Source organism: Synechococcus sp. CS-603, assembly GCF_977929215.1.
Genome location: NZ_OZ376778.1, coordinates 169,126 through 222,797 on the forward strand (window position 1 = coordinate 169,126; position 53,672 = coordinate 222,797).

General features: G+C 66.1%; 58 protein-coding genes and 1 tRNA gene (2 of these 59 only partly in view). 31 read left to right on the forward strand and 28 right to left on the reverse strand.

The annotated features are described in order from the left end of the window. On the reverse strand, positions 1 to 321 hold the 5' end (the start) of the coding sequence (locus ACXMDM_RS00895) for a vitamin K epoxide reductase family protein (protein WP_071800201.1). 606 nt of this gene lie to the left of the window's left edge; only the first 321 of its 927 coding nucleotides appear in the window; the start codon lies at positions 319 to 321; the stop codon falls past the left edge of the window. After that, on the reverse strand, positions 318 to 1,217 hold the full coding sequence (locus tag ACXMDM_RS00900; protein ID WP_259722827.1) for a BtpA/SgcQ family protein: 900 nt from the start codon (positions 1,215 to 1,217) through the stop codon (positions 318 to 320). The genes ACXMDM_RS00895 and ACXMDM_RS00900 overlap by 4 nt, the downstream gene beginning before the upstream one ends. A 35-nt stretch (positions 1,218 to 1,252) precedes the next feature. On the opposite strand from ACXMDM_RS00900, the gene rimO reads away from it, so the two are divergent. Continuing rightward, on the forward strand, positions 1,253 to 2,629 hold the full coding sequence (rimO, locus tag ACXMDM_RS00905; RefSeq protein WP_259722828.1) for a 30S ribosomal protein S12 methylthiotransferase RimO: 1,377 nt from the start codon (positions 1,253 to 1,255) through the stop codon (positions 2,627 to 2,629). Positions 2,630 to 2,718: 89 nt separating this feature from the next. On the opposite strand, the gene petL is transcribed toward rimO, so the two are convergent. Beyond that, entirely contained in the window at positions 2,719 to 2,811 is a 93-nt protein-coding gene (gene petL / locus ACXMDM_RS00910; RefSeq protein ID WP_071800208.1) for a cytochrome b6-f complex subunit PetL, read from the reverse strand. A 145-nt stretch (positions 2,812 to 2,956) separates the two neighbouring features. Between petL and ACXMDM_RS00915 the strand changes: the two genes are divergently transcribed. Further along, positions 2,957 to 4,561: a B12-binding domain-containing radical SAM protein gene (locus ACXMDM_RS00915; RefSeq protein ID WP_259722829.1), complete on the forward strand. Its 1,605-nt coding sequence runs from the start codon at positions 2,957 to 2,959 to the stop codon at positions 4,559 to 4,561. Between the two features lie 32 nt (positions 4,562 to 4,593). On the opposite strand, the gene ACXMDM_RS00920 is transcribed toward ACXMDM_RS00915, so the two are convergent. Further along, a complete protein-coding gene (locus ACXMDM_RS00920) occupies positions 4,594 to 4,995 on the reverse strand; it encodes a DUF4346 domain-containing protein (RefSeq protein ID WP_259722830.1) in 402 nt (133 codons plus the stop codon). 48 nt (positions 4,996 to 5,043) lie between these two features. Continuing rightward, positions 5,044 to 6,282 (reverse strand): GNAT family N-acetyltransferase, encoded by a 1,239-nt coding sequence (locus tag ACXMDM_RS00925; protein ID WP_259722831.1) that lies wholly within the window; start codon positions 6,280 to 6,282, stop codon positions 5,044 to 5,046. 56 nt (positions 6,283 to 6,338) lie between these two features. On the opposite strand from ACXMDM_RS00925, the gene ACXMDM_RS00930 reads away from it, so the two are divergent. Beyond that, positions 6,339 to 6,782 carry a hypothetical protein gene (locus ACXMDM_RS00930; protein WP_259722832.1) on the forward strand — a complete coding sequence of 148 codons (444 nt, stop codon included), beginning with the start codon at positions 6,339 to 6,341 and terminating at the stop codon, positions 6,780 to 6,782. Positions 6,783 to 6,802: 20 nt separating this feature from the next. Here ACXMDM_RS00930 and ACXMDM_RS00935 read toward each other — a convergent pair whose 3' ends face one another. Beyond that, positions 6,803 to 7,504: a RibD family protein gene (locus tag ACXMDM_RS00935; protein WP_259722833.1), complete on the reverse strand. Its 702-nt coding sequence runs from the start codon at positions 7,502 to 7,504 to the stop codon at positions 6,803 to 6,805. Next, positions 7,501 to 8,457, reverse strand: a complete 957-nt coding sequence (locus ACXMDM_RS00940; protein ID WP_259722834.1) for a 6-pyruvoyl trahydropterin synthase family protein — start codon at positions 8,455 to 8,457, stop codon at positions 7,501 to 7,503. Before ACXMDM_RS00940 ends, ACXMDM_RS00935 begins: the two co-directional genes overlap by 4 nt. Before the next feature lie 134 nt (positions 8,458 to 8,591). Between ACXMDM_RS00940 and ACXMDM_RS00945 the strand changes: the two genes are divergently transcribed. Continuing rightward, on the forward strand, positions 8,592 to 9,167 hold the full coding sequence (locus ACXMDM_RS00945; protein WP_259722850.1) for a shikimate kinase: 576 nt from the start codon (positions 8,592 to 8,594) through the stop codon (positions 9,165 to 9,167). Here the strand turns inward: ACXMDM_RS00945 and ACXMDM_RS00950 are convergent. Both ACXMDM_RS00950 and ACXMDM_RS00955 read right to left on the reverse strand, forming a co-directional pair. Beyond that, on the reverse strand, positions 9,164 to 9,427 hold the full coding sequence (locus tag ACXMDM_RS00950) for a CRR7 family NDH-1 assembly protein (protein WP_071800220.1): 264 nt from the start codon (positions 9,425 to 9,427) through the stop codon (positions 9,164 to 9,166). The two genes, ACXMDM_RS00945 and ACXMDM_RS00950, sit on opposite strands and share 4 nt — an antisense overlap. Before the next feature lie 16 nt (positions 9,428 to 9,443). Then, the gene (locus ACXMDM_RS00955; protein WP_259722835.1) at positions 9,444 to 10,181 is read right to left on the reverse strand and encodes a glutathione S-transferase family protein; all 738 of its coding nucleotides are present in this window, start codon (positions 10,179 to 10,181) and stop codon (positions 9,444 to 9,446) included. 85 nt (positions 10,182 to 10,266) lie between these two features. Here ACXMDM_RS00955 and ACXMDM_RS00960 point away from each other — a divergent pair, with 85 nt between their 5' ends. From ACXMDM_RS00960 to ACXMDM_RS00970, 3 genes are read left to right on the forward strand one after another with little or no spacing between them, the layout of a single operon-like run. Next, positions 10,267 to 10,473, forward strand: a complete 207-nt coding sequence (locus ACXMDM_RS00960) for a DUF751 family protein (RefSeq protein ID WP_259722836.1) — start codon at positions 10,267 to 10,269, stop codon at positions 10,471 to 10,473. Between the two features lie 2 nt (positions 10,474 to 10,475). Further along, positions 10,476 to 10,922, forward strand: coding sequence for a 30S ribosome-binding factor RbfA (gene rbfA / locus ACXMDM_RS00965; protein ID WP_259722837.1), 447 nt, complete (start codon positions 10,476 to 10,478; stop codon positions 10,920 to 10,922). Continuing rightward, entirely contained in the window at positions 10,906 to 12,540 is a 1,635-nt protein-coding gene (locus tag ACXMDM_RS00970) for a glycoside hydrolase family 3 N-terminal domain-containing protein (protein WP_259722838.1), read from the forward strand. Before rbfA ends, ACXMDM_RS00970 begins: the two co-directional genes overlap by 17 nt. Positions 12,541 to 12,546: 6 nt before the next feature. Here the strand turns inward: ACXMDM_RS00970 and ACXMDM_RS00975 are convergent, their stop codons facing one another. Beyond that, positions 12,547 to 13,251, reverse strand: coding sequence for a DUF4079 domain-containing protein (locus tag ACXMDM_RS00975; protein ID WP_259722839.1), 705 nt, complete (start codon positions 13,249 to 13,251; stop codon positions 12,547 to 12,549). Positions 13,252 to 13,514: 263 nt separating this feature from the next. Here ACXMDM_RS00975 and ACXMDM_RS00980 point away from each other — a divergent pair, with 263 nt between their 5' ends. Further along, positions 13,515 to 14,708 carry a TPR domain-containing glycosyltransferase gene (locus tag ACXMDM_RS00980; protein WP_259722851.1) on the forward strand — a complete coding sequence of 398 codons (1,194 nt, stop codon included), beginning with the start codon at positions 13,515 to 13,517 and terminating at the stop codon, positions 14,706 to 14,708. 4 nt (positions 14,709 to 14,712) lie between these two features. Then, a complete protein-coding gene (locus tag ACXMDM_RS00985) occupies positions 14,713 to 15,543 on the forward strand; it encodes a uroporphyrinogen-III synthase (protein ID WP_259722840.1) in 831 nt (276 codons plus the stop codon). On the opposite strand, the gene ACXMDM_RS00990 is transcribed toward ACXMDM_RS00985, so the two are convergent. Genes ACXMDM_RS00990 through zds form a run of 3 tightly spaced genes read right to left on the reverse strand, consistent with a single transcriptional unit; the run spans position 15,524 to position 18,079 of the window. Then, positions 15,524 to 16,177, reverse strand: a complete 654-nt coding sequence (locus ACXMDM_RS00990) for a hypothetical protein (protein ID WP_259722841.1) — start codon at positions 16,175 to 16,177, stop codon at positions 15,524 to 15,526. The genes ACXMDM_RS00985 and ACXMDM_RS00990 overlap by 20 nt on opposite strands. Then, positions 16,149 to 16,595 carry an SRPBCC family protein gene (locus ACXMDM_RS00995; protein ID WP_259722842.1) on the reverse strand — a complete coding sequence of 149 codons (447 nt, stop codon included), beginning with the start codon at positions 16,593 to 16,595 and terminating at the stop codon, positions 16,149 to 16,151. Before ACXMDM_RS00995 ends, ACXMDM_RS00990 begins: the two co-directional genes overlap by 29 nt. Before the next feature lie 5 nt (positions 16,596 to 16,600). After that, positions 16,601 to 18,079: a 9,9'-di-cis-zeta-carotene desaturase gene (gene zds / locus ACXMDM_RS01000; RefSeq protein WP_071800235.1), complete on the reverse strand. Its 1,479-nt coding sequence runs from the start codon at positions 18,077 to 18,079 to the stop codon at positions 16,601 to 16,603. 121 nt (positions 18,080 to 18,200) lie between these two features. Between zds and ACXMDM_RS01005 the strand changes: the two genes are divergently transcribed. The 4 genes from ACXMDM_RS01005 to ACXMDM_RS01020 all read left to right on the forward strand — a co-directional run bounded on the left by ACXMDM_RS01005 (position 18,201) and on the right by ACXMDM_RS01020 (position 20,604). Continuing rightward, positions 18,201 to 18,602, forward strand: coding sequence for a HesB/IscA family protein (locus ACXMDM_RS01005; protein ID WP_071800236.1), 402 nt, complete (start codon positions 18,201 to 18,203; stop codon positions 18,600 to 18,602). Between the two features lie 74 nt (positions 18,603 to 18,676). Continuing rightward, positions 18,677 to 19,105, forward strand: coding sequence for a hypothetical protein (locus ACXMDM_RS01010; RefSeq protein ID WP_071800237.1), 429 nt, complete (start codon positions 18,677 to 18,679; stop codon positions 19,103 to 19,105). A gap of 28 nt (positions 19,106 to 19,133) precedes the next feature. Next, entirely contained in the window at positions 19,134 to 20,315 is a 1,182-nt protein-coding gene (locus ACXMDM_RS01015) for a lipid-A-disaccharide synthase-related protein (protein WP_071800238.1), read from the forward strand. Beyond that, positions 20,308 to 20,604: a DUF8620 family protein gene (locus ACXMDM_RS01020; RefSeq protein WP_071800239.1), complete on the forward strand. Its 297-nt coding sequence runs from the start codon at positions 20,308 to 20,310 to the stop codon at positions 20,602 to 20,604. Before ACXMDM_RS01015 ends, ACXMDM_RS01020 begins: the two co-directional genes overlap by 8 nt. Here ACXMDM_RS01020 and ACXMDM_RS01025 read toward each other — a convergent pair. Further along, complete coding sequence (locus ACXMDM_RS01025) at positions 20,540 to 21,475, reverse strand: TIGR01777 family oxidoreductase (protein ID WP_259722843.1); 936 nt, start codon at positions 21,473 to 21,475, stop codon at positions 20,540 to 20,542. The genes ACXMDM_RS01020 and ACXMDM_RS01025 overlap by 65 nt on opposite strands. Before the next feature lie 33 nt (positions 21,476 to 21,508). Then, the gene (locus tag ACXMDM_RS01030) at positions 21,509 to 22,600 is read right to left on the reverse strand and encodes a cation:proton antiporter domain-containing protein (RefSeq protein ID WP_259722844.1); all 1,092 of its coding nucleotides are present in this window, start codon (positions 22,598 to 22,600) and stop codon (positions 21,509 to 21,511) included. A gap of 56 nt (positions 22,601 to 22,656) precedes the next feature. Between ACXMDM_RS01030 and ndhO the strand changes: the two genes are divergently transcribed. Beyond that, the gene (ndhO, locus tag ACXMDM_RS01035) at positions 22,657 to 22,884 is read left to right on the forward strand and encodes an NAD(P)H-quinone oxidoreductase subunit O (protein WP_071800241.1); all 228 of its coding nucleotides are present in this window, start codon (positions 22,657 to 22,659) and stop codon (positions 22,882 to 22,884) included. A 19-nt stretch (positions 22,885 to 22,903) separates the two neighbouring features. On the opposite strand, the gene ACXMDM_RS01040 is transcribed toward ndhO, so the two are convergent. The 3 genes from ACXMDM_RS01040 to ACXMDM_RS01050 all read right to left on the reverse strand — a co-directional run bounded on the left by ACXMDM_RS01040 (position 22,904) and on the right by ACXMDM_RS01050 (position 27,377). Continuing rightward, positions 22,904 to 23,569 carry a J domain-containing protein gene (locus ACXMDM_RS01040; protein WP_071800242.1) on the reverse strand — a complete coding sequence of 222 codons (666 nt, stop codon included), beginning with the start codon at positions 23,567 to 23,569 and terminating at the stop codon, positions 22,904 to 22,906. 131 nt (positions 23,570 to 23,700) lie between these two features. After that, on the reverse strand, positions 23,701 to 25,380 hold the full coding sequence (locus tag ACXMDM_RS01045) for an iron uptake porin (protein WP_259722845.1): 1,680 nt from the start codon (positions 25,378 to 25,380) through the stop codon (positions 23,701 to 23,703). A 320-nt stretch (positions 25,381 to 25,700) separates the two neighbouring features. Beyond that, positions 25,701 to 27,377: an iron uptake porin gene (locus ACXMDM_RS01050; protein ID WP_259722846.1), complete on the reverse strand. Its 1,677-nt coding sequence runs from the start codon at positions 27,375 to 27,377 to the stop codon at positions 25,701 to 25,703. Between the two features lie 163 nt (positions 27,378 to 27,540). Here ACXMDM_RS01050 and ACXMDM_RS01055 point away from each other — a divergent pair, with 163 nt between their 5' ends. From ACXMDM_RS01055 to ACXMDM_RS01070, 4 genes are read left to right on the forward strand one after another with little or no spacing between them, the layout of a single operon-like run. Then, positions 27,541 to 29,631: an ArnT family glycosyltransferase gene (locus ACXMDM_RS01055; protein WP_259722847.1), complete on the forward strand. Its 2,091-nt coding sequence runs from the start codon at positions 27,541 to 27,543 to the stop codon at positions 29,629 to 29,631. Beyond that, on the forward strand, positions 29,628 to 31,298 hold the full coding sequence (locus ACXMDM_RS01060) for an ArnT family glycosyltransferase (protein ID WP_259722848.1): 1,671 nt from the start codon (positions 29,628 to 29,630) through the stop codon (positions 31,296 to 31,298). The genes ACXMDM_RS01055 and ACXMDM_RS01060 overlap by 4 nt, the downstream gene beginning before the upstream one ends. 22 nt (positions 31,299 to 31,320) lie before the next feature. After that, complete coding sequence (locus ACXMDM_RS01065; RefSeq protein WP_311134207.1) at positions 31,321 to 32,676, forward strand: DUF2079 domain-containing protein; 1,356 nt, start codon at positions 31,321 to 31,323, stop codon at positions 32,674 to 32,676. Further along, positions 32,624 to 32,953, forward strand: a complete 330-nt coding sequence (locus ACXMDM_RS01070) for a hypothetical protein (RefSeq protein ID WP_311134208.1) — start codon at positions 32,624 to 32,626, stop codon at positions 32,951 to 32,953. The genes ACXMDM_RS01065 and ACXMDM_RS01070 overlap by 53 nt, the downstream gene beginning before the upstream one ends. Positions 32,954 to 33,360: 407 nt before the next feature. Here the strand turns inward: ACXMDM_RS01070 and psbD are convergent, their stop codons facing one another. Further along, the gene (psbD, locus tag ACXMDM_RS01075) at positions 33,361 to 34,419 is read right to left on the reverse strand and encodes a photosystem II D2 protein (photosystem q(a) protein) (protein ID WP_145536902.1); all 1,059 of its coding nucleotides are present in this window, start codon (positions 34,417 to 34,419) and stop codon (positions 33,361 to 33,363) included. Positions 34,420 to 34,615: 196 nt separating this feature from the next. On the opposite strand from psbD, the gene ACXMDM_RS01080 reads away from it, so the two are divergent. The 4 genes from ACXMDM_RS01080 (at position 34,616) to rpaA (ending at position 36,749) form a co-directional block, all read left to right on the forward strand. After that, entirely contained in the window at positions 34,616 to 34,882 is a 267-nt protein-coding gene (locus ACXMDM_RS01080; RefSeq protein ID WP_071801967.1) for a UPF0367 protein family, read from the forward strand. Positions 34,883 to 34,884: 2 nt separating this feature from the next. After that, the gene (locus ACXMDM_RS01085) at positions 34,885 to 35,580 is read left to right on the forward strand and encodes an ABC transporter ATP-binding protein (RefSeq protein ID WP_071800247.1); all 696 of its coding nucleotides are present in this window, start codon (positions 34,885 to 34,887) and stop codon (positions 35,578 to 35,580) included. 16 nt (positions 35,581 to 35,596) lie between these two features. After that, positions 35,597 to 35,668: transfer RNA gene (locus ACXMDM_RS01090), tRNA-Asn, on the forward strand. 325 nt (positions 35,669 to 35,993) lie between these two features. Further along, on the forward strand, positions 35,994 to 36,749 hold the full coding sequence (rpaA, locus tag ACXMDM_RS01095; RefSeq protein ID WP_071800248.1) for a two component system response regulator RpaA: 756 nt from the start codon (positions 35,994 to 35,996) through the stop codon (positions 36,747 to 36,749). Here the strand turns inward: rpaA and ACXMDM_RS01100 are convergent. Genes ACXMDM_RS01100 through ACXMDM_RS01110 form a run of 3 tightly spaced genes read right to left on the reverse strand, consistent with a single transcriptional unit; the run spans position 36,721 to position 40,670 of the window. Then, entirely contained in the window at positions 36,721 to 37,701 is a 981-nt protein-coding gene (locus ACXMDM_RS01100) for a DNA polymerase III subunit delta' (protein WP_071800249.1), read from the reverse strand. The two genes, rpaA and ACXMDM_RS01100, sit on opposite strands and share 29 nt — an antisense overlap. Then, a complete protein-coding gene (gene tmk / locus ACXMDM_RS01105; RefSeq protein WP_071800250.1) occupies positions 37,694 to 38,350 on the reverse strand; it encodes a dTMP kinase in 657 nt (218 codons plus the stop codon). Before tmk ends, ACXMDM_RS01100 begins: the two co-directional genes overlap by 8 nt. Continuing rightward, on the reverse strand, positions 38,337 to 40,670 hold the full coding sequence (locus ACXMDM_RS01110) for a heavy metal translocating P-type ATPase (RefSeq protein WP_120352822.1): 2,334 nt from the start codon (positions 40,668 to 40,670) through the stop codon (positions 38,337 to 38,339). The genes tmk and ACXMDM_RS01110 overlap by 14 nt, the downstream gene beginning before the upstream one ends. 245 nt (positions 40,671 to 40,915) lie before the next feature. Here ACXMDM_RS01110 and ACXMDM_RS01115 point away from each other — a divergent pair, with 245 nt between their 5' ends. After that, a complete protein-coding gene (locus ACXMDM_RS01115) occupies positions 40,916 to 41,437 on the forward strand; it encodes a photosystem I assembly protein Ycf3 (protein ID WP_071800251.1) in 522 nt (173 codons plus the stop codon). Between the two features lie 4 nt (positions 41,438 to 41,441). Here the strand turns inward: ACXMDM_RS01115 and radA are convergent, their stop codons facing one another. Continuing rightward, positions 41,442 to 42,893: a DNA repair protein RadA gene (radA, locus tag ACXMDM_RS01120; RefSeq protein ID WP_071800252.1), complete on the reverse strand. Its 1,452-nt coding sequence runs from the start codon at positions 42,891 to 42,893 to the stop codon at positions 41,442 to 41,444. A gap of 91 nt (positions 42,894 to 42,984) precedes the next feature. Between radA and rpaB the strand changes: the two genes are divergently transcribed. From rpaB to ACXMDM_RS01145, 5 genes are read left to right on the forward strand one after another with little or no spacing between them, the layout of a single operon-like run. Next, positions 42,985 to 43,731, forward strand: a complete 747-nt coding sequence (gene rpaB / locus ACXMDM_RS01125; RefSeq protein WP_071800253.1) for a response regulator transcription factor RpaB — start codon at positions 42,985 to 42,987, stop codon at positions 43,729 to 43,731. Continuing rightward, complete coding sequence (gene plsX, locus ACXMDM_RS01130; RefSeq protein ID WP_083544384.1) at positions 43,712 to 45,094, forward strand: phosphate acyltransferase PlsX; 1,383 nt, start codon at positions 43,712 to 43,714, stop codon at positions 45,092 to 45,094. The genes rpaB and plsX overlap by 20 nt, the downstream gene beginning before the upstream one ends. A gap of 51 nt (positions 45,095 to 45,145) precedes the next feature. Further along, entirely contained in the window at positions 45,146 to 46,147 is a 1,002-nt protein-coding gene (locus ACXMDM_RS01135) for a beta-ketoacyl-ACP synthase III (RefSeq protein ID WP_259722795.1), read from the forward strand. A gap of 28 nt (positions 46,148 to 46,175) precedes the next feature. Continuing rightward, positions 46,176 to 47,075 carry an ACP S-malonyltransferase gene (fabD, locus tag ACXMDM_RS01140; RefSeq protein WP_071800255.1) on the forward strand — a complete coding sequence of 300 codons (900 nt, stop codon included), beginning with the start codon at positions 46,176 to 46,178 and terminating at the stop codon, positions 47,073 to 47,075. Next, the gene (locus ACXMDM_RS01145) at positions 47,072 to 47,803 is read left to right on the forward strand and encodes a lysophospholipid acyltransferase family protein (protein WP_071800256.1); all 732 of its coding nucleotides are present in this window, start codon (positions 47,072 to 47,074) and stop codon (positions 47,801 to 47,803) included. Before fabD ends, ACXMDM_RS01145 begins: the two co-directional genes overlap by 4 nt. Here ACXMDM_RS01145 and ACXMDM_RS01150 read toward each other — a convergent pair. Genes ACXMDM_RS01150 through ACXMDM_RS01160 form a run of 3 tightly spaced genes read right to left on the reverse strand, consistent with a single transcriptional unit; the run spans position 47,718 to position 49,233 of the window. Then, positions 47,718 to 48,329, reverse strand: a complete 612-nt coding sequence (locus tag ACXMDM_RS01150; protein WP_071800257.1) for a YdcF family protein — start codon at positions 48,327 to 48,329, stop codon at positions 47,718 to 47,720. The two genes, ACXMDM_RS01145 and ACXMDM_RS01150, sit on opposite strands and share 86 nt — an antisense overlap. After that, entirely contained in the window at positions 48,329 to 48,985 is a 657-nt protein-coding gene (gene tsaB / locus ACXMDM_RS01155; RefSeq protein ID WP_071800258.1) for a tRNA (adenosine(37)-N6)-threonylcarbamoyltransferase complex dimerization subunit type 1 TsaB, read from the reverse strand. Before tsaB ends, ACXMDM_RS01150 begins: the two co-directional genes overlap by 1 nt. Then, the gene (locus ACXMDM_RS01160; RefSeq protein ID WP_071800259.1) at positions 48,982 to 49,233 is read right to left on the reverse strand and encodes a Ycf34 family protein; all 252 of its coding nucleotides are present in this window, start codon (positions 49,231 to 49,233) and stop codon (positions 48,982 to 48,984) included. Before ACXMDM_RS01160 ends, tsaB begins: the two co-directional genes overlap by 4 nt. Between ACXMDM_RS01160 and ACXMDM_RS01165 the strand changes: the two genes are divergently transcribed. The 3 genes from ACXMDM_RS01165 to ACXMDM_RS01175 all read left to right on the forward strand — a co-directional run bounded on the left by ACXMDM_RS01165 (position 49,226) and on the right by ACXMDM_RS01175 (position 52,163). Further along, positions 49,226 to 50,560, forward strand: a complete 1,335-nt coding sequence (locus tag ACXMDM_RS01165; RefSeq protein WP_259722761.1) for a tRNA nucleotidyltransferase/poly(A) polymerase-related protein — start codon at positions 49,226 to 49,228, stop codon at positions 50,558 to 50,560. The two genes, ACXMDM_RS01160 and ACXMDM_RS01165, sit on opposite strands and share 8 nt — an antisense overlap. Positions 50,561 to 50,736: 176 nt before the next feature. Continuing rightward, complete coding sequence (locus tag ACXMDM_RS01170; RefSeq protein WP_071800260.1) at positions 50,737 to 51,171, forward strand: RNA recognition motif domain-containing protein; 435 nt, start codon at positions 50,737 to 50,739, stop codon at positions 51,169 to 51,171. An 11-nt stretch (positions 51,172 to 51,182) separates the two neighbouring features. Continuing rightward, complete coding sequence (locus ACXMDM_RS01175) at positions 51,183 to 52,163, forward strand: alpha/beta fold hydrolase (RefSeq protein ID WP_233831071.1); 981 nt, start codon at positions 51,183 to 51,185, stop codon at positions 52,161 to 52,163. On the opposite strand, the gene ACXMDM_RS01180 is transcribed toward ACXMDM_RS01175, so the two are convergent. Together ACXMDM_RS01180 and pds are read right to left on the reverse strand one after the other, a co-directional pair. After that, a complete protein-coding gene (locus ACXMDM_RS01180) occupies positions 52,114 to 53,052 on the reverse strand; it encodes a phytoene synthase (RefSeq protein ID WP_071800261.1) in 939 nt (312 codons plus the stop codon). The genes ACXMDM_RS01175 and ACXMDM_RS01180 overlap by 50 nt on opposite strands. Continuing rightward, on the reverse strand, positions 53,049 to 53,672 hold the 3' end of the coding sequence (gene pds / locus ACXMDM_RS01185) for a 15-cis-phytoene desaturase (RefSeq protein ID WP_071800262.1). Its footprint extends 771 nt past the window's final position; only the last 624 of its 1,395 coding nucleotides appear in the window; its start codon lies off the right edge, out of view; it ends in the stop codon at positions 53,049 to 53,051. Before pds ends, ACXMDM_RS01180 begins: the two co-directional genes overlap by 4 nt.

A 53,672-nucleotide genomic window follows, 5' to 3' on the forward strand; every position in this document is an offset into this window, starting at 1 on the left:
CGAGAGATTGGCCCGTTGCTCACCCTTCCAGACCAGCGGCAGCAAGGCCATCACCAACACGGCGGTGTAGGCCAGAAAGCCGAACAGGGAGAGCGGCTGGCCCAGCACACTTCCCCAGACGCTGTTGAGCACCTTGTCGCAGCCCTCGGCACCACCCGGGCAGTTGAGCGGACCGATCAGGCCCCAGCGCTTGAGGGTGATCGCGCCGGTGTCGATCGCACCGATCGTGGCCAGAACCGCCATCAGGACGCGGATCCAGCGCCGGCCCGGTTCGTTACGGCGGCGGCTGCCCAGCCGGCTGGTGAGTCGGGTGTTGGTCAAAGAAAAGGAACCGAATGTTGGAATTGTGGCAGCACCCGTTGACCACTGGATTGGTTGCGGATCGCCTGGTCGAGAGCGCTCTGGAGCGCCGCCACCCGGGCCGGATCCACAGGTCGCTCGATCAGCCCAGCCTCTTTCATCTCCGTGCCGGCGATCACCCCATCGCAGTGGGGAACCAGCGCGGCGATCCGATCTTCGGACACGCCGCTGCCGATCAGCACGGGGGCGCCCCTGGCCGCCGCCGTCGCCCGCTCCAGATCACGGCGGGCGGTGGGCTGGCCAGTGCCCACACCAGAAACGATCACCCCATCAGCCCCACCACGCTGGAGCACATCGGCCACGGCTTCGGCCATGCCCAGCGGTGCCAGCGGAGACCCGTGCTTGACGAGCACATCGGCGAGAATCAGAACCGATTCGGCGGCCAGCAGGCGCCTGCGGCGCAACAGCTCGGCGGCCTGCCCCTCGATCACGCCCTGGTCGGTCACGCAGGCTCCGCTGAGCACATTCACCCGCAGGAAACGGGCCCCACTCACCTGGGCGATCGCCAGCGCCGCCAGGGGGTCATTGCGCAGCACGTTGATGCCCAGGGGCAGGGGCGTGGCCGCCGCCACGCTGGTGGCGATCCGGGTCATGGCGGCCACGGTTTCCGGTGGCACCGTTCCGCGCCAGAAGGGCACATCTCCGAAGTTCTCGACGATCAAGCCGTCGGCACCGCCCTCGGCGTAGGCCCGGGCATCGGCGAGAGCCGCCGCCAGCACCGCCCCGAAATCACCGCACCAGCCAGGCGACCCCGGCAACGGCTGCAGATGCACCACCCCGATCAAAGGGCAACGCAGGGGGAACAGGCCCTGCCAGCGGCAGGCGGCGGGATCAGGGGCTTGGGGCGTAGATCTCATAGGGTGTCCATTCCGGCCCTGGGCTCGATCGTTCGATGAGCAAAACCGCAAGCAAGCCCACTGTGGCCTTTGCGCACCTGGGCTGCGAGAAAAATCGCGTCGACACCGAGCACATGCTCGGCTTGCTGGCCTCGGCGGGCTACGGCATCAGTGCCGACGAGAACGAGGCGGCCCTGGTGGTGGTGAACACCTGCAGTTTCATCCAGGAGGCCCGGGAAGAGTCGGTGCGCACCTTGGTCGAGCTGGCCGAAAAGGGCAAGGAACTGATCATCGCCGGCTGCCTCGCCCAGCATTTCCAGGAGGAATTGCTCGAATCATTGCCCGAGGCCAAAGCGATCGTGGGCACCGGTGACTACCAGCACATCGTGGAGGTGCTGGAGCGGGTCGAGGCCGGCGAGAGGGTCAACCGGGTGAGTGCCGAGCCCACCTTCGTGGCCGACGAACACCTGCCCCGCTACCGCACCACCACCGAGGCCGTCGCCTACCTGAAGGTGGCCGAGGGCTGCGACTACCGCTGCGCCTTCTGCATCATTCCGAAGCTGCGCGGCGACCAGCGCTCACGGCCGATCGAGTCGATCGTGGCGGAGGCCCACCAGCTGGCGGCCCAGGGCGTCAAGGAGCTGATCCTGATCAGCCAGATCACCACCAATTACGGCCTCGACATTTACGGCAAGCCCCGCCTGGCCGACCTGCTGCGCGCTCTCGGCGAGGTGGAGATCCCCTGGATCCGGGTGCATTACGCCTATCCCACCGGCCTCACGCCCGATGTGCTCAACGCCTACCGGGAGGTGCCCAATGTGCTGCCCTACCTCGATCTGCCCTTGCAGCACAGCCATCCCTCGGTGCTCAAGGCGATGAACCGCCCCTGGCAGGCCAACGTCAACGGGGCGCTGCTCGATCGCATCCGCGCCCAGCTGCCCGAGGCGGTGCTGCGCACCACCTTCATCGTCGGCTTCCCGGGCGAAACCGAGGAACAGTTCGAGCACCTGCTGGCCTTCGTTGAAGAACAGAAGTTCGACCATGTCGGCGTCTTCACCTTCTCCTCGGAAGAAGGAACCGCCGCCGCTGATCTGCCCGATCAGGTTCCGGCCTCGGTGGCGATCGAGCGGCGCAACCGCTTGATGGAACTTCAGCAACCGATCGCCGCGGCCCGCAACGCCAGCTGGGTCGGCCGCATCGTTGATGTGCTGATCGAACAGGAAAACCCAGCCAGTGGCGAGATGCTGGGACGCTGCGCCCGCTTCGCTCCCGAGGTGGATGGGGAAGTGCGGGTCCAGGTGGGCGAAGGCGGCCTCTGTGCCAGCCCTGGCGCCCTGGTGCCAGGGCGCATCACCGGCTCTGACCACTACGACCTTGAAGCGGTGCTGGTGGGCAGCAAAGCCATGGTGGCCAATCTCAGGGGACGCGGTTGAGGGACTTGATCCTGCTGGCCATGAGCGGGCCAGGCTGGTGATGACCTTCCTGATCGGCCTGGTGCTGGCCCTGGAACCGCTGGCTGGGATCAGATCAGCTTGATGCCTCTGAGCACGGTGGAGAGCAGGAAGGCCGTGACCAGCCCAGCTCCAACAAGACCGAGATAGAGCACGACGCCCATGGTCGCCAAAGACACACAACCCCGTCATTAGAGCAGAAGAGGCTCTGATTCCGGGGGGAGCGCCTAAGCTGACCGTCAATCAGCACGGGATACGACCGCACCTGGGGAAGGGTGGGTCCCCGTGGTCATCACTCCCCGGAACGGCATGCGCACCCTGCTCATCTACCCGGAATTCCCGAAGACATTCTGGAGCTACGAAAAGATCCTCGAGCTCGTCAATCGCAAGGTGTTGCTGCCGCCCCTCGGCATGGTCACCGTGGCGGCCCTGTTGCCCCAGCACTGGGAGTTCAAGCTCGCTGATCGCAACGTCAGGGAGGTCACCGAAGCCGAGTGGAACTGGGCGGAGCTGGTGATCATTTCCGGGATGATCGTGCAGAAGGCCGACATGGCCGTGCAGATGGCCAAGGCCAAGCAACGGGGCCTGCCGGTGGCCGTGGGCGGACCCTTCGCCAGTTCCACGCCCGATGCTCCTGAGCTGGATCTTGCCGATTTCAAGATCCTCGACGAAGGCGAAATCACCCTGCCGCTGTTCATCGAAGCGATCGAGAAGGGGGAAACCAAGGGCCGCTTCAGCTCCGAAGGCGAGAAGCCCGATGTCACCGGCACGCCGATTCCCCGCTTCGATCTTCTTGAGCTCGATGCCTATGACTCGATGTCGGTGCAGTTCTCGAGGGGTTGTCCCTTCCAATGCGAGTTCTGCGACATCATTGTTCTTTACGGCCGCAAACCGCGCACCAAAACGCCAGAGCAACTGGTGGGCGAACTTCAATATCTCTACGATCTGGGCTGGCGCCGTTCCATCTTCCTGGTCGACGACAACTTCATCGGCAACAAACGCAACGCCAAGTTGTTGTTGCCTGCGATCAAGGAATGGCAGATTGAGCACGGCTACCCCTTCAGCTTCGCCACCGAGGCTTCAGTCGACTTGGCCTCAGACGAGGAGATGATGTTGATGATGGCGGAAAGCCGCTTCGACAGCGTTTTCCTGGGCATCGAAACCCCCGACGAAGGAAGCCTGGAAACGGCCAAGAAGCTGCAGAACATGCGCAGCTCCCTGGAGGAATCCGTTGATCGCATCACCTCCTACGGAATCCGGGTGATGGCTGGATTCATCATCGGCTTCGATGGCGAGAAGACGGGAGCCGGCCAGCGGATCGTTGAATTCGTCAGCCGCACCGGAATCCCTGCCGCGATGATGGGCATGCTGCAGGCACTGCCGAACACCGGCCTCTGGCATCGCCTCGAGAAAGAGGGCCGGCTGGTGCAGGACAAATCCTCGGCCAAGGGCGTCAACCAGACCAACCTGCTCAACTTCGTGCCGACCCGGCCGATCAGGGAGATCGCCACCGAGTACGTCGACGCCTTCTGCGCCCTCTATGAACCCAACGCCTACATGGACCGGGTTTATCACTACTACCTGAAGGTGGGCGAGCCGCGCTGGCAGAAGTATCTCAAGCCCGCCGATGCCAAAGCCAAACTTCCCAGCTGGACCGATGTGCGGGCTCTGGGCATCGTTGTCTGGCGGCAGGGAATTAAGCGCGACACCCGTGGTCGCTTCTGGCGCTACATGGCCGGCATTGCCCGCAAGAACCCCTCCCAGCTCGAGCAATTCCTCGTGGTGCTGGCCCACAACGAGCACTTCATGGAATACCGCAGTGTGGTCACCATGGAGATCGAGGGTCAGCTCAAAACCCTGCCTCCCGAGCTGCCGCCGGCCACCGCAGACGTCAAGGAACTGCAACCGGTCTGAGCAGCTGGTCTGAACGTCCGGCCTGAGCAGCCTCAATCCTGGATGTAGAGCTGGCCATCGCGTAGGCAGCGCTCTGCTTTCTGCAGCTCTCTACCCAGATAGAGGGCATGATCCAGGCGGCTGATCGGCAGGGGTTCGGGCTGTTCGCTCAACAGAATGCCCAGCTCCTTGGCCGTGCGGCCGCGATACACCCGCTGCGGCAGGCGCACGTCGCCACCGCGACAGCTCAAGACCTCGCCGGAGTCCGGATCGGTGGCCAGGCCCTGGGCATTGATGCCATTGCCGTAGTGCTCGGCAATCAGTTCACCGGCCGCCGGGTCCAGCTTGATCAACAGGTAGCCGGCTGCATCCAGGGTGATGCTGCGCTGGGAGAGGTGCTCATCCAGCTCCTGCCGCAACTCGGCCGTGATCGGCTCCGGCTGAACCTGGTTCATCAACCTGTGACTGCACCCGGGGGGAACAGCCCCCCTTTCCTTAGAGGCTCAGCCTAAATCTCCGCCTCGGCCAAGCGAATTGGCTTCCGGTTGTTCGTCCGGGGCCCCCTGGGGCGCTGCCAACGGCAGGTCGCGGCGGCTGAAGGGAAGCTCGGCATTCTCCGCCTCGATCTCCTCAAGCAACTGGGCATTGGCCGGCGGCAGCCAGCCGCGCAGGAGGCTGTCAAAACGGGGGTCACTCCAGCGGTGCAGGGAGGCCCTGGGCTGGGCCAGAAAGCCTCGCCGGCGCTTGTGGCTGCCGCCCGCACCTGGATCGAAAGAACGAAGCCCCTGCTGGATCGCCCAGTCGATCGGGGCGTAATAACAGACCTCGAAATGGAGATTCTCGATTTCTTCCGTACTGCCCCAATAGCGTCCCCAGAGGGTGTCGTGACTGTAGACGCAGAGCGACATCGCCACCGGATCGAAGGGATCACCGCGGTGGGCACTGAACAGCACCAGATTCTCGCGCAGTTCCTCAGCGGCGAAAGCAAAGAAGGCCTCGGTGAGGTATTGACTGCCCCAGGCCCCCCAGCGCTGACAATGCCGGGCATAGAAGCTGTGCATGTGCCGCACCATCGAGGCCGGCAGGTCGTCCCCCGCCAGCGGTGTGACGGTCAGACCAGCAGCGCCGATCGAGCGGCGCTCACGGCGGATGTTGCGGCGCTGGTTGGCATTGAAGCTGGCGAGATAGTCGTCGAAGCTTTTGAAGTCTCCATTGCTCCAGAGGCTCTGCTGGTTGAGCCAGGTGGCGCAGCCCGCCGCTTCCGCCAGGCCCTGCCAGGCGGGGTCGACGTAGAGAAAGTTGCAACTGAGGATGTGATGCTCGCGGCAGAAGTCGTCGATCAGCTCGAGCATCAGCGCCGTCAGTGCGGCAGCGTCTTCACCAGCAGCAACATGGAAGCGGTAGCCCTGCACCGGACTGACCGGGCTCATTCCCAGCAGTTTCGGGTAGTAGCGCAGGCCCAGCTGACCAGCCAGTTGGGCGAACGATTGATCAAAAACGAACTCGCCGTAGCTGTGGCCCTTGAGATAGAGGGGCGCCACGGCGATGAGGTCGTGCTCGCGCCAGAGGCTCAGATGGCACGGTTGCCAACCCTGGCGGGGCGCCACACTGCCGGAGGTTTCAAGCCCCTGCAGCCAGCGCCAGCTGTAGAACGGCAAGCCGGCCGGGGCTGTCAGCGCCTGCCATTGCGCTTCGGGGATCTCCTCCATCGCCCGATGCCAGCGGGCCAGCAGCTCAGCCATGGTGCAAAGGGGATCCGGCCGAGGGGCGGCTGCGCAAAACTAACCGGATGAGGCCAATGACCGAGCGCCCTGTCGCGATCCACCCAGCACTGCTGGGCGCCCTCGCTGCCGCAGCCCTGAGCACCGTTGCGCTCAGGGCTGCGCCCGCGCGGGCCGGCTTGTTGGGTCCTGTTCTGCAGTTGATGCGCCCCCAGCTCGAGCGACGGCTGAGCGAGATCTGCCTGGACGCGGCAGCCGGCAACCAGGCCGCCCTTGAAGAGAGCCTCAGGGGGCCGTGCCGCCAGGTGGCCGGAAGGGCCAGCCAATGCCTGATCAAGGAAGCCGAATCCAGCGGTCGCAGCCTCGGGGTGATCACCGAGATGCTGGCTGGCCGGTTGGGCGATGACAGCGAAGTGGTGATCAAACGCTGCGCCGCCCGTCTGCTCGGACTTCCCAGCGACACCCTCAAGGATGTGCCACTGCAGGAGCTGCAAAAGCGCTTCCGGATCCCTTCGGGTTAATCGGTCAAAGGGTTAGCGGGTCAATCGGGCCGATCGGTTGGTGGCTGCCTCCCTCCTGGCTGCCGGTCTTGATGCTGAACCCGGCTGTAGCGCAGCAGGAGCTCTCCATCACCGAGCGGGCGTTGCTCCAGCAGGTCCCAGTCTTGCGGGGGGATCGAAGCCGTAAAGGGCACCCAGCCGTGGGGGCCACCCAGCAGAACGGGGCAGAACGTGAGCTGGAGCTCATCCACCAACTGCTCAGCCAACAGGGCGGATGCCAGCTCGGCGCCACCGAGCAGCACCAGCCGCTCGATGCCCAGCTGTTGCAGCGCTTCTAAGCTCTCCCTCCAGGCTTCCAGCCGCAGCAGGCGCGAGAACCCGGCGCGGGCTCCAGAGGCCGGCAGCGGCCCTGGCCGCAGCAACCAGCGCTCCAGCGGCTGATCAAAAAAGGGCAGGGACGGATCCAGCAGACCCTGGCGGCTGACCACCACGGCGATCGGCTGGGACGAGCGACCGTTGCGCAGCCGGCCTTCCAGCAGCCCGGGCCGATGGATCAGGCAGGTGCTGCCGTGCTGCCTGAGGGTGCCGGCGCCAATCAGGCAGCCATCGGCCCAGGCCAGAGCCTCTTCCAACACCTGGCGATCGCCTCGGCCCCCGAGCTGGGCAGCACCGCCACTCGGGGGAGCCAGTCGGCCGTCGAGGCTGACCGCCAACACCAAGCGCAGCCAGGGCCGTGGGCTCAAACGGCGGCGAGGGCCTCAAGCGATGCCGGCCGCATCTCCAGAAGCGGCGCTTCGGCAAAGACCTCGGCGGCATTGTTCGGGCTCTCCTGCAGGCGCACCTTGTGCAAGCTGGCCCCAGCGGCGGCAATCGGTGCCGTCAGCAGGTCGGCGATGTGCAGGGCGATGTTTTCGGCGGTGGGCACGCAGGCGGCGAAATGGGCCACATCCTTGTTGAGGAAGGTGTGATCGAAGGGCTCCACCACCAGATCGTTCACCAGCTGCTGCAACACGGCCAGGTCACAGACCATGCCGGTGCGCGGATCGATCGTCCCCCGCACCGTGACATCGAGCAGGTAGTTGTGGCCATGGCCGTGGGGGCGGGCGCACTTGCCGTAGATCTGCTCGTTCTCGGCCTGGGAGAGCTCGGGGCGGGCCAGCCGGTGGGCGGCAGCGAAGTGGGTGCGAATCGAGAGGAAGGCTTCCATGGTGTTGTCGAGCAGGTCGGCCCAGAGGGTGGGTTGTTCGTAGAGGCGCAGACCGATCAGGGGCAGATGCGGCGCCAGGCGCTGCCAGATGGCCTGGAGCAGGGCTTCGGTGGTGGGCAGTCGGCCTTCGGGCCGGCTGAGATCGAACTCGGGCCAGCAGTCGTTGAGGAAGCGAAAGTCGAGCGGCTCGGTCACCTCACGCCGGATGGCGTGCTTGACATCCGAGAGGTTCAGCACCATGCCGTCTTGGTCGAGGCCGCCCGCCATCGACACGATCAGTTCATAGTTGTGGCCATGGCCCGGGGCCAGGCTGCAACGGCCGAATCGGGCCCCGTTCTCCGCATCGCTGAGCTCCGGCAGCCGATAGAGATGGCTGGAGCTGAACGTGGCCCGGCGGGTGATCACGCAGGGTCGCCCCTGGCCATGGGCGCCAGCCGACGTCGGCCCGGGAGGCTCGCACAGCGTTGGTGGGGTCAACGTTGTGGTCATCCTCGATCGTCCCGGCAGTTGGGTCATCCTAGGGAGCGTGATCCGGCAGAGCTGGTTGGGCCATCCGCCCTCCAGCGCCACGCCAGTCCCCATCAGGCCGCTCCCCGCCCTTGTCCGCTTCCGATCCCAGCCCATTGCCACAGCCTCCCCAGCAGCCTTCCCCGCAGACCCTGAGCGAGCGTCTTGGCGGCATCAACATTTATCTGGTCGGCATGATGGGCGCCGGCAAGAGCTCTGTCGGCCGGCCCCTGGCCGACGCTCTGGGCTATCGCTTCGTTGACGCCGACCAGGTTCTCGAGCAGGCCGCGGGGCGATCGATCCCTGAGGTGTTCCGAACCGATGGCGAAGCGGGGTTCCGTCAGCTGGAGGCCTCCGTGCTCGCGCGCATTTCGGCCTGGCATTCGCTGGTGGTGGCCACCGGCGGCGGCGTGGTGCTGCGGCGCGAGAACTGGGGACACCTCCAACAGGGGGTGGTGGTCTGGCTGGATGCACCACTGCCCCTGGTGCTCGAAAGGCTGAACGCCGATCCAACCCCACGTCCCTTGATGCAGGCCAGCCCTGATCCCGCCAGGAGCCTGGCGGAGCTCATGGCGCAGCGACGGCCGCTCTATGCCCAGGCGGACCTGCAGATCCAGCAGGATGCCCGGCCGGCTGGCGCGGTGGCCCAACAGGTGCTGGAGGCGTTGCCCGGCGTGCTCAAAGAGCGCTAACGGCGGGGCGGCTCCAGACGCACGGCAAACCACTGCACGGCAACGCCGGGCTCCAGCTCCAGTTCGCAGGCGGTGTCGAGCAACCGTTCGGCCCGGGCCCGGTTGTCAGGAAGGGCAACCAGATCGCTGGGTGGCTCCGGCAGCGCCGCCAGCCGCTCGATCAGCCAATCGAGGGTCTCGGCTGCCGTCAGGGTGCGCTCGCCGACCTGGGGCTCGAGAACCACGTAGTGATCAAGTTCGCGCAGCAGGGGGTCGGACATGGCACCGGCTTTCGCTTCAGTCTGGGCCCTGATCTGGAAAGCCCACCCCACCGCGACCAAGGCTCAGATAGAGCCGGTCCCTCCAGTCGAACAGGGGGACCAACAGGGGATGGTCGGCAAAGCCAGGAACGCCCTGGCCGGCCAGGGGCGCACCGGCGCTGGCGGGGAACTTGAGCAGGGAGAGCTGGGCGGCCACAGCCAGATCAGCCAGGGACAACTGATCGCCGACCAGAAAGGGGCGACCAGCGGCCAGCACCGCCAGCTGCTCCAGGCTGGCCTGCAACTGCTGACGACCGTCACGACCAATCAGCTCGCCAAGGCCGGTGAGCAGCTCCCCGGGCAAGGCCCCAACCAGGGAGCGCAGGGGCCCCGGGGTTGCTTCGGGCAGCAAGGCGCTGCGCAGCAGGCCGTCGTGGCTGGCGGCCTGGAGCAGGGCCAGGCGAACCCCGGCGGCCAGGGCCGTATCGGCCCAGTCTTCGAGCAGGAGGACGCGGGCACGTTCGAGCGGATCGCTGGGGAGCAGCGACACACCCTCGCCTTTGCGCTCCAGATAGTCGGCGATGGCGGATGAATCGGCGATCACCTCCGCTCCATCGCGGAGCACGGGCACCTGGCGCTGACCAGAGAGCCGGAACAAGTCGAGCTGACCCAGGCCAGGGGTGACCTCGATCACGGTGTAGTCGAGTTGCCTGGCCGCCAGGACCAGCCGAACCTTCTCGCAGAAGGAAGAATGCCTGAACTGAAAAAGCTCCAACTTCGTCGCCTCGGACCCCGTGGCGGCAGAGTAGCTGTGATTCCGCCACGCCTCGCGCTGGGACCGCCGCGCCGTACCGCCTGCCATGAAGGACTTTTTCCTGAACGTGACGCGCTATCCGCGTTATCTGGTGGCCTTCAGCCTGGGGGTGTTCAACTCGGTGTTCGAACCGCTGGCCAAGCGGCGCAGCAACCCGGTCACCGCCGTCGCCCTGATCGGCGCCCTGGTCAGCGGCATGCTCAGCCTCACCCTGGTGCTGCGTGCGATGGTGAATCCTTCACCACTGGCTTAGGCATGGCACAGGGCCGACGGGTGGAGCGGGTCGCGGCGCTGATCCGGCGAGAGGTGAGTGAACTGCTCGTCCATGGGCTCAAGGACGAACGCATTGCCCTGGGCATGGTCAGCGTCACCACGGTGGAGGTGGCCGGCGACCTGCAGCACTGCAAAATTTTTGTGAGCATCTTCGGCAGCGAAGACGATCGCCAGGAAGCCCTGGCCGGGCTGAAATCGGCCACGCCTTTTGTCAAAGGGGAACTGGGCCGCAGGCTCAAGCTGCGGCGCACCCCTGAGGTGATCTTTCAGCTCGATCGCGGCATCGAAAAAGGCACCACCGTGCTGGGGCTGCTCAACCAACTCGGGCGGCAACGGCTGGAGCGGGGAGAGATTCCAGCTGGCAGCGATGAAGCAGGCGTTGATCAGCCAAGCCTTGATGAGTTGACAAGTGATGACAGCCCAGCCTGACTGGCGCCGCTTGAGCTTGAAGGAGCAGGTGGCGCGCCTGGTCGTGGTGCGCGGCAGCGGCCATCTCAGCGATGGCCAGCGCCGCTACCCCCGCTGGGAGCTGCCCAACGCCGAGCTGCAGCGGCTGTTGCACCTGGGCGTGGGCGGAGTGATTCTCCTCGGTGGCAGTGCCGCCGAGCTGAGCCTGCGCACGGGCCAGCTCCGGGACTGGGCGGGCCATCCCCTGCTGCTCTGCGCCGATGTCGAAGAAGGGGTCGGCCAACGCTTTGAGGGGGCCAGCTGGCTGGTGCCGCCGCTGGCCCTTGGCCTGCTCCACCGCAGCGATCCGGCCAGGGCCGTCCGTCTGGCCACCGCCTACGGGCGCTGCACTGGCCGCCAGGCTCGCCTGCTGGGTCTGAACTGGGTACTGGCGCCGGTCTGTGATGTCAACAACAACCAGGCCAACCCGGTCATCAACGTGCGGGCCTGGGGGGAAGATCCAGGCAGCGTCGGAGAGCTGGCGACCGCCTTTCTGCTCGGCACCCAGGCCGAGGGGGTGCTGGCCTGCGCCAAACACTTCCCCGGCCACGGCGATACCAGCAGCGATTCGCACCTGGAGCTGCCCGTGCTCACCCACGACCGCGAGCGGCTCGATGCGGTAGAGCTGCCCCCCTTCCGCCAGGCGATCGCGGCCGGGGTCGCCAGCGTGATGACCGCCCACCTGCAACTGCCGGCCCTGGATCCCCAGCGTCCGGCCACCCTTTCAGCGGCGGTGCTCGATCAGCTGCTGCGCCAGGACCTCGGCTTCGCTGGGCTTGTGGTGACCGATGCCCTGGTGATGGAGGCGATCGCCGGGCAGTGGGGCGCTGGCGAAGCGGCGGTGCTGGCCTTTGCCGCCGGCTCCGACCTGCTGTTGATGCCTGCCGACGCCGAGGCCGCCATCGCAGCCCTGCTCGAAGCCCTGCAGAGCGGGCGGATCCCCATGGCCCGGCTCGAGCAGAGCCTGGAGCGGCGCGAGCGGGCACTCGCCTCTACGTCGTTGCCAGCCCCGGACCCGGTCGCCACGCTGTCTCTCGGCGATCTCGAGGGGCTCGAATCGAACGCAGAACGGGCACTGGCCAGGGAACTGGTGACCCTGAGCCTGCAGGCTCAAGGTGAGGCCCCGCTACCGGCGGGGCCCGGCCTGAACCTGATCCGGCTCGACAGCAGCGTGGCCAACGCCTTCCTGCCGCTGATGGCACCGGCCCTGCAGCGCCCGGCCGCCTTGGGCTACGCGGCCTGCCTGATCGATGGACGCAGCCCGAGCCCCTGGAACAACGACACCAGCGCACCCCTGGCCCTGGATCGGCTACCGGCCGGCCCGGTGCTGCTGCAGCTGTTCGTGCGCGGGAATCCCTTCCGGGGAAGTGCGGGCGGGGAGGAACCCTGGCCTGCGGTGGTGACCCAGCTGCTGGGAGCCGGGCGCCTGGCTGGGCTGGCCGTCTACGGCAGCCCCTATCTCTGGCAGACGTTGCAGCCGTTACTGCCAGCCGCTCTGCCCGCGGCTTACAGCCCGGGGCAGATGCCCCTCGCCCAGGCCGTGCTGCTCGAGCGCCTCGGACTGGCCGCAGGCGGCATCGAAGGCGGTTTCACCGACTAGGGCCCGCTAAGGGGCAGGCGCAGGCGCGGGACAGGTGCGGGCCTCGAAGTCGCAGCTGAAGATCGTGGGCTTCTGCCAGCTGAGCGGAATCTCCAGCAGATCGCGCGGTCCGGTCCAGCCCTGGGCCATGAAAATCACCGCCGCCAGGCAGTTCATGGCGATGTGCCAGCGCCGCCAGTGCAGGTGCCTGTGGATTTCCGGACGGCTGGCCACCGAGAACAGCATCAGGCCGGTCAGGCCGGCGCCTCCCCAGAAGTGCGATTGCCAGAAGGCAGGCTCGAGCGGATTGTCACCAAGACGAAACACCTCGGGCTGTACCCCAAGCGCGATCACTCCGGCCCAGCAGATGAAAGCGAAGGCTGCGCGGTAGATCGGCTTTCGTGCACGCCAGAGCGCCACGAAGGCCAGCGTCGTGCCGATCAGCGCCAGCAGCAGCAAGGCCAGCCGTGGGGCCCCACCGGTGAACTCCTGAAGCGTGTTCTTGGTGGCGATCACCACCACCAGGGCGATCAGCACGATGCCCACCACCCCGCCGGCCAGCCACTTGCCCAGATCGGCATGGTCCCGGCCCACCGTGGGCGGATGCTTGACCTCATGCAGACGGCGGTTACGGGTCTGCTGGGCAAGCCGCAGCACCATCCCCAGGAGTGGGTACACCAACACCACAGCCAGGAAGGGATGGAGCAGCCAGAAAGCATCAACGGTGGTCATCGGAACTCAGCAACGGGGTGGAACGGCGGGTTTGCGTGGGTCTGGGTGGATCAGCGCGGCGGAGAAACCAGAGGTGGTGCCCTGCTTAGCGCATCCAGGCTGGGGGCGCTAAGCAGGGATCGGCCCGTGACAAAGGGCAGGAGATGTACCGCCAGAAGGTCCAAGCGGATTACCACCAGATGGGGGGTACGCCCAAAGCGAGCGCCGGGCTGGGGCGGAGAGGCCCCTTAGGCTCCCTCCAGCTCCAGGCGTTGCCCCTTTCGATGCTCAGCCTCTCGATGATCGTGCGCGATGAGGCGGAGCGCCTCGCCGCCTGTCTGGCGTCGGTGCAGGGCTTCGTCGATGAGCAGGTGGTGGTCGACACCGGCTCCCGCGATACGACAGCCGCGATCGCGCGGCAGCACGGCGCCACAGTTCACACCATCCCCTGGCCCGGTGACTTCGCCCCGGCGCGCAATTTGGCCCTGGGCTGGGTCAGCGGCGATTGGGTGCTGGTGCTCGACGCCGATGAGCAGCTTCTGCCGGAGGCCTGGGAGCCGCTGCAGCAGTTGATGGCCCAGCCTGACCTGCTGCTGATCAACCTGTTGCGCTTCGAGCGTGGCGCCAAGCAGTCGCCCTATTCCAGGGTGAGCCGGCTGTTCCGGCGCCATCCGGACATCCGCTGGAGCCGCCCCTACCACGCGATGGTGGACGACAGCGTGCTCGCCTTGTGCGCCAAGGAGCCCCATTGGCGCATTGCCGATTGCCCCCAGCCGGCCCTCTGCCATGACGGCTACAGGCCGGAACTGCTGGCCGCCGGCAACAAGGCCAGCCGCCTGCGCCGTGCCATGGAGCAGGAGCTGCGCGAGCACCCTGGCGATCCCTACGCCAGCGCCAAGTTGGCTGGGCTGGAGATCAGCGAAGGACGACTGGATCGCGCCCAGCTGCTGCTGCGCGACGGGCTGGCCCACTGCCCCGAGCAGGCCCACCCCGAGCGTTACGAACTGCTGCTGCACCTGGCGATGGCCGAAGCCCCAGCCGCTCCCGAGCAGGCCATCAGCCTCTACCGCCAGGCCCTGGCCCTGCCACTGGATCCGCGGCTGAGTTTCGCGGCGCAGCTGAACCTCAGCGCCCTACTGCTGCGCCAAGGCGAGAGCGAGGCCGCCCTGGCACTGGCAGAACAGGCCGCCCGCAGCGCGCCAGAGCTGGCCACTGGCTGGCTCAACCTGGGGCTGATCCGCCGCAGGCAGGGCGCGATCGCCGGGGCGCTGGAGGCCTACGCCACCGCCTTGGAGTGCGATCCCGACCACCCCGAAACCCACCAGAACCTTGCCGTGGCTCAGCTTCTCGGCGGCAACATCGATGCGGCACGGGCCAGCTTTCGCCAGGCGATCCAGCTGCTGAGCCTCCAAGGCCGGCATCAGGAAGCCAGCCGGCTGCGGCAGCAGGCCGGAGCCACCATCAAGCTGGAGGCCTGAGCCCATGGGCGCAGCGTGGCGGCCACCCCTTCAAAGCCGCACCATCGTGGTGACCAGGGCCGAGAGCCAGCTTGCCGAAGCCCGGCAACGGTTCGAGCAGGCCGGAGCCCAGGTGCTCGACCTGCCGGCCCTGGTGATTGGCCCCCCGGACGAATGGGGACCGCTTGACGATGCCCTCGGCGAACTTGCCGACTTCCACTGGCTGATCTTTTCGAGCAGTAATGGCGTCGACGCCGTGGAGCAGCGACTGGAGCGGATCGGCACCAATCTCTCGCGACGCCCCGGCACGGTGAAGATCGCGGCGGTGGGCCGAAAAACCGCTGCGCGCCTTGAAGCGCTGCGGGCACCGGCGGATTTCGTGCCGCCGACGTTCGTGGCCGACAGCCTGATCGAGCACTTTCCCGTGTCTGGCTGGGGCCTGCGGCTGCTGCTGCCGCGTGTCCAGAGTGGCGGGCGCACCCTGCTGGGCGAAGCCTTTGCCGAGGCCGGCGCCCGGGTTGTTGAAGCGGCCGCCTATGAATCGCGCTGCCCGGCCCGCATGCCCGTCGCCACCGCCCTGGCCCTCGAGCAGGGCCGCATCGATGCGCTCACCTTCAGCAGCGGCAAGACGGTGGTCCATACCTGCCGGCTGCTGAAGCGCAGCTTCGGTGACGACTGGCAGGTGCGGCTGGCGCCGGTGGCCTTGATCTCGATCGGCCCCCAGACCAGCCGCACCTGCAGGGAGCTGCTCGGCCGGGTGGATGGCGAGGCCGATCCTTACGACCTCAGCGGTCTGGTTCAGGCCTGCGTCGCCGCCCTGGCGGGGCGACCGCTGCTCAGGGCAACGCCGGACTGAGCCAGGTGGTGACCAGCTTCTGGCCCGAACGCAGCTGGAGGCTGCCGTTGCCGGCATCGATCGAGGCGACGCTCCAGCCGGGGGGAAGCATGGGCGTCTGACTGCCCCCTTGATCGCCGATCGAAACGCTGCCGCTCTCGTTGCCGAAGGCCACCAGAGCATGCGCAACCCCGGCAACACTGATAACGCCGTTGAACTGGAACCCTGACGGCAGGGCCACCGGTGTCGCCTTCGAAGAGGGAGGGGCCTGAGCGGAGGGCATGGCCTTGGCGGAGGATTTGGCGGAGCTAGCGACGGGCGCGGAGCCAGAGGTGGCCACGGGCCTTGCCCCACTGGCATCAGGAAGGGGAGCGAAGGGATCGCTGCGACGCTCCGCACTGGCGGCCAACACTTGTTGCGCAGTGGGCAGTGGCGTGAAGGCCTTGTCGATCGCTGAGGCGGAGCGCTCGATCTGCGCTGCGGACCTGGGCGCCAGGAGTGCGGCAGGGTCGGCGGCGGGCGTCTGGGCCTCGGGAGGCAGAGAAGATGGAGGTGGCGGGCCGCCGCAAGCGATCAGGGCCAGGAGTCCTGGCAGCAGCAGCAGTTTGGCCCTGCTGCTTTCGCTTTCAACGGCTTGGAAGATCACCTTCGACAAGATCCCTGAAGCGATCCAGATTGGCCTGGAGCTCCCTGGTCACAATTCCCCCAAGGATGGCTGGTTCCATCAAAGGAGCAAGCACCCCGGGCAACTCGTAGCTGACCGTGAGCCGAACCGTGGTGAGGGAAGGAGTTTGGGGATAGAAGCGCACCGCCCCCTTGGTGGGCAGTCCTCCCACCGATTCCCAGTGCAGCTGCTGGGCTTCAACCCGCTGGCTGATTCTGGCTTTCCAGTGGAAGCGGAACCCCTGGGCTGAGAGGGTCCAGTCGGTGAGATCGGGATCCTCCAGGGTTTTGACCGATTCAATCCAGCGCATCCAGCGCGGCATCGCCTCAAGGTCACTCCAAACCTCCCAGACCCGCTCAGCCGAAGCCTGGATATCGGTGGTGACGCTGTGCTCCATCCAACGGCCCATGCTGATCAGGCCACCACAGCGCTGCTGGCCAGCCGTGCCGGCTGGTCAAGAATCACCGCAGCAGCCAGGCGACCGCTCATCGTGGCCCCTTCCATCGAATCGATGTAATCCTGGCGCGTGTAACTGCCGGCCAGGAAGAAATTTCGAACCGGTGTGCGCTGCTCTGGGCGATAGGGCTCCATGCCAGGCGCCTCACGGTAGAGCGACTGGGCCAATTTCATCACGTTGCTCCAGGTCAAGGTGAGAGTCTTCGCCGAGGGAAACAGCTGCCGCACCTGGGCATCAACGTCGGCGACGATTTCCGCGTTCTTGCGGGAAATCCAGGGATCCCCCGGCGTGAGCACGCACTGCAGCAGGGATCCCTGGCCCTCTCGACGGTAATCGGCGGGGCTGGCCAAGGCGAGGTCAGCGAAGCAACTGAAATCGGCGTCAGCGGTGTAAAGAAGATTGTTCAAGCCGCTGGGGGTTCCCAGGTCACGGCGGGCCCGCTCCTGCTCGGCCGATTCACCGAGCTCGGTCACCCAGCCGTCGTAGCGGAGCTGCACCGTGGCCACAGGCACCGTATCGAGTTTGTAGATGTGCTCGAACTGGGGGTAGCGCCGCCAGGCCTGGGGCAGGAGGCGCTGGATCCCCGGCACATCGCAGGCCGCCAGGTAGGCATCGGCCTCAATCACCCGCTCCCCGTCCGGGGTGCCCAGGGTGAGGGCGCTCACCTCGGGAGCGTCGGCGCCGTCCTGGTGGTAGTGCACCTCCTTGACGCGATGGCGCAGATGCAGGCGGGCACCGCGGGCCTCGATGTAATCCAGGATCGGTCGATGCAGCCAGCGATGGGGCGACCCCTTGAGCAAGTTGAGCTTGGAGGCCTCGGTTTTCGACGCGAACATCAAGAAGATGGTCAGCATGCAGCGGGCCGACATGGCGCCGCAATCGATGAAACCCAGGGCATAGGAGATCGGGTCCCAGAGCCGCTGCAGGCTGCGCTCGCTGCCACCGTGGCTGAGGAACCACTCCTTGAAACTGATCCGATCCAGCTCGCGGATCACCTTCATGGCACCGTCGTAGTCGATCAGTCCGCGCACGATCGGGCTGGTGCCCAGGGCCAGGGCATTGCGCAGCTTGTCGATCCAGTCGAGCTGGGGCGTGGTGAAGAAAGCCTTGAGGCCGTTGAACGGGGCGCCGATTAAAAAGCGAAAATCCAGCTCCCGCAGGTCGCCCCCCTTGTTCACGAACAGGTGGGTGTGGTCTTTGGGGAGGAGGTTCTCGAACGCCCCCACCTTGCGCATCAAGGCAAACAGGTTGGCGTAATTAAAAAAGAACACGTGCAACCCCATCTCGATGTGGTTGCCGTCGGCGTCCTCCCAGCTGCCCACCTTGCCGCCGACGAACGGACGGGATTCGTAGAGATCCACCTGGTGGCCGGCCTCACACAGATCCACGGCGGCCGAGAGACCCGCCAGACCCGCACCCACGATGGCGACTCGCACCTTGCCTGCTCCAGGAGATCAAGACTCTATGGAGCCGGCCAGCCGGGCTGCGGTTGCCCGAAGTTGGCCGGACGTCCATAGAGTGCCCATAAGACAGACCAGATCCTCTGAGGCGGCACCGATGACCAGCGCGATCTCCAATCCACCGGCCGCCACGGCCCACACCGGCAAGGACGGCAAAGGCATCCTGATCACCGATCCGGCCATGAAGCAGCTGGCCGGCCTCACCCAGCAGCTGGGCGATCAGAAACTGCTGCGGGTGGGCGTGCGCTCCGGCGGCTGCAGCGGCATGAGCTACACGATGGATTTCGTCGAAGCCGATTCGATCCTTCCAGGCGACGAGGTCTACGTCTATGAACCGTCCGGGGCAGCCAGCTTTCGGGTGGTCTGCGACCCCAAAAGCCTGCTGTACATCTATGGGATGCAGCTTGATTTCAGCTCGGCCCTGATCGGCGGTGGCTTCAACTTCACCAATCCCAATGCCAGCCAGACCTGCGGTTGCGGCAGCTCCTTCGCCGTCTGAGCGCGCCGGCCGGCAGCGTCCTGCGGTCCGGCGGCGTGGGAATCTGATCGCCTGACCCGCCAGAGCGTTAGCCGATGTCGGCCCCCACGGACACCACGGAATCCCTGTTCGATCAGGCGATGGGCCGTTATCAGGGCGGTGCCCCGGCCGCCGAGGTGATCGATGATTTCCTCGCCATCACGGCCCAGGCGCCGCGCCTGTCAGCCGCCTGGACTTGCCTGTCCTGGTTGCAGCTGCTGGACGATCAGCCCGAGCCGGGCCTGCGCTCCGCTCGCACAGCGGTGAAGCTCAACCCCCAGGACCCCCAGGCCAGGATCAATCTCTGCCTGGCCATGCTCGACACGGGCGCCAAGGGAGTGCGCGAGCACATCGATCTGGTGTTGCGGGTCACGGCGATGGCGCCTGAACTCTCGGCCGACCTGCAGGCCTCGATCGCCGATGGATTGCGCCGCAAGCCCGGTTGGCGCTCGCTGGAGAAGGTGAGGGACTGGTTGCAGGGCTGAGCCCGTTGAGGGCGGGAGGCCAAACGCCGTGACGCGCGTTCTGTTGCTCAGCAATGGCCATGGAGAGGATCTCAGCGGCAGCCTGATTGGCCAGCGGCTTCAGGCCCGGGGTGTTGCAGTGGCCGCAGTGCCACTGGTGGGGCACGGCGCCGCCTACCGGCAGGCGGGCCTGAGCGTGCTCGGCCAGACCCGGGAGTTCAGCACCGGCGGGCTGGGTTACACCAGCCTGGGAGGCAGGCTGACGGAGGTGTTCCAGGGCCAGGCCACCTACCTGTTGCGGAGGCTGGGGCTGTTCCTGCGGCGAAGCCGCTCGGTGGACCTGGTGGTGGTGATCGGTGATGTGCTGCCAGTCCTGTTTGCCTGGTGCAGCCGCAGGTCTGTTGTCACCTATCTGGTGGCCTACTCCAGCCACTACGAGGGTCGGCTGCGGCTGCCCTGGCCCTGCGGCGCCTGCCTGAGAAGCCGACGCTTCCGGCGCGTGTTCAGCCGCGACGCCCTCAGCGCCGCCGACCTCAGCGCCCAGCTGGGCCGCAGCGTGCAGTTCCTCGGCAATCCCTTTCTTGATCCCGCCTTGGCTGGGGCCAGCGCGCCCACGGCGTCGCGGCAGCATCTGGGCCTCCTGCCAGGCAGCCGCCTGCCGGAGGCCCAGCGCAATCTGGCCTTGATGCTGGAGGTGCTCATCCGCCTGCCGCCACCCCTCCAGAAACCGGAACGGCTCGGGCTGACGGCGGCGTTGGTCAAGGATTTCCAGGCCGGGCAGGTGGCGGAGCTGGCCGCCAGGCAGGGGTGGCGGCTTGAGGGACAGACCCTGCGGCGCGGCAGCCTGGAGCTCCAACTCCGCTGGGGGCAATTCCCAACGGTGCTGCAGCGCTCCAATCTGCTGCTCTCGATGACCGGCACCGCTGCTGAGCAGGCCGTGGGGCTGGGCAAACCGGTGGTACAACTGGCCGGCTGCGGCCCCCAGTTCACCCCTGCCTTCGCCGAGGCCCAGCGACGGCTGCTGGGGAGTTCGCTGGCCTGCACAGACGGCGAGCCGGGCTCGGAGCAGAGCCTGATGGGCTGCGCCGAGCTGCTCACAAGCCAGCTCAAGGCCCTGGGCGAGGGCCCGGAGTGGGCCGAACGCTGCCGAAGCAATGGATTGGAGCGGATCGGAGGTCCGGGCGGCTCAGCCAGAATGGTTGCAGAGATCCTGGCGGTGCTGGATGGCTGAAGCGTCTTCCCTTCCCTGGCTGGAGCGATTGAAGGGCTGGATCGACGGCCTGCTGGTGCTGAACGTGTTCGTGGTGATGGGCGGGGCCCTCTGGTTCGCCGTGTCCGTGGGCCTGCACGTGGGCCTGCATGGCCAGAAGCTGGAGGCGCCGCTGATCCTGTTTCAGAAGCTCTGGGAACCGCTGTTCACCCCGGCGATCGGCCTGCTGATGGCCGCTGCCGTGCTCAGCGGGGTGCTGGGGTGGTGGCAGCGGCGAGGGCGCCGGCAAGATCTGGATAACGGAAGTTGAAGCCTTGGTGCTGCAGGCGCTCAGCCAGCACGTACTGACCCTCCAGAACCACCTGGGCGCCGTCGCCGAGCATGAGCTGCAGCACCGGGGCGGGCACCGGCAGAAAGCTGGGCCGCCCCAGCGCCTTGCCGAGGGCGGCAGCGAACTCTTTCATCGAAACCGGGTTGGGCGCCACGGCGTTGTAGACCCCGCCAAAAGCCGGATCCTCGAGCGCCGAGGCGATCAGCAGGCAGAGGTCGCTGCGCTGGATCCAGCTCATCCATTGCCGCCCGGTGCCGATCGGGCCACCGAAACCGGCCTGGAACACCGGCAGCATCTTGCCGAGGGCGCCACCGTCGGCCCCCAGCACGATGCCGATGCGCAGGGTCACCACCCGGGAGAAGGCCGCCGCTTCTGCCGCCGCCGCCTCCCATTGGCTGCAGAGCCGACCCAAAACATCCTCGGCCGCCGGGCTGGTCTCAGCGAAGCGCTGCTTCGGGCTGGAGCCATAGACGCCCACCGCGGAGCCGTTCACGAGCACCGCAGGTTTCTGCTGCTGCCGGGCCATCGCCTCCACCAGCAGGCGGGTGGTCTGCACGCGGCTGTCCAACAGCAGGCGGCAGTGCTCAGGGGTCCAACGCTTTTCGGCGATCGGTTCACCGGCCAGGTTGACCACCCCTTCGGCGCCAGCGATGGCCTCAGCCAGCGGCGCTTGCTGCCAGCTGGCCGTCTGGGAGGGATCGGCCTGAATCCGATGCAGCTGCGGATGATCCAGGCCAGCCAGGCTGTTGGCGCCTCGGCTCACCACGGTGCAGCCATGGCCACGCTCCAGCAGCCAGGGGACCAACTCCCGTCCAACAAAGCCCGTGCATCCCAGGAGAAGCAGCCGCATGCCGATGGTTCCGATCGCTGGTGGGAACCCAGGCTAGAAGTAGGGGTCGTGGAGCACCGCTGACGTTGTGGTCAGGCCGAGGCGACGGGCCAGGGGCACCAGGGCAAAGCCCTGGAAGAGCAGACCCATCAGCACCACCCCCAGGGCCAGGGACGGCATCAGGCGCCCCCAGGAAACATCGCTGGCGGCGGCCTGAATCGCCATGGCGATCGGCACCGCCCCGCGCAGGCCGGCCAGGCCCACAAAGGTCTTCTCCGCCTGGCCAAAGGGCGAACCCAGCAACATCCCCTGCACCATCAAGCTCCGCGCCAGCAACATCACCAGAAACAAAGCAAACGACCAGGGCAACGCCTGAACCACCTCCTGGGGATCCACCACCAGGCCCATGCAGAGAAACAGCATCAGCTCGGCCATCTTGGCGAAGCCGGCCTGGGCCTCCTCCATGGCGGGCTGATCGCACGTCGGGCTGTTTCCCAGCACCAGCCCGACGATGAACGCCGCCAGCAGGCCACTGCCGCCCAACAACTGGGTGACCCCCACCACCAGCATCAACTCGGCCAGGCTCATCACCGCCAGCACAGAAGGGCTGACCCGTCGCCGATGCGTGGACAGCAACTGCTGGGCCAGGCTGCCGCCCAAGAAACCCAACAGGCCCCCTAGGAGGAACTGGCGCACCACGTCGATCACAAGCCCCGACGGGGCCGTGGCCGCTCCGCCCGCGCTGGCCAGGGCCAGGGGCAGGCTGGTGGGAAGCAGGCTGCCCGGCAGGCTCTGAAAGCCCAGCACCGCCACCATCACCAGCAAAGCCGTGATCAGGGAGCCGGCGGTGGCCAGGCGGGTGGCCGGCTTGACGATGCTGAGGACCCTGGCCCAGTTGGTGGTGAGCCCACCGAAGAACAGCACCAGCACCAGGGCCACCTGGGCCACCTCTTCGGCCCTGGCCAGGCTGAGCAGTGCCTTGGCGCCACCGGGGATGGCCTCCAGGTTGTTGTCGGTGAGCAGGCCCAGCGCCAGCACCAGCAAGATCCCGGGCACGCGTACCTTGAAGGCGAAGGTATCGAGCAGTACGGCGACCAGCAGCAGGGCGCCGAACACGGCCAGCATGGTGGCCAGGTTCGTGGTCACAGGCAGGCAGCGGAGTCGAGGGGGTTCTAGCCTGATGGAGACGCAAAGTCCTCGAGATGGCCCAAACACCGGCACCAGCTTTCAAGAAGGGCTCTCTGGTGAAGGTGAGTGCGAGCGCCTATGCGGGCAGCCTGGAGGCGTCCGCCAGTGATCCCACCCCACCGGCCTATCTGTTTGAAGGCCCCGGCGAGGTGCTCGCCCTCAAGGGTGACTACGCCCAGCTGCACTGGAGTCTGCCGATCCCCGATGTCTGGTTGCGCACCGACCAGCTTGAGCCATTCTGAGCTGAGGCTTCACCCCACCTCACCCCTCTAAGTGCTTGCGATCCTGCAGCAGCTGGCTACGCAGTTGCCTGGCTTCGCGCAGCATTTCTCTGCCGTCGTGGAGGTAGTTGTCCACGTAACCCAGCGTGTAGCGCTCAAATTCAGCCAGGGCATCCTGCACTTGGCTGAAACAGTGATAAAGGCTGAGCCCCACATCAGCGGCAACGCCAGGGCAGGCCATGGAGCGATAGAGCGCCACCACCTTCTCGAGTTTCTGCTGGCTGGTCTCGAGAAAATCGCAGAACGTCGCCATCAGGTCGTCGTCGTAGGGATCGGCTGAGAGGGCGCGCAGCTGGGCTGGAAACGGATTGATCACCTGAGCCAGCAGACGATCGATCGGCCCATACACCTGCCGCAGCCAGGCGCTGATCTCGCTGTCACGCCGGGCCCTGGCGCGAGCCGGCCGCACCACCGCCGCCCCCTGGCCAGCGACCCTGCCGCGCTCGGCGTCGTAGCGGCGACGCTTCTCCCGATCACCCAGCACGGCCCAGGCGGCGTTGAGGGCGAGGATCCGCTTGGCATCGCCACCCACATCGGGATGGTGCCGCTTGGCCAGGGTTCGATAGGCCGCCTTGAGCTCAGCGGCACTGGCTGAGGGGGGCATGCCGAGCACGGCATACAACTCGGTGGGGAGCGGCAATGCCATCGAATGCGTCCGTCTCTCCCATCATCTCCACCTCTGCCCCAGGTCTGCGGCTGCCAACAAAAAGCCCCCCGTTTCCGGGAGGCCAAGGAGGTGGTGTGCGAGGAAAAGGTCCTGAAGGGTTCAGGACCGGATCAGAATTTGAACCTCGTCTGAATCAGGCCGCCGAAGACGTTGAAGTCGCGATTGCTGCTGGTGAGTTGTCCCAAAGGACGGCTGAGGTAGAAGATCGCCGGAGTCACTGAAATGTTGTCGGTGACCTGGAACTTATACCACCATTCCCAGACGAAGTTGCCGTCGTTGGGCGTGGTGTTCTGGCCATCGATGGAGCCCTGAGACAACTGGGTGGCGAAGGTGGCCTGGCCCACAGCCATGCCGGCTTCGTTGCCCTTGGCAAACACATCCTTCCACTGCAAGCCGGCGAACCAGCTCTGCGACTGGGTCACATAGGGATCTTCGAATTCATCGCCGGAACTGTTGATGGAGTTGCCGGACAGAGAGTTCAAGCCCCAGCCCACGCTGATCGAAGGAATGAATCCAGGGTTCTTGGGCTGCCAGTAGGCGTTGACGGCAAAGTTATTGGATTCACCGTTAGCCAGGAACCAGCTGTTAGAGGAAACGAAGTTGGTACCACGGCGGAAGTTGGTGCCTTGCTGGCCGTAGCGATAGGCCAGTGAAACATTCCACTGAGGGGCGGTATAGTTCAACTGAGCCATGATACTGCCACGGGCACAATCGGTGCCGATGCCACCTTCACTTCCCGAGCAATTATTTGGATTGCCGTCAAAGACTTGGCCAACATTACCCTGTTGCGCCACATAGTTCGCCGCAAAGCTGAAGCGACCACGCCCTTTTTCAACATTCTGTTTCCAGATGGCAGCCACCAATGCGCCGGTAGCTTTGTTGTAAGTACCAGGAGCACCATTAACGGCGAAATAGTCAAGGATCCCAGCCCTGTACACCGATGGAGTAACGGCCAGCGATTCGGTGTTCCTGGCCCTGGGACCCACGACAAACGTAAATTGATCGCCGACAGGGAAACGATAATACAGCCTGTCAACGCCGACACTGTTGTTGCCTCCGAAACCGCTGCTTGATCGATCAAGCGCGGAGATGTTCACACCATCGCCACCAAAGGCATTCTCGAAGTTACCGGTACGCAGACGGGTAAACAGCAGATCCTTGCCAGTGAAGCTCGTCTCAAGGTTGAGGCGAAGGTCATAGCTGAAATTAGTGGACCCAAACTGCTGATTGTAATTATCGGCATCATTGCCAGGGCCAAAGTTCCCGAAGCTGTTGCCACCGGCGTTGACAGCACCAAGCACGAAGGTGGCTTCACCTTTGAGCACGGTGGTGGTGGAGAACTGACTGGCTTCGAGTTCACCCACTTTGGCCTCAAGGCCATCCACCCGGCCTTTGAGCACGGAGAGTTCAACCTCGAACTCCTTCATCAGCCGGCGCAATTCATCGGTCACCTCGGTGATCCGGTCCAGGCAGGCATTAAGCAGGGCGGCGGCTTCCCAGCGGCTCAGCGGCTGTTTACCGCGGAAGGTGCCATCGGGATAGCCAGCCACGCAACCGTAACGCTCAACCAGATTGGAGAGAGCCTGATAGGCCCATTCCGTTGGCTGAACATCGGAGAACTGGGTGATGCTGGTGACTTGATTCCGGCTTTTCGCGGAACCAGGCCGGGCATAGGCGTTGATGGCCTCAAGATTGAGGCCATCAACATTCAAATCAGAAGCGGACGCGGCCAGCGGACTGAGCAGGCCAAGGGCAGCCGGCGCCAGCAGGAATTTCTGGAACAGTTTCATTGGATCCTCACACCAATTGATGGGGCGACCGTTAGGAAGCTTGAGGTAAGTGTATCGAATATGCCAAAAGAAGTGTCGGATTCAATCACAAGCCAATGTATTCAGCGATACACGCACAAACAAGATGACCTTCTCACTTCAGTGCGGTTAAATCCGGCTCAACCCACAAGGTAACGGCACAAGGGTTGCCCACACAAAGAGAGATTCAAAAGGCCAAAAAAAAGCCGCGACAGAAGCCGCGGCAGAAACAAGGAGGAATGGCTGACTGTGTGAGGGGTCAGCCAGGTTGATTCAGTGATCCAGCGATTGAATCGCTGAGATCAGAACTTGAAGGTGGTCTTGAGGAAGCCGCCGAAGTTGTTATAACCTTCGTTGGTGTTCACTCTCTGAATCTGACCCAAGGGTTGGCTCAGGTAGTAAAGGGCCGGGGTGACACTGATGTTGTCGGTGACCTGGAACTTGTACCAGAATTCCCACGCGTAGTTGGAATCATTGGCATCAAAGTCGTTGTCACCCGTGTCGGTCACGAAGGTGGCTTGGCCGACGGCCATACCTGCAGCGTTGCCCTTGATGAACACATCGGTCCACTGCAGACCCACATACCAGGACTGGGATACGACACCGTCGACGAAGTCAAAGTCTCCGCCGTCATTGGTGCTGTTCAGACCCCAGCCTGTGCTGATCGAAGGGAGCCAACCGGAGTTGGAAGGCTGCCAGTAAGCACTGATACCAACCGAGTTGGTGTTGTCGCCAGAGTCGAAAGCGCTAACGGCAAATGGGGTGCCATTGCCGCTGTAGAGGCCAGCACCACCTGAGGAGTAGGTGTAAGCCGCAGCAATACCGAAGTTATCTCCGGCATAAGCGATTTGCGCGGTACCCGTTTGTGCGGAGCACTCGTTACCAATGCCACCTGCGTTATCGCAGTCAGTATCGCCCGACAAGGTGGTGCCGCTATTGACGTTGCCGAAGTTGCCGTTGGCTGCCACGTAGTTGGCACTGACGCTGAAGTTGCCGCTCGTCCACCAAAGACCAGCACCCGAACCGAGGTTCAGGCTGTAGGCACCGGGGGCACCGGCATAGGTAAAGATGTCGAGAACGGTGTCAGCAGGATAAACGCTGGGCCAGACAGCCAGCATGTCGTCCTGACGGACACGGGCACCAACGGTGGCCGTGAAGCTGCTGCTGAGGGGGAATTGGTAGAACAGGCGATCGATGCCGACGCTGTTAGCACCAGAGGCTTCTTCGAAACCGACTTCCGTGGCGTTCAGGCCACCAACGAATACGGGGTCTTCGGCTGTACCAATATTTGTCTGGCCACCGAAGGGGCTGTTACCGAAGTTGCCGGCGCGCAGGCGGGTGCGCAGCAAATCCTTGCCGGTGAAGCTGGTATTCAGGTCAATTCGAAGGTCGTAGTTGAAGGCGGTGGCTCCGTTCTGTCTAGCGGAGAGGTTCTTGAACCTTGGGTTGATGACGGGGGAGAGGCCAGTGTCGTTGCCGAACACACGCTGGTCACCGCCAAAGGTGTTGGCGCCAATAATGAAGGTGGCTTGACCGCTGAGCTTGGTGGTGGTGGAGAACTGGTTGGCTTCCAGCTCGCCCACCTTGGCCTCAAGGCCATCAACCCGGCCCTTGAGCACGGAGAGTTCAACCTCGAACTCCTTCATCAACCGGCGCAGCTCATCGGTCACCTCGGTGATCCGGTCCAGGCAGGCGTTGAGGAGGGCAGCGGCTTCCCAGCGGCTCAGCGGGCGCTTGCCACGGAAGGTGCCATCGGGATAGCCAGCCACGCAGCCGTAGCGCTCCACCAGGTTGGAGAGAGCCTGGTAGGCCCACTCGGTGGGCTGCACATCACTGAACTGGGTGATGCTGGTGACTTGCTCCTGGGAGTCGGCGTAGCGGTTGACGCCGTCAATGTTGAGCTCTGATGCCGTAGCGGCCATTGGTGCCAACAGACCAAGGGCTGCAGGCGCCAGCAGCATTTGCTGGAAAAGTTTCATGAGGTCCTCACACACGAGTTGGCGCAATGCGCACAAGGCAACCATCGTTCAAGGGGGCCAGCTTGGCGAGGGGAGATGTGACAGAACGCACAACGTCCTTGGCAGGCCACGGCAGGTTCAAACTGGCGGCACTGACGCGTCGGATGCCCTGACCTCCCGATCGATGCCACAACGGCGGTGGTGGCTGGCCCTGGCGTCGATCTGGGTGCTGGGCACACTGGCCGACAGGCTCTGGCTGCAGCTCGATCAGCGGTTGCCGGCCTGGGACCAGGCCGATTACCTCAACAGCGCCGTTGACCACGGCCGCGCCTTGGGGCTGCTGCCTGCCGGAGGCTGGCAGGGCTGGGGTGCCCTGCTGGATCTCTCCCCGAAAATTCCGCCGCTGGCCAGCCTGGTCAACGGCACGGTGATGGCCATCGCCGGCGACAGCGCGGACCAGGCCAGCTGGGCACTGGCGCTCTGGCAGGCGTTGTTGCTGCTGGTGGTGGGCTGCTGGGGACGCCAGTTGCTGAGCCCGGGATTCGGCTTGCTGGCCGCCAGTCTCACCACCTTCAGCCCCGCCCTGGCGGCGTTGCGGGTGGATTTCACCCTGGATCTGCCCCTGGCGGCCACGGCGACGATGGCCCTGTGGTTGCTGGGCCGCTGGCAGGCCGCCGATCCCCACGGTGGCCGTTGGAGCCAGGCGATCGCGGCGGCCCTGGCGGTGGCGGCGGCCGTACTGGTCAAACAGAGCGCCCTGTTGGTGCTGCTGGCGCCGTGCCTCTGCGCTGCCCTCCAGGGCCTGCGCCAACGGGGGCGGCGGCTGCAGGTGCTTGTGGCCCTGGCCACCGTGTTGGGGCTCTGCCTGCCCTGGCTACGCCACAACTGGATCACCACCATCGGCGGCACCAACCGGGCCGTGTTGGAAGCGGCAAACACAGAGGGAGATCCCGATCCCTTCAGCCTGGCCAGCCTGCTTTGGTATCCGCGTCTGCTGCCCCAACAACTGGGCTGGATCAGCCTCAGCCTCGGGCTGCTGGGCGGCGGCCTCGCCGCTCTGCAGCGCTGGCGGCAGCCGCCACAAAGCCCCAGGCAAAGCCCAGGGCAAACAAGCCTGGTCCTGCCCAGCGGCTGGGGCTGGTTGATCGGTTGCACGCTCAGCGGTTTGCTGATCACGACCTTGAGCCCAAACAAGGACCCGCGCTACCTGGCCCCTGTGTTGCCCTTGCTGGTGTTGCTCCTGGCGGGTGGCTGGTGGCAGCTGTTCGTCACGGCCAGCCGGCGCTGGGGCACCCCGCTGGGTGGCGGGCTGCTGGGAATCGGGCTGCTGGCCGCTGGCGTGAGCACCACTGTTGGCCAAAGCCAGGCGATCGAGAGGCGCGAAGGCGCCCCCATCGGCGCGATCACCGCGGCCATTCGCCGCCAAGCTCAGGATGCCCCGGTCACCGTTGTGGTGGTTCCGACCAGCAAAGATCTCAACCAGCACTCCTTCACCCATGCCGGCAGGAGAAACGGCGGACGGATCGTCGGCCGCGAAACAGGCAAACAGCGGCGTGAGCACGCGCTGATTCTCCGCCAGGCCAGCTGGCTGCTGCTCGCCACGGGCGACCAGGGCACCAAGCGGAAGGCTTCACGCAGGCTGGGCGCTCAGGTGCGCTCCGATCCACGCTTCGCCCTGGCCGCCAGCTGGCCATGGAGCGAGGGGCGGCAGCTGGAGCTCTGGCAGCGGCGAGCGCAGGCCCCCTCCCCGGAACGCTTCGACACCAGCTTCATCCGCCTGGCCCAGGGCCTTGAAGCGGGGCCCAGCGGCCTTGCCGCAGTTTTTGACGCGATCGGTCCCCAGCACCAGCTCGATGGCCACTTCCTCTACCAGAAGCGGGTTCAGGCCTGGGCTGAAGCCCGCCTCAGCAGCCAGCCCAACGACGACGAAGCCCTCTGGAGCCTGGCCCTGCTGGCGGTGTTGCAGAACCGCCCCGTCACGGCCGACCGCTGGTTCAGCCGCCTCGAGGGGCTCCACCCCACCAACCCCTGGCCGTCGGCCTACCGCTCGGTGGTGCTGCTGGCCGGCTGGAATCCCTGGCGATCCCATGCCGTGGCGGCCAAGGCGGCGGCCAGGGCAGCCACGCAGCAGCACCAGCCCGTGCTTGAGGCCCTCGCCGATCTCTCCGGAGCCCTCAGCGGCAGACCCGCGAGCCTGCGCGGAAGCTTCCGCTCGCTGCCGATCGCCATTGAAGAGGTGACCCGGAATCTGGAGTCAGCCGCGAAGCAACCATGAACCAGCCACTAGAGCCCCGCCCGACGCTGCCGATCGGCCCAGTTCTGCTGCTGCTCTGGCTGGTGGCCGTGGTGCTCGCCACCGCCGGGCTCGGCGATCTGCCCCTGCGGGACTGGGACGAAGGGATCGTGGCCAGGGTGGCCCTGGAGGCCAGCTGGAGCCCCTGGCCGGAACGCCTCCTGCCCAGCTACTGGGGCGAGCCCTATCTGAACAAGCCACCTGGGTTGCACTGGCTGATGGCGGCGGGCTTCGAGCTCTGGCGGCAGCTGGGCGGCCATGGCCTTCAGGAGCTGCCACCGGAATGGCTGGTGCGGCTGCCACCAGCGCTGCTCTCCAGCCTGCTGGTGCCCCTGATCGGCCTGCTGCAGCTGCGCCTGCGTCCGGGCGAGCGCACCACCGCCGTCTGCAGCGCCCTGATCGCCCTGACCCTGCTGCCCCTGGCCCGGCACGGACGCCTGGCCATGCTCGATGGCGTCCAATTGCTGGCCATGGTGCTGCTCTGGTTCGGCCTGCTGCTGGCCCGGCGGCGGCGAGCCACAGCCGCTGGGTTCATCGCAGGACTTGCCGGCAGTGGCCTGCTGCTGCTCAAAGCGCCCGTCGTGCTGCCGGTGCTGGCCAGCGGCCTGCTGCTGCGCCTGCTCGACCGCGATCTTCGCGGTCGCGACTGGGCCTGGCTTGGCCTGGGCCTGGCGCTGGGCCTGGCCCCTGGCCTGGCCTGGCACGGTTGGCATCTGCTGCAGCGCGGTGATCAGGCCCTGGTGATGTGGGGCGGCCAGGGACTCTCGCGCCTCACCAGTTCTGTGGAGAGCCACAGCGGCGGGCCGATCGAGCCCTTGCTGGAGGTGCTGGAGGGCGGCTGGCCCTGGTTGCCGCTTTGGCCCTTCGGGCTGGCCCTGGCCTGGCGGCAGCGGCGCGAACGGGCCGGTCGCTGGAGCCTTGGGTTGAGCCTGGCCACCGCCTGGATGGTGTTGCCGTTGCAAACCCAGCTGCCCTGGTACAGCCTGCTGCTCTGGCCACCGTTCTGCCTGGTCTGCGCACCGGTCCTCGCCTCGATTCTCTCTGGGAAGGTCACAGGGGTTCTGCGTCGTCTGCCCTGGTTCTGGGGCCTGCTGGGCCTGGTCCTTCTGGCCACTTCGCTGCTGATTCTCCCTGCCGCCCCAGGCCTTCTGCCCGGGCTCGGGGCCTATCGGTTCCTGCCCTTTCCAGCAGGCCTGGGCCTGGCCGGCGGAGCCCTGCTGCTGGTTCAGGCTTCCAGCTGTCGCCGCCGGCAGGGGCTGATGCTGCTTGCCGCCGGCTGGTGTGTGTCGCTGCTGCTGCTGTTTATCAGCCCGCTCTGGATCTGGGAGTTGAATGAGCACTGGTCGGTGTTGCCGGCCGCAGAGCTGGCCAGAAGCGCGGCCGCGCCTGGTGACGCCCAACCCTTGGAGATTTTCATGGAGGGGAAAAGCGGCCAAAGGCCAAGCCTGCGCTGGTATGCCGGCAGGGCGATTGCAGCGTTACCGAAGCAAGCCGATGGGGCCATCCCCGCCGATTTCCTGCTGATCCGTCAGGAGCCCAGCGGCTTGCCAGCCGCCCTGCTGACCGACGGCACCCTTTGCCGACTTGAGGCCGTTGCCGATCAGAGCTGGCAACGTTGGCGCTGTTCCACCAAGGCCCCGGATTTCTGAGAATTTGAAGCTCTTGAAGGTTATGAAGCGCAGCCCTGAGGCCGACAGCCAACGCACTGTGCTGTTGGCTGCCGCCGTATTTGCCGTGGTTGGGCTGCTGCTGCAGTGGTGGCGCCTCCAGGTGCTGACGGCCTCCTACGACCAGGGCATTTTTCTGCAGGTGCTCTGGAGCGGCCTGCAGGGCCACCCGTTTGAAAGCACGCTCTCCTCCCAGCTCTCCACCAACGTGATCCATGCCGGAGAGCTGCCGGCCGTGGGGTATCACCGCCTCGGCCAGCACTTCACGCCGATCCTGCTGCTCTGGTCGCCGCTGGTGGCGGTGTTTGGCATCTGGGCCCTTCCCCTGGTGCAGGTGGGGTTGATCACCGCCGCCGGGCTGGTGCTGCATCGCCTGGCACGCAACACGCTTGTGGATCCCCGTCTGGCGGCCTTCGTGGCCTGCAGCTTCTACGCCGCCAATGCGGTGATCGGGCCCACCTGGGGCAACTTCACCGATCTCTGCCAACTCCCCCTGGCCTTTTTCCTGTTGATGCTGGGGCTACAGCGGCAGCGCTGGTGGTTGGTGGCCGTCGCCGCTGTTGCCCTGCCGCTGATCCGGGAGGACACCGGCGTTCTGCTGGTGGGAATCGCCCTCTGGATGGTGGTGCGGCGACAGCATCCCCTCGGGCTGGCCATGGCCCTGGGGGGGCTGGGGATTGGCTGGGTGCTGCTGGTGACCAACCTGTTGATGCCGATCTTCAGTGACGACAACTCCCGCCGGTTCATGGTGGAGAACTTTGGCCAGTACATCGGAGATGCCGAGCAAGCCAGCAGCCTGGGCGTACTGAGCAGCGCTCTGGGCCAGCCCCTGCTGGTGCTCAGGGAGCTGGTCTCGCCGCCGCTTGAAACCCTGCGCTATCTGCTGGCCCAGGGGCTGCCGCTGATGCTGATCCCCTTGATCTCGCTGGACAGTTGGCTGCTGATGGGCTTGCCCCTGATGGGCTTGCTGCTCGCCCAGGGCAGTAACAATCCCCTCTCGATCAATCTGCGCTACACCCTGCTGGTGGTGCCTGGTTTGTTCTACGGCGCCCTGGAATGGTGGAGCCGCCGAGAAGCGCTGTTTCAAAGCCGCCGACTACGGCGCGTCTGGCTGGGTTGCCTGCTGCTCTCGCTGTTGTTCACCCTGATGGCCAATCCGAACCGCAGCCTCTCGTTCCTGATCCCCGACAGCGTGCAGCCCTGGGTGTACAGCTCACCGATGCAGCAGTGGCAGCACGGGCAGGCCGCCCGCAACCTGCTGCAGAAGATCCCGGCAAGATGCCACCGTGGCGGCCAGCACGCCTCTGGTGCCTCACCTGGCCCAACGGGAGGTGTTGGTGCGCTTCCCCAACGGCATTGACTACCGCGATCGGGACGGGCAGGAACGGACGGTCGATTGGATTGCCGTGGATCTCGATTGGTTGGCGCGCTATGAGGCCGCCTTCGCCTCCGACCGGGCCCTGCTGCGCAGATCCCTACGCCGATTGGATCAGATGACAGGAGAGACAACAGAAGAGGGGCACCGCTTCGGCGTGCGCGGCTTTGCCAGTGGCGTGGTATTGCTTGCGAAAGGGGAAAACGATCAACCCGAAGCGCGCCAACAGCTGGATCAACTGATCGAGCGGCTGCGCCGGTGAATGGCATCAAGGCGAACTGCATCAGATAGAACGATGCCCCCACCCCAGCCATGACGGCAGGAATGGGGGCTCTCGCCGGGTCCGCTCTGGCGCGGAACCGTTTGAACTCGGAACTTACGCCCTGAAAATCAGACGACGTTCTCCGCGATCAGCAGACCCTTGCATTTCTCACTGTGAAACACGGACACCTCCTCCCTTGGGAAAAATGCCAGCCGGTGTTGCATTCGGACGAAAGATCCGGAGACAAGCTCCTGAGCCCACGTCCACGACACTGCTGACAGAACCCAGTGATACTAACGGATTGCGGGGGTAAGCGCTGCAGGTCGGAGAGCAAACGAACAAAAAAAGCGCTCCGAAGAGCGCTTGATCAAAAGGTGTTCAAAGGATTTGAACTGCTGGGCTAAGCCTCAAAGAGCGTTGCCCCTAGGCAGAACTTCTTCAGGGAAGACGAAGTTTTCATGGGGCTGGTCTGCCGGTGCCATCCAGGCACGCAGGCCTTCATTCAGAAGAATGTTCTTCGTGTAGAAGGTCTCGAATTCCGGGTCTTCAGCCGCCCGGATCTCCTGGCTCACAAAGTCATACGCACGCAGGTTCAGCGCCAGGCCAATGATGCCGATGCTGCTGGTCCACAGGCCCATCACAGGCACGAACAGCATGAAGAAGTGCAGCCAGCGCTTGTTGGAGAACGCAATCCCGAAGATCTGGCTCCAGAAACGGTTAGCCGTCACCATCGAGTAGGTCTCCTCTTCCTGCGTCGGCTCAAACGCCTTGAAGGTGTTCGACTGATCGGAATCTTCAAACAGCGTGTTCTCCACCGTGGCGCCGTGGATGGCGCACAGCAGCGCACCGCCCAGGATCCCTGCCACGCCCATCATGTGGAACGGGTTCAGGGTCCAGTTGTGGAAGCCCTGCAGGAACAGCAGGAAACGGAAGATCGCCGCCACACCGAAGCTCGGCGCGAAGAACCAGCTGCTCTGACCCAGCGGATAGATCAGGAAGACGCTCACGAACACCGCGATCGGGCCGGAGAAGGCAATCGCGTTGTACGGGCGGATGCCCACCAGGCGAGCAATCTCAAACTGACGCAGCATGAAGCCGATCAGCGAGAAAGCGCCGTGCAGCGCCACGAATGGCCAGAGGCCACCCAGCTGCACCCAGCGCACAAAATCGCCCTGGGCTTCCGGGCCCCAGAGCAGCAACAGGCTGTGGCCCATCGCATCGGCCGGGGTGCTCACCGCTGCGGTGAGAAAATTGCAGCCTTCCAGGTAGCTGCTGGCGATCCCGTGGGTGTACCACGAGGTCGCGAAGGTGGTGCCGGTCAGCCAGCCGCCCAGGGCCAGGTAGGCCGTGGGGAACAGCAGCAGGCCGGACCAGCCCACAAAAACGAAACGGTCGCGCTTGAGCCAGTCATCGAGGACGTCAAACCATCCCCGGGCTGCTGGCGCGCGCCCTAGAGCAATCGTCATGGATTCTCTTTACGAAGCTTTACAAACCCACTGTACGGGACGTTGGGAGGCTACTGCGGCTGAGAGAGCGCTGATTTCGCCAGATGAGTAAGGACACCTAGGGGCCAGAGACCAACAGGTGAGCCCCGGGGACCACGACGAAAAGCGCGGCGCCCTGCCATTCGCCAGAGTGGCTTCCGGCCTTTCCTTCTTTCCCGTGTACGTCGTCGAGCTTTCTCTCAAACTCAGTCCCATGCCGATCTCTGTGCAGCGCAAGGAACTGGCTGACGCCCAGACCCTCTATGGCGAGATCAAGGCAGCCCTGGAGAGCGGCCAGCCCAAGGTGCTGGAGCTCTCCTGCGAAAAAGCCGAGGAGAAACAGATCAGCCTTTTGAGCAGCGAACTGGTGGCCGTGCAGCTGTATGAGAAATCCGCCACCGGAGGTGTGGGCAGCAAGCGTCCAGGCTTCTCCTTCGGGAGCTGACCTTGGCGAGCCCGCTGCGGGTGGAGAAGCTGGACTTCACCTGGCCCGGCGGCAGCCGCGCCCTACAGAATTGCAACCTGGAGCTGCCCCGCCCTGGGCTGTGGATGCTGGTGGGCGGCAACGGCAGTGGCAAGAGCACCCTGCTGCGGCTGATCGCCGGGCTGCTGGAGCCGGGTCACGGCCACATCCATTGCCCCGTCAAGGCGGCCTTGGTGTTCCAGAACCCCGATCACCAACTGCTGTTGCCGAGTTGTGCCACCGACCTGCAGCTCTCGCTGCCCGAAGGCCTCGATCAACACCAACGGCAGACCCGCTTGGCCGCCGCCCTGGCCCAGGTGGGTCTGGCAGGGTTCGAGCAGCGGCCGATCCACACCCTCAGCGGCGGCCAGAAGCAGCGTCTGGCCATCGCCGGCGCCCTCGCCAGTGAAGCCAGGCTGTTGCTGATGGATGAACCCACCGCCCTGCTCGACCCCACCAGCCAGCAGGAGGTGCTGAAGCTGATTCGCCGCCTGTGCAACCAGGCCCCGGCCAGCCTGACCGCGCTCTGGATCACCCATCGGCTCGAAGAACTCGACGGCTGCGACGGCGCCGCCTTGATGGACCAGGGCCGTCCGGGGCCCTGGCAGCAGGGCGTGACGCTGCGACAGCAACTGGAGAAGACCCTCACCCCCTTGCCGGGCGGCCGTGCTGAGCGGTAGGTTCTCCAAGCCACAATCCTCGGTAGCTCAGTGGTAGAGCGGTCGGCTGTTAACCGATTGGTCGCAGGTTCGAATCCCGCCCGGGGAGTTTTGTTCAAGCCTCAGCTCTGAGGCTCGTTTTTTTCTATTTGGGGGCTTGACAGCCCGCCAATCGAAAGAGAAGCTGAAGATGGTTGGCGTTGCTTGGCAAGAGCGGCTTGGCGCTTGTTGCTCCATGGCCAACGCCAGCACTGGCTTGGATGCTGGTTTGGTTTTGATTCGGAGCTGGCAAGGTGCTCGCTGAACGAGGCCAATCAACGAATCCTGGTTCGACTTGAGTGAAAGAATCCGCCTTCTGCTTGCAGAAATCCCGCTTCTGCTTGCAGCAGTGAAAGTCTCCCCCCTTCGTTCGATACCGGATCTGTAGCCGTTCCATGCAGCCAACTCCCAGGCCCCCATCCGCCCAACCCTGCATCCTGCTGATCGAGGACGACAAGGACATGCGGGAACTGGTGGCGGGGCACCTGGAACACAGGGGTTTCCGCGTGGAATGCGCCGAAGACGGCATCAAGGGGCAGGCCTTGGCGATGCAGACCAATCCCGACCTGATCCTGCTCGACCTGATGCTTCCCAAGGTGGATGGTCTGACTGTCTGCCAACGACTGAGGCGGGACGGCCGCAGCGCCCGGACGCCGATCCTGATGATGACCGCCCTGGGAGGCACAAAGGACAAGGTGAGCGGTTTCAACTCAGGCGCCGATGACTACCTGACCAAACCCTTCGACCTCGAAGAACTGCTGGCTCGGGTCAAAGCCCTGCTGCGCCGCAGTGACCGGGCCCAACTGCCCTGCGAGAAAAGCGAGATCCTCAGCTTCGGCCCCCTCACCCTGGTGCCGGAGCGATTCGAGGCGATCTGGTTCGACAAAGCCGTGCGCCTCACCCACCTGGAATTCGAGCTGTTGCACTGTCTGATGCAACGCCATGGTCAGACCGTGGCCCCATCGCTGATCCTCAAGGAGGTCTGGGGCTACGAACCGGACGACGACATCGAAACCATCCGGGTGCATGTGCGCCACCTGCGCACCAAGCTGGAGCCTGATGCGCGCAAACCCCTCTACATCAAGACGGTGTACGGGGCTGGCTACTGCCTGGAGCTGCCGATCAGCCAGGCTGGCCCTCCTGCGCCATGAGCTCCAGCAAGGCCACCTCCCAGGCCAGGCGGGGCTGAACAAAACCCCTGAGCTGACCCCGCAGGCGCTCGATGCGCCTCTGATCCGAGGCCCGGTGGTCACGCTGCCAGCGCTGCCACTGCCACCAGTTCAGCAGCCAGAGCTGCTGGTCGAGGTCCAGGGCCTCGCAGAGGTCGCGGGCCAGGGCGAGGGCCTCGATCGGAGCCGGGGATCCCTCCAGCAGCCGATCGGCCAACCCCTCGGGCAGGGCTCGCCACTGCTCGCGATGGTGCAGCAGGGCCCCGGGAGAGCCGGCGGCCAGATCCAGCAGCGCCGGCGGATCGGGATCCGGCTGGGAGCTCTGAGCCGGGTCAAGCCGATCCAGCACCCGGGCCATCGCCGTGGCATCGAGCCGGGCGAAGGGGATCTGCTGGCAGCGGGAGCGGATGGTGGCGAGCAGGCGCTCCGGCGCCGAGCTGAGCAGGATCAGCACCCCCTCTCCTGGCTCTTCGAGGGTCTTGAGCAGGGCGTTGGCCGCCCCCTCCGCCATCGCCTCGACCGCTTCGATCACCACCAGACAGCGGCTCGATTCCAGCGGCCGGCGGGAGAGAAAGCGGCTGATCTCACGCACCTGCTCAAGCCGCAGCTGGGGCAGGCCCCGCTTGGAGAGGCCCTGCTCAGCCGCCTGGGAGGCCGGCACCAGCTGGCCCTGGTGCTGGTACGTGGGCTCCAGCCAGAGCAGGTCGGGGTGGTTCCCCTCCAGGAGCCGGCGCCGCAGCCGGACCGAACCGTCCGGGCCCGCCAGCAGGCCCTCAAGGAAGCGCCGGGCGGCGAGCCGCCGCCCCACCCCGTCGGGGCCTACAAACAGATAGGCCGTGGCCAGCCGCCCCTGGGCCAGGGTGGCCTGCAGCAGGCTGATGGCCTGGGCCTGGCCGATCAGGTCGTCGAACAGGTCAGCAAACAGCTCAGCCATCGAGCTCAGCCCCAACGGCCTGGCTGATCGCCCGGGCCACAGCAGGGGCCGCCGGGCTGGCATCGATGCGCCGCCAGTCGCGCTCGGCGGCAAGGGAGGCGAATCCTTGCTGAACGCGCCCGAGGAAAGCCACCCCCCCGGCCTCGATCCGATCGGCCGGGCGGTGGCCACGCCGTTGCAGCGAGAGCTCCAGGGGCAGGTCCAGCCAGAGGGTGAGATCGGCGTTGAGCCCGCCGGTGGCGATCGCCTCCAGCGCGGCGATCAGCTCCAGGCTGAGGCCGCGGCCGTAGCCCTGGTAGGCCGCCGTCGAGCCGGTGAAGCGGTCGCACAGCACCCAGTCACCGGCTGCCAGCGCCGGGGCGATCCGTTCCTGCACGTGCTGGGCCCGGTCGGCCGCATAGAGCAGCAGCTCCGCCGTGGGACAGGGCTCCGACGCCTCAGGAGGATGGAGCAGCAACTGGCGCAGGGCCTGGCCGAGGGCGGTGCCACCGGGTTCACGGCTGATCAACAGCCGGCGCCCGGCGGGGAGCAGCCCACTGGCAGGCAGCCACTGGCGAAGGAGCTCGAGCTGGGTCGACTTGCCACAGCCGTCGATGCCTTCGAGCACCAGGAACCGGCCCCTGGCGGGGAGGGCGTCAGCGGCGACCATGCAGGGACAGGGCGTTGAGCACCACCGTGATCGAACTGGTGGCCATCAGCAGGGCGGCCAACGGAGGCGAAAGCAGCAGGCCGAAGCGGGGCAAGAGCAGCCCGGCGGCGAGGGGCAGCATCACCAGGTTGTAACCGAACGCCCAGGCCAGGTTCTGGCGCACCTTGGCCATCGTGTCGCGGGCCAGGGCGAGGGCCTCGACCACGGCTTCGAGACGATCGCCCAGGATCACCAGATCGGCTGTGTCCTGGGCGATCTGGGTGCCCGTCGCCACCGCGATGCCGAGATCGGCGGCGGCCAGGGCAGGGGCATCGTTGATCCCATCGCCCACCATCGCCACTGGCCCCCGCTGGCGCCAGCGCACCAGCTGCTCCAGCTTCTGCTCAGGCAACAGCTCCCAGGCCATTGCCTCTGGCTCCAGGCCAAGCTCGGCGCCGAGCCGGCGTACCGCTTGGCGCTGATCGCCGCTGAGGATCGCCACGTCCATCCCCATGGCCTGGAGCGCCTCGAGGGTGCGCCCTGCGTCGGGGCGGGGTTGGTCGTCCACGCCCACCAGGCCGAGAACCCCATCGCCGGCGGCCACCGCCAGAACGGTGGCCCCCTGGGCTTCGAGCGCAGTCCGCGACGCCAGCAGCTTCGCGTCTGTGCGTACGCCCAGCCCCTCCAACCAGCCAGGCTTGCCGACCCGACAAACCCCATCGAAGCCGCCGATTTGCCCCTGCACGCCTGCCCCGGCAAAGGTGCGGCTGTCCTCCACCGCCAGCAGCGATAACTGGCGGGCCAAAGCCTCCTCCAACAGGGCCGTCGCCAGGGGGTGGCGAGTGTGTTGCTCCAGGCTGGCGGCCACTTGGAGCAGCCGTTCCGGGCTCAATTCAGGCCTTCCTTCCGGCTCGCATACCGGATCCAGATCCGCCGCCAGCTCCACGGCGATCACCTCCGGCCGGCCCTGGGTGAGGGTGCCGGTTTTGTCGAACAGAACGGTCTGCAGGCGGGAGGCTATCTCGATCGCATCGCCACCGCGGAACAGCAGGCCGGAGCGAGCCGCCAGGCCCGCTCCCACGGTGATGGCGGTGGGCGTGGCCAGGCCCAAGGCACAGGGGCAGGCCACCACGAGCACGGCAATCGCCAGTTGAAGCGCCAGTGAAAAAGGCGTACCGGCCACCGCCCCGAGCACGGCATGCCCGCCCATGCCGCCATGACCCTGGGGCGCGGCGGCCAACACCTGGGGCCACAACCTGGTGCCCCACTGCCACCAGAACACAAACGTGGCCAGGGCCAGCAGCAGCACCACCACGCTGAAACGGCCGGCAATCCGGTCGGCGAGGCTCTGGATCGGCGCCTTGCGCGCCTGGGCCTGCTCGACGAGGGCGATGATCCGGGCCAGGGCCGTTTCGGCGCCAGCCCGGCGCACCTCCAGCACCAGCGGGGCCTGAAGATTGAGCATGCCGGCGGCCAGATCCGTGCCGGGCTGGGCCTCCAGCGGCAGGGGTTCTCCGGTGAAGCTCGAGACATCCACGGCCGAGCAGCCATCGAGCACCACACCATCGACCGGAATGCGGTCGCCGGGGAGCAGGCGCAGCCGGTCACCGGCGCGCAACCCGCCCACCGGCACCTGCCGAGGCGGGCCATCGCCGAGCAGGAGCAGGGCGGAATCGGGCTGAAGTTCGGCCAGTTGCTGGAGGGCACGGCCGGTGCGGAAGCGGGCCCGCTCCTCAAGGAAGCGGCCCAGCAGCACGAACCCCAGCAGCATCACCGGCTCGTTGAAGAAACAGGGCCAACCAGCGGCAGGCCAGAGAAAGGCGACCAGGCTGGCCAGGTAGGCACTACCCATCCCCAGGCCCACCAGGGTGTCCATGCTCGGCAGCCCATGGGCCGCCTGCCGGGCGCCGCGCACCAGGATCGGGCGCCCCGGCCCGAGCAGGGCGATGCTGGCCACCAGGGCGTGGAACCAAAGGGCACCAAGCGGCGACGCGGGCAGCGTGCCAGCCAGGGTGAGATGGCCCAGCACCGAGAGCAGCAGCAGGCCCAGGGCGACGATCAACTGCCGCCATTCCTGCCACCAGCGGGGATGGCCCTCCACCACCTCAGCCCTGCCGAGCGAGCGGCCCTGGCTGCGGGGTTGGGCCTTGAAACCGAGCGAGCGCAGGCTGGCGACCAGGGCCTCCACCGGCCCATCCCCCGCCTCAGCCCCAGCGGCGGGCAGGGGTTGATCCAGGCCCACCCAGGCCGTGCGGGTGAGCAGGTTGACGCTGGCCTGGCGAACGCCTGGCTGCTCCAGCAGCCGTCGCTCGACCGCACGCACACAGCCGCCGCACTTCATCCCCTCCACATCGAGGAGCAGCGGCGCCAGCTGTCCAGCGTCGATCGTCACGGATTCAGGCGCCACGGATTCCGGCGTCACCGATTGCGGTGCCACCGATTGCGGCGACCCGGTGTCCAGCGCGGATGGAACGGGAGGCAAGGTCACAGTCAGGGTCGGGGCACCCAGGCTAGGGAGTCGGGACAGCGGCAACCACCGCTGCCGGCAAGAGCGAAGATGAGGGAAGGAAGTGCTCCCTTGCCGCCGTGCCCCGCAGCCAACGCAACGACAACTTCATCGATAAAAGCTTCACGGTGATGGCGGACCTGATCCTCAAGGTGCTGCCCACCAACAGGCGCTCCAAGGAAGCCTTCGCCTATTACCGCGATGGCATGAGTGCCCAGGGCGACGGGGAATACGCCGAAGCCCTGGAGAACTACGAAGAAGCGCTCAGGCTCGAAGACGACCCGAACGACCGGGCTTTCATCCTTTACAACATGGCCCTGGTGTTCACCAGCAATGGGGATCACCAGAAGGCTCTGGATCTCTACGACGAGGTCCTCGATCTCAACGCCAACATGCCCCAGGCTCTCAACAACATGGCGGTGATCCATCACCACCTGGGCTCCCTGGCTGAGGAACGGGGCGACACCGATGAGTCGGACCGCTGCTTCTCCCGCGCCGCCGAATTCTGGGGCAAGGCGATCCGGATGGCTCCGAACAACTACATCGAGGCCCAGAACTGGCTGAAAACCAGCGGCCGAGGCTCAGTCGACGTCTACTTCTGAGTCTTCAATCGACTTCCGGATGGGTGGCTGGATCGGCCGCTGGATCTACCCCCAGGGCGGCCACCAAGGCCTCCGCCACAGTGCCTGCCTCCAGTAGTTCCAGCCCCAATTCAGCCGCACTTTCCCCCAGGCCACTGCCGCGGGGCACCACGGCACGGCGAAAGCCCAGGCGGGCGGCCTCCTGCAGACGCAGCTCCAGCTGGCCGACCGGCCGCAACTGCCCGCCCAGGCCCAGTTCGCCCACCAGAACGGTGCCGGCCGGCAAGGTCAGATCGCGAAAGCTGGTGACCACCGCCGCCGCCACACCGAGATCCGCCGCCGGCTCCTCCACATCGAGGCCGCCGGCCACGGCGAGATAGCAATCGAAACGGGAGAGCGGCAGGCCCAGGTGCTTTTCCAGCACCGCCAGGATCTGGTGCAGACGGTTGATGCCGATGCCAGTGGCGGTGCGCCGCGGGCTGGCATAACTGGTGCTGCTCACCAGCGACTGCAACTCCACAAGGAGGGGTCGGGTGCCTTCGCAGGCCACGATCGTGGCCGTTCCTGCGGTCGGTCCATCGCTGCCTAGGAACAGCTCGCTGGGATTGCTCACTTCAGCGAGCCCCCGATCGCGCATCTCAAACACCCCCAGTTCCGCCGTGGCGCCGAAGCGGTTCTTCACTGCCCGCAGCAAGCGGTGACTGGCGAAACGGTCACCCTCGAAGGTGAGCACGGCATCAACCAGATGCTCCAGCACCTTCGGGCCGGCCAGCATGCCCTCCTTGGTGACATGGCCCACCAGCAGCAGGGCCGTGTCCTGGCGCTTGGCCAGGCGCTGCAAGGCGGCGGCGCAGTCGCGCACCTGGGCCACCGAGCCGGGCGCACTGCTGAGCTCGGCGTCGTGGAGCGCTTGGATGCTGTCGATGATCGCCACGGCCGGCCGCAGGGCTTCGAGCTCCTGGAGAACCAGCTCCAGGTCGGTTTCAGCCAGGAGCTGGAGGTTGATCGACTCCCCGCCGCCGGGCGAACCCAGCCGTCGCCAGCGCAGCTTCACCTGCTGGGCCGACTCTTCGGCGCTCACATACAGCACCGAGCACGACTGCGCCATCACCTGGGCGCTCTGCAGCAGCAGGGTGGACTTGCCGATGCCCGGGTCGCCACCCACCAGCACCAGCGAACCCGGCACCAGGCCACCGCCCAGCACCCGATCGAGCTCGACGAAGCCGCTGGCCAGGCGCTGCAGCGGCCGCTCGCCGACGGCGTGAATCGGCTGGGATCGGCGGGGCTTGCCACGGCCTGTCGCCTCGCCTGTCCCCTCGCCGGCAGGCGGCCCCTGTCGCCTGCGGCGGCCATCGGCGGCAGGGGCCGCCTGCTCGATCAGCGTGTTCCAGCCACCACAGCCTGGACAGCGGCCTAAGTACTGGCGCGACTGCGCTCCACAGCTTTGGCAGACGTAGAAGGTGGAAAGGCGGGGCAAGGAGATGTATGAAGAATGGTGGCGTTGAGTGAACCAGAGGGCACTCGGCCCTTTTCAGTGGTCGCATCTGTTGTAGTCGTGTAGCGACGCGATGACGGCATCCCCTCCCGCCAAGGAAACAATCCTGGTCGTCGATGACGAGGCCAGCATCCGCAGGATCCTGGAAACCCGCCTGTCGATGATTGGGTACCACGTGGTCACCGCCAGTGACGGCGTGGAGGCCTTGGAAGCCTTCCGCTGCTCCAGCCCCGACCTGGTCGTGCTCGACGTGATGATGCCGAAGCTGGATGGCTACGGGGTCTGCCAGGAGCTGCGCAAGGAATCCGACGTGCCGATCGTGATGCTCACCGCCCTCGGCGATGTGGCCGACCGGATCACGGGCCTCGAACTCGGTGCCGACGACTACGTCGTCAAGCCGTTCAGCCCCAAGGAACTGGAGGCACGCATCCGCTGCGTGCTGCGCCGCGTCGACAAAGAGCAAGTGGTGGGGATCCCCAACTCCGGGGTGATCCAGGTCAGCGACCTGCGCATCGACACCAACAAACGCCAGGTGTACCGCAACGACGAGCGCATCCGCCTCACCGGCATGGAATTCAGCTTGCTGGAGCTGCTCGTCAGCCGCTCGGGCGAGCCGTTCAGCCGCGGCGAGATCCTCAAAGAGGTCTGGGGCTATACCCCGGAGCGTCATGTGGACACCCGTGTGGTGGATGTCCACATCTCCAGGCTGCGCTCCAAACTGGAAGACGATCCCGCCAACCCCGAGCTGATCCTCACAGCCCGGGGCACGGGTTATCTGTTCCAGCGCATCGTGGAATCCGTTGGTAGCGAAGGAGCCTGAATTCGATCCCCGGTACCGGCGTCCGAAGCCGAGCCGGGCCATCCGGCGGCTGGTGATCTGGTACCGCCGCAACGCTGCCGTGACCAGCCTGGTGGGCACCGCCACCTCCTCGGCGACCACGATGGCCTCGGCCGCCGGCTCGGTGGCGGGGTCTGTGGCGGGCTCGGTGGCCTCAACGGCCGGCTCGGTGCTCTACCCCCTGCGCCGGCTGCAGCAGGGTGCTGGAGGCCTTGAGGCGCCGATTCGCGAAGCCGATCGCCTCTGGGTGGCCGTCGATGGCATGGGTGGCGATTTCGCCCCCGGGCCGATCCTGGCGGGCTGCCTCGATGCCGTCCGGGTGCTGCCCCTGCGCGTGCGTTTCGTGGCCGAAGAGGCTGCGCTCCAGGAAGCCGTGGCCGCGCTCGACCTGGGCGAGGAACTCCGGGAGGCGGTGGCGGCGGGTTTGCTGGAGTTGATCAGCAGTGGCCCCTCGGTACAGATGCACGAGGAGGCCAGGGTGGTGCGCCGCAAGCGCGATGCCAGCATCAACCTGGCCATGGACCAGGTCAGCCAGGGACAGGCGATGGCCGTCTATTCGGCGGGGAACTCCGGAGCCGTGATGGCCGCCGCCATTTTCCGGCTGGGCCGCTTGAAGGGCATCGATCGCCCGGCGATCGGCGCCCTGTTCCCCACCAAAGACCCCGCCGAGCAGGTGCTGGTGCTGGATGTCGGCGCCAACATGGATTGCAAGCCGGCCTATCTCCACCAGTTCGGCCTGCTGGGGAGCATCTACAGCCGCGATGTGCTGGGAGTGGCCAACCCCAGGATCGGCCTGCTCAACATCGGCGAAGAGTCGTGCAAGGGCAATGACCTCACGGTCAAGGCCTATCCGCTGCTGGAGGCCGAGAGTCGGCTTCGCTTTGCCGGCAACTGCGAGGGCCGCGACGTGCTCTCCGGCCAGTTCGATGTGGTCGTTTGTGACGGCTATACCGGCAACGTGCTGCTCAAGTTCCTGGAATCGGTGGGCGGCGTTCTGCTCGACGTGCTGCGGGCGGAACTGCCCCGTGGCCGCCGCGGCAAGGTTGGATCCGCCTTCCTGCGCAGCAACCTGGTGCGCATCAAGAAACGGCTCGACCATGCCGAACATGGCGGCGCCCTGCTGCTGGGTGTCAACGGCATCTGCGTGATCGGTCACGGCAGCAGCAAGGCCCTCTCGGTGGTCAGCGCCCTGCGCCTGGCCCACCGTGCCGCCAGCCACGGCGTCATGGACGATCTCCACCAGCTCAGTGCAGCCTCGACTGCCGAAGCGGGCCGTGAAGAAGCGGGCGCCGAACCCGGTCCTGAAGCCGGCGCCAAGGCCGGGGCCATCCCCGCCTGTGGTTGACTGAGCCCAACTGTGGTCGCGCAGGTGTCGCTCGGTCAATGGAGCGCTGGGATGGCGCTGGTGGGATGTGGCAGTGCCCTGCCCAGCCTCAGCCTGAGCAATGACCAGCTCAGCCATCGGGTCGAGACCAACGACGCCTGGATTCGCAGCCGTACCGGCATCGCCGCCCGGCGGGTCGCTGGGCCCGGGGAGACACTCACCAGCCTGGCCACCGATGCGGGGCGGGCGGCTCTGGCCCATGCGGGCTGGCAGCCTCAGGATCTCGATCTGATCCTGCTGGCCACCTCCAGCCCCGACGACCTCTTCGGCACGGCCCCCCGCATCCAGGCGGCCCTTGGGGCAAACCAGGCGGTGGCCTTCGATCTGACGGCGGCCTGCAGTGGCTTCCTGTTTGCCCTGATCACGGCCGGCCATTACCTGCGCTGCGGCACGATGCGGCGCGTCCTGGTGATCGGCGCTGACCAGCTCAGCCGCTGGATTGACTGGGATGACCGCAGCACCTGCGTCCTGTTCGGCGATGGCGCCGCCGCTGTGGCGCTCGAAGCCTGCCCTGGCGCTGAAGATGGTCTGCTGGGTTTCCGAATGCACTCCGATGGCCGCCGCGCCGAGTGCCTGACCCTGCAGCAGGGCCAGGAGCGCCATCCCCTGGTGGAGGGCCATACCGCCCAGCGCGGTGGCTTCCAGCCGATTCAGATGAATGGGCAGGAGGTCTACAAGTTCGCCGTGCGCGAGGTGCCTGCCGTGCTGGAAGCCCTGCTGAAGGACACCGGCACCGCCACCAGCCAGATCGACTGGCTGCTGCTGCACCAGGCCAACCAACGGATCCTCGATGCGGTGGGCACACGCCTGGGGATTCCAGCTGATCGGGTGCTCAGCAACCTGGCCGCCTACGGCAACACCTCCGCCGCCACCATCCCCTTGATGCTCGATGAGGCCGTGCGGGATGGCCGGATCGCCCCCGGCCATCTGATCGCCACCAGTGGCTTCGGCGCTGGTTTGAGCTGGGGGGCCGCCCTGCTGCGCTGGCGGGGTCCCGGCGGCAGCGGCGCCTAATCTCCAGCCGGTTCAACGCGCTGCCTCCATGACCATTGCCTGGGTGTTTCCCGGCCAGGGATCACAGAAACTCGGCATGGCTGAAGGCCTGCTGGAGCTCCCTGGCGCCAGGCAGCGCTTCGCGATCGCTTCGGAGCTGCTGGGCCGTGATCTGCTGGCGATCTGCTCCGGCAGCGTCCCGGATCAGCCCGACCAGCTCCACGACCTCAACGACACCCGCAACACCCAGCCCGCCCTGTTTGTGGTGGAAAGTCTGCTGGTGGATGGGCTGCTCGCCCAGGGGCGCACAGCCCAACTGGTGGCGGGCCACAGTCTGGGGGAATTGGTGGCCCTCTATGCCGCCGGTGTTTTTGACGTCGCCACCGGCCTGCGGCTGATCCAGTGCCGCAGCAACCTGATGGCCGCTGCCGGCGGTGGGGCCATGACGGCCGTGATTGGCTTCGATCGCAACGAACTGGAGCGGCTGGTGGCCAGCAGCGACGGGGTGGTGATCGCCAACGACAACAGTGCGGCCCAGGTGGTGATTTCCGGGACACCGGAGGCTGTGGGCGAGGTGAGCCGTGCCCTGCGCTGTAAGCGCGCCATCCCTCTGGCGGTGTCTGGCGCTTTTCACTCGCCGATGATGCAAGAGGCGGCTGCGGCCTTCGCGGCGGAACTGGACGCTGTGCCCTTCGCCACGGCCTCTATCCCGGTGCTGAGCAACACCGATCCCAGCCCCCAGACCAATGGCGAGCTGCTCAAGGAGAGGCTGGCTGGGCAGATGGTGCGTGGCGTTCGCTGGCGCGAAACAATGGCCCAGTTCCAAGCCGAGGGGATCGGCACCGTGGTGGAGATCGGGCCAGGGAACGTGCTCAGCGGCCTGGTCAAACGGGAGCTTGAGGGGGTGGTCAGCGCCCGGATCGCTTGCGCCGAGGATCTGGGCCTTTGAGCAACCTGCCCCTGGTTCCAGATCCCGGCCTGCCCAGGCCGGCCCTGCTGACACCGCGGCCCAGCGTCACCTACCGGCTGATCAGCTCCCTGCTGGTGTTTCCGATCTACCGGCTGCTCTTCCGCGGCCATACGGCAGACAACCGCCAGGTGCCGCTGCAGGGACCGCTGGTGGTGGTCGCCAACCACGGGTCCCATCTCGATCCGCCCCTGCTGGGCCATGCCCTCGGCCGCCCGGTGGCCTTCATGGCCAAGGCCGAACTGTTCAAGGTGCCGCTTCTCGGCGCGATCATCCGGGCCTGTGGGGCCTACCCGGTGTCACGGGGTGCCAGCGACCGTGAGGCGATTCGCGTCGCCATGGCCCGCCTGGCGGAGGGCTGGGCCACCGGCGTGTTTCTCGATGGCACCCGCCAAGCTGACGGTCGGGTGAACGATCCCCAGCTGGGGGCCGCGTTCCTGGCCGCCAGGGCCGGTGCACCCCTGCTGCCTGTCGCGATCGTCAACAGCCACCGGGCCCTGGGTCAGGGGCGGCCCTGGCCACGGCTCGTACCGATCCACATCCGCATCGGTCAGCCGATTGCGCCACCGGCCACGCGCCAGCGCGCCGACCTTGAGGCCACCACCCTTGCCTGCCAGCAACAGATCAACGGCCTACTGGACCAGGGGCTGCTGCCGGCGGCGCCGGTCCGAGCCGCTCTGCCGCCCATTGGCGCAGGTCGCGGCCACTGATCACCCAGACCAGCGCCCGCAGGCCATCCCGCCAGATTTTGCGGCGGCTCTCCGGTGCACAGTCGGCTCCGCAGGGTACCGGCACCGGGCTGAGCTCAATGCCGCGGCTACCGGCGACGATCCGGCCCACCAGCAGCGCCCGCTCCATGTGATCACTGCTGGTCACCAGCAGGACATGGCGAATACCGTCGCGCCGGAGGTCATCCACCACGGTGGTGAAGTTGCTGACGGTGTCTGAGGCGCGGTAGTCGAGCTGGTATTGATTCCGGCCCAGGCCTTCCTGACGCAGCAACCACTGGGCATATTCGGGATTGCTGCCACCGCTCACCATCAGTGGCAGGCCGTAGCGATGGGCCAGCTGGCCGGCGAGCTTTTCGCGGGCCACATCGCCGCCGAGCGCCAGGATCAACTGGGGGCCGGAGCGCGAGGCCGGAGCGAACGGGGGCAAGGGGAAACCCAGCGCCGTGGCGCGAATCAAGCCGGCCACTCCCAAGGCCAGCACCGCCCAGAGCAGGAGCCGCCGCATCAGCCCAACTCCACCGGGCTTGTCGGATAGAGCGGCAACACCGGCTGCCAGGGCGCCGTGATCTGGGCTGCTGCTGCCGCCTGGCTCAAGGCCAGCAGCTGGGCCAGGTCAGCCGCCGGCTCCACCCGGGCCTCCAGGCGCCTGGCCGCCGGCCCTTCCCCAGGGGTGCGCAGCAATCGCGGCGCCTGGAGTTCTTGGAGCCCCCCCGGCACGGCCGGATCCAGCAGATAGCAGCCGGAGACCAGGCCACGACGCGGCAAGGTCTGCTCAATCCAGAACGGTTCAGCGTCGTCGTTGAGCTCACCGGCCAACCAGAGGCGACGGGCGATCAGCAGAAAGCTGCTGAAGCCATCGAGGGGAAGCTGCAATTGCTGGGCCAGGGTGCGGGCCAGGAGCACCGTGAGCCGGGTGCCCGTGAAGCCGCCTGGCCCGGTGGCGACCGCCAGCCGGCCCAGGTGGCTCCAGCGCCGGGCCGGCAGCAACTCCTCGAGGCAGCCCAGCAATTCGTTGCCCAGGGCCCTGCCCAGCGGGTGAGTGGCGATCTGGGCAGCGGCAGGTTCGCCGCCGGGCTGGCGAGCGCCCAATGCCTGCAGGCCCACCGCCAGGGTGTCGCTGCTGCTGTGCAGGGCCAGGAGCAAGGGAGGGTGCTCCGTCATCGCGGCAGCAACTGCCCAGGCCGGAGCCGGAGCCAACGCCCCGGTTCGGCCTTGAAGCTCAGGCAACCCCGCACGTCCCACTCCACACCCACCTGGGCCTGGGGAAGGTCGATCACCTGAACATGGATCCGGGGTTCGATCGGCTGAAAATCGGGGGTCGCACTGAGATGGTCCACACCATGTTGGCGCTCAACCGCGTGATAGGCCTGGCAACGGTCGACCCAGTGGCAGTCCACGCAGATGCACATCCCCCAGCGGCCCACGGATCGCTCCATTCTGGGGTGGAGTGAGCAGGGTGCATCGGGCCTGGCCCTAGCCGCCGACCGCCTGCGGCTGGTGTTGGCCACGGACGCCTGGCCCCTGCCGGTTGCCGATCTCCCCGCAGGCTCGGCCCTGGTGGGCGGCGCCGTGCGCGATGGGCTGCTCGGGCGCCTGGCCGCGAGGCCCGACCTGGATCTGGTGGTTCCGGTGGAGGCCATTGCCCTCTGCCAGACACTCAGCCGTCGCCATGGCGGCAGCGCCGTGGTGCTGGACGCCAAGCGGTCGATCGCCAGGCTGGTTTTGAAGGGCTGGAGCATCGATCTGGCACGGCAGGTGGGGGGGAGCCTGGAGGCCGATCTGGCTCGGCGTGACTTTCGCCTCAATGCCCTGGCCCTGCCACTGCGGCCAGGCGCCCCCCTGCTCGATCCCACCGCTGGCCTCAAGGACCTGGCCAATGGACAGGTGGTGGCTGTGGCGGAGGCCAATCTTCGCGAGGATCCTTTGCGCTTGCTGCGGGGGATCCGTCTGGCCGCCGAACTCGGTTTCGCGCTGGGAGAGGAAACCCTGGACTGGATCCAGGCCCATCACCACCTGATCACCCAGGTGGCCCCGGAGCGGGTGCTGGCGGAGCTGGAGAAACTGGCGGGCTGCCCCCATGGGGGCCAGGGTCTGGCTCTGGCCTACGAGAGCCACCTGCTTGAGAGCTGGCGGCCGCGTTGGCAGCTGGCCCCCGGCGCCACCGACCAAGGGCCCGATGCGCCCGATCGCGCAGCAACGGCACGCTGCCTGGAGCAGCTGACAACTGAGCAAGCCAGGCTCAGAGGTCTGCTGCCGCCGGAAAGCTCTGCGCCCCTTGGTTTGGCCCGCTTGGCCGTGCTCTTCGATGGCGCTGGCCTCGCCAGGCTGCGGGGCAGCCGCCAACTGCAACAGCGTTGCGAGCGGCTGCACCACTGGTGGCGGCTGTTGGGCCAGGACGACAAAGGGCCCGAGTCGCTTCTCGATAGGTTGCCTGAACCCGAGCGCCTGCGGTTGCACCAGCAGATCGCCGGCGATCTGCCTGCCTTGCTGCTGTTTTTCCCGCCTCCGCTGGCCTTGGCCTGGCTGGAGCGATGGCGTGATCCCGCCGATCCCCTGTTCCATCCCCACCCTCCGCTGGACGGACGCGAGCTGCAGGAACTCCTGGGCCTGGCTCCTTCGCGGCGGCTGGGGCAATTGCTGGGGCACCTCTGCCTAGAGCGGGCCTTCGGCCGGATCAGCAATTCTGAAGAAGCGTTGAAGGCTGCCGCCATCTGGCTGAATGGAACCGCGTCGTGATTTACTGTTATTTGAAGAGGCATTACCAAATGCCTGACCCGTCGTGCCCCAGGGGTGCCGGTTAATCATCAGACTTTTCCATCCATGGATTCCTGGGCCCCTGGCTCCTCGATCCAGCCTGTCGATCGATTGATCAGCGGCCTAGAGCCAGTTGTTTCCATTTCTCCTCTCTTCCCATGAGCGTTCGCCTTTATGTCGGCAATCTGCCGCAAACTTTTGATGCCAAGGAGCTTGAAGCTCTGTTCAAGGCCGTTGGTGAAGGCGTGCGCTTCAAAACCGTTCAAGACCGCGAAACCGGCGCCTGCCGCGGCTTCGGGTTCGCCAATGTCGATGAAGAAAAGCTAGCTGACACCGTGATCGAGCAGCTCAATGGCCGCGATTTCGGCGGCAACACCCTGCGGATTGAGCGGTCCGAGCGCAAGGACGCACGCAGCACCCCCATCGCCGGCGGCAGTGATCGTCGTCCGGCCGGTGGAACCGCCGTGGCCCGCAAGGCCAGCAACAAGGTGGTACATAGCGACACCGTCACCGAAGGCGCCCCTGACCCACGCTGGGCCGGCGAACTCTCGAAGTTGAAGTCGTTGCTCGCCAACCAAACGGCCACGGTCTGATCGCTCTAACCGTGGCGCCAACCTGGCAGTGGCAGGGCCACACGATCGGTTTCAGCCAAGCCGGCCCGGAAGGAGACACTCCTGATCGCTCCACGGTGATCCTGATCCACGGTTTTGGCGCCTGCTCAGCCCACTGGCGTCACAACTTGCCGGTGCTGGCTGAGCGTTTTGATGTGTATGCGCTTGACCTGCTTGGCTTCGGGGCCAGCGCCAAGCCACGCTCCCGGCTCAAGGACGAGCCGCAGCTAGCCGGTTCCGTGCGCTACTGCTTCGATCTCTGGGCCACCCAGGTGTCCGACTTCGTCGCCAGCCTGGAGCCGAATCAGCGCCGGGGGCCCCTGCAGCTGGTGGGCAATTCAATCGGGGGTCTGGTGGCCCTGCGGGCTTGCCAGGTGCTTGAGAGTCGCGGTATCGCCCCCACGCAGGTGATCCTGATCGACTGTGCCCAGCGCACCCTCGATGAGAAGCGCATCGCCAAACTGCCGGCCTTTGAGCGGCGGTTGCGGCCGCTGGTGAAGCAGCTGGTGCGTCAGCGCCGCATCGTGGCGCCCCTGTTCCGAATCCTGGCCCGTCCCTCCTTCATCCGCCAGGTGCTGGCCAAGGCCTATCCCAGTGGCGCCAATATCGACGCCGAGCTCGTGGAGATCCTGCACAGGCCGAGCACCGATCCGGGAGCGGCGGAGAGCTTCCGGGGATTCATCAATCTTTTCGATGATCATCTTGCCCCTGAGCTGTTGGCAGACCTGTCGGTGCCGGTGCGCCTGCTCTGGGGCGAGCGGGACCCCTGGGAAAGCCCGGCGGAAGCGCTGGAGTGGAGTGAACAATTCGACTGCATTCAGGAGCTGAGGGTCCTGCCGGGGCTGGGACATTGCCCCCACGACGAAGCCCCCGAGCAAGTCAACCCGGTTCTGCTCGAATGGCTGAGTTTGGGTGAGAGCGAAATCAGCGCAACTGGGCAATCAGGTAAGAGAAGGGGAGATCAAGCAACTTGAATCCTCTTGGCACGAAAGCGCGACGATTGAAGACGTCGTAGTCATGCCGCTCAATCACCGCGAGGATGCCCCGATACAGGCGCAGCGAGGCCCAGACCGGCCAGCGGGCGTCGGCAGCCAGCCAGCGCACCCCTGCTTCGGATCGGCTGAACCACTGCCGGGCACGCAGCAACTGAAAGGCCATCAGGGCACGCCAGTTGTCATTGATCGTGCCGGCCATCAGGTCAGCCTCTGAATAATTGAATCGGACCAGATCCTCCTGGGGAAGGTAAATACGACCGCGGCTGCGGTCTTCGCCCACATCCCGCAGGATGTTGGTGAGCTGGTTGGCGATGCCGAGGGCAACGGCGGCATTGGAGGTGTCGGGCCGTTCGCTCCAGGGAGCCGAGGTGTAGGCGGGATCCAGACCCATCACTTCCTGCGTCATCAGCCCGACGGTGCCAGCAACGCGATAGCAGTAGAGCTCGAGGTCTTGGAAGCTGGCGTAGCGGTGGCGGAGCAGGTCCATGCGCTGGCCCTCGATCATGTCGAGGTAGGGCTGCAACGGCTGGGGGAACCGCTCGAGCGTGTCGACCATGGCCAGGTCGAGGGAGTCATCCACATGACCGTTGAACAGGGAGCGGGTGCGCGCCTCCCAGAGATCCAGCCGCTCCGCCAGGCAAGCCCCCGGCAAGGCCTGGGCCTGGGGGCTGTCCATCAGCTCGTCGGTGCGGCGACACCAGACGTAGATGGCCCAGATCGCCCGCCGTTTGGCCGGCGGCATCAGCAGCGTGCCGAGGTAGAAGGTTTTCGCCCACTGGGCCGTTTCCTGCCGGCAGGCTTCGTAGGCCTGATCGAGGTTCAGGGAGGATCTGGGTGTGGCTGTTGGGGAAGCAACCAGGACAGTCACACGGTCACCGCAGCGGGCCGGGCGGCGACGCTGACCGCCTCGGCGCAGAGCTTGCCGCTCAGCACGGCACCCTCCATCGAGGCCAGGTAGCGCTGCATGGTGTAGTCACCGGCCAGGAAAAAATTGGCGATCGGCGATTGCTGGGAGGGCCTGAGCTGCTGGCAGCCAGGGACCGATTTGTACACCGACTGCGGCGTCTTGACCACGTGGAACTTGCGCAGGGTGGGCTGGTCGTCGCCGCTGAAGTGGTTGGGGAACAGCCGCTTGAGTTCGCCCATGGTGGCCGCGATGATGTCCGCATCGCTGCGGCCGATCCAGGCCTCGGCAGGGGCAAACACCAGTTCCAGCATGGAACGGTCGGGGTCGGCGTACTCCCGGCAGGTGTTGCTCATGTCGGCGTACACGCTGAGCAGATCGGAACGACTGAACAAAAGGTGGTCGATCTCGGTCAGTTTGCGGTCAAACCAGAGATGAATGTTGATCACCGGAACCCCCTTGAGGCCCTCCAGCTTCTGGAAATAGGGCATCGACCGCCAGGTTTCGGGTACCAGCAGCTTGAGGGGATCGACCGGCAGGGCGCTGACATAGGCATCGGCTTCCACCTCCAAAGGCTCGTTGCC

Coding starts and splice junctions, on each gene's coding strand:
- ACXMDM_RS00920 (WP_259722830.1), bottom strand. CDS start 4,995: ATGAACCAGGTTCAGCCGGAGCCGATCACGGCCGAGTTGCGGCAGGAG.
- ACXMDM_RS00975 (WP_259722839.1), bottom strand. CDS start 13,251: ATGACCACCGTTGATGCTTTCTGGCTGCTCCATCCCTTCCTGGCTGTG.
- psbD (WP_145536902.1), bottom strand. CDS start 34,419: ATGACGATTGCTCTAGGGCGCGCGCCAGCAGCCCGGGGATGGTTTGAC.
- ACXMDM_RS01150 (WP_071800257.1), bottom strand. CDS start 48,329: ATGCGGCGGCTCCTGCTCTGGGCGGTGCTGGCCTTGGGAGTGGCCGGC.
- ACXMDM_RS01005 (WP_071800236.1), top strand. CDS start 18,201: ATGACCAGCGCGATCTCCAATCCACCGGCCGCCACGGCCCACACCGGC.
- ACXMDM_RS00930 (WP_259722832.1), top strand. CDS start 6,339: ATGACCGAGCGCCCTGTCGCGATCCACCCAGCACTGCTGGGCGCCCTC.
- ACXMDM_RS01165 (WP_259722761.1), top strand. CDS start 49,226: ATGCACATCCCCCAGCGGCCCACGGATCGCTCCATTCTGGGGTGGAGT.
- ACXMDM_RS00915 (WP_259722829.1), top strand. CDS start 2,957: ATGCGCACCCTGCTCATCTACCCGGAATTCCCGAAGACATTCTGGAGC.
- ACXMDM_RS01050 (WP_259722846.1), bottom strand. CDS start 27,377: ATGAAACTTTTCCAGCAAATGCTGCTGGCGCCTGCAGCCCTTGGTCTG.
- ACXMDM_RS01170 (WP_071800260.1), top strand. CDS start 50,737: ATGAGCGTTCGCCTTTATGTCGGCAATCTGCCGCAAACTTTTGATGCC.
- rbfA (WP_259722837.1), top strand. CDS start 10,476: ATGGCACAGGGCCGACGGGTGGAGCGGGTCGCGGCGCTGATCCGGCGA.
- ACXMDM_RS01020 (WP_071800239.1), top strand. CDS start 20,308: ATGGCTGAAGCGTCTTCCCTTCCCTGGCTGGAGCGATTGAAGGGCTGG.
- ACXMDM_RS01060 (WP_259722848.1), top strand. CDS start 29,628: ATGAACCAGCCACTAGAGCCCCGCCCGACGCTGCCGATCGGCCCAGTT.
- ACXMDM_RS00960 (WP_259722836.1), top strand. CDS start 10,267: ATGAAGGACTTTTTCCTGAACGTGACGCGCTATCCGCGTTATCTGGTG.
- ACXMDM_RS01135 (WP_259722795.1), top strand. CDS start 45,146: ATGGCGCTGGTGGGATGTGGCAGTGCCCTGCCCAGCCTCAGCCTGAGC.
- ACXMDM_RS01025 (WP_259722843.1), bottom strand. CDS start 21,475: ATGCGGCTGCTTCTCCTGGGATGCACGGGCTTTGTTGGACGGGAGTTG.
- ACXMDM_RS01045 (WP_259722845.1), bottom strand. CDS start 25,380: ATGAAACTGTTCCAGAAATTCCTGCTGGCGCCGGCTGCCCTTGGCCTG.
- tsaB (WP_071800258.1), bottom strand. CDS start 48,985: ATGACGGAGCACCCTCCCTTGCTCCTGGCCCTGCACAGCAGCAGCGAC.
- ACXMDM_RS00980 (WP_259722851.1), top strand. CDS start 13,515: ATGCTCAGCCTCTCGATGATCGTGCGCGATGAGGCGGAGCGCCTCGCC.
- ACXMDM_RS01010 (WP_071800237.1), top strand. CDS start 18,677: ATGTCGGCCCCCACGGACACCACGGAATCCCTGTTCGATCAGGCGATG.
- ACXMDM_RS00985 (WP_259722840.1), top strand. CDS start 14,713: ATGGGCGCAGCGTGGCGGCCACCCCTTCAAAGCCGCACCATCGTGGTG.
- rpaA (WP_071800248.1), top strand. CDS start 35,994: ATGCAGCCAACTCCCAGGCCCCCATCCGCCCAACCCTGCATCCTGCTG.
- ACXMDM_RS00900 (WP_259722827.1), bottom strand. CDS start 1,217: ATGAGATCTACGCCCCAAGCCCCTGATCCCGCCGCCTGCCGCTGGCAG.
- ACXMDM_RS01100 (WP_071800249.1), bottom strand. CDS start 37,701: ATGGCTGAGCTGTTTGCTGACCTGTTCGACGACCTGATCGGCCAGGCC.
- fabD (WP_071800255.1), top strand. CDS start 46,176: ATGACCATTGCCTGGGTGTTTCCCGGCCAGGGATCACAGAAACTCGGC.
- ACXMDM_RS01065 (WP_311134207.1), top strand. CDS start 31,321: ATGAAGCGCAGCCCTGAGGCCGACAGCCAACGCACTGTGCTGTTGGCT.
- ACXMDM_RS01160 (WP_071800259.1), bottom strand. CDS start 49,233: ATGTGCATCTGCGTGGACTGCCACTGGGTCGACCGTTGCCAGGCCTAT.
- rimO (WP_259722828.1), top strand. CDS start 1,253: ATGAGCAAAACCGCAAGCAAGCCCACTGTGGCCTTTGCGCACCTGGGC.
- ACXMDM_RS00970 (WP_259722838.1), top strand. CDS start 10,906: ATGACAGCCCAGCCTGACTGGCGCCGCTTGAGCTTGAAGGAGCAGGTG.
- ACXMDM_RS00940 (WP_259722834.1), bottom strand. CDS start 8,457: ATGACCACAACGTTGACCCCACCAACGCTGTGCGAGCCTCCCGGGCCG.
- petL (WP_071800208.1), bottom strand. CDS start 2,811: ATGGGCGTCGTGCTCTATCTCGGTCTTGTTGGAGCTGGGCTGGTCACG.
- tmk (WP_071800250.1), bottom strand. CDS start 38,350: ATGGTCGCCGCTGACGCCCTCCCCGCCAGGGGCCGGTTCCTGGTGCTC.
- ACXMDM_RS01110 (WP_120352822.1), bottom strand. CDS start 40,670: ATGAAGTGCGGCGGCTGTGTGCGTGCGGTCGAGCGACGGCTGCTGGAG.
- ACXMDM_RS01055 (WP_259722847.1), top strand. CDS start 27,541: ATGCCACAACGGCGGTGGTGGCTGGCCCTGGCGTCGATCTGGGTGCTG.
- ACXMDM_RS00950 (WP_071800220.1), bottom strand. CDS start 9,427: ATGTCCGACCCCCTGCTGCGCGAACTTGATCACTACGTGGTTCTCGAG.
- ACXMDM_RS01040 (WP_071800242.1), bottom strand. CDS start 23,569: ATGGCATTGCCGCTCCCCACCGAGTTGTATGCCGTGCTCGGCATGCCC.
- rpaB (WP_071800253.1), top strand. CDS start 42,985: ATGACGGCATCCCCTCCCGCCAAGGAAACAATCCTGGTCGTCGATGAC.
- ndhO (WP_071800241.1), top strand. CDS start 22,657: ATGGCCCAAACACCGGCACCAGCTTTCAAGAAGGGCTCTCTGGTGAAG.
- ACXMDM_RS00995 (WP_259722842.1), bottom strand. CDS start 16,595: ATGGGCCGTTGGATGGAGCACAGCGTCACCACCGATATCCAGGCTTCG.
- ACXMDM_RS00925 (WP_259722831.1), bottom strand. CDS start 6,282: ATGGCTGAGCTGCTGGCCCGCTGGCATCGGGCGATGGAGGAGATCCCC.